The organism is Rhodoferax ferrireducens T118, from assembly GCF_000013605.1.
GTDB lineage: Bacteria > Pseudomonadota > Gammaproteobacteria > Burkholderiales > Burkholderiaceae_C > Rhodoferax > Rhodoferax ferrireducens.
In genome coordinates this window covers 2745537-2801216 of the sequence record NC_007908.1, presented here as the reverse complement: position 1 = coordinate 2801216, position 55680 = coordinate 2745537, and the positions used below count along the sequence as shown (strand labels likewise).

The following is a 55680-nucleotide window of genomic DNA, read 5'->3' as shown; positions in this document are numbered from 1 at the left end:
CTGGCCACCAACCTGTCCAACGTCAATTCGCCGGCTGATATTGAGGCCCTCGGTCACAAGGCGCTGGACGCCGCCTTTGCCGGACCTTGTTCGCTGGCCCTGACCCGGGACGGGCGTGAACTCGATTTCGCCGCGGACCTGGACCCCGCCGTGCGTGACGGCATGCGCTGTTGCGTGAAGGAGGAGGCGGTGCTGGGGCCGGGCACCGGGCGCTGGCCCGGGCTGCTGGCCTGGTACCTGCCTCTGGGCGAGCGCGGTCATGTGACCGGCGCCGCCTGCGTCCGCCCGGCTTTGGCAGCGGATGAGGCTGGCCGCGAGCACGCTCAGGCGCTGTGTGCGCTGCTGGCGCAGGCGCTGTGGCGTCTGCGTGTGACCGCATCGATGCTCGCAGCGCAAAGCGAAGCGCAACGCCAGCAGTTGCAAAGCACTTTTTTAGCCGCGATCTCGCATGATCTGCGCACACCACTGGCGGCCATCGTGGGTGCCGCGTCTTCCTTGCAAACCCAACGCGACAAACTGAGCGAGCCGGAGCAGGACCGCCTGCTCGGCAGCATTGTCAGCGAGGCGTCCTACCTGTCCACTGTGACCGAGAACACCTTGCAGCTGGTGCAGCTCACAGGCGCGGCGCAGGCGCTCAAACGGGATTGGGAATCGATGGAAGAAATCGTGGGTGCCGTGCTGGCGCGGGTGCGCCAGCGTGACTCCCAGCGCCGCATCAAGTCCAATGTGCCCGAAAACTTGCCGCTGGTGAAGGCAGACCCGGTACTGCTTGCCCAGTTGATCAGCAATTTGCTGGACAACGCGCTGCAATACAGCGACGGCGCGATTGACCTGAGCGTCAGCGTTGAGGCCCAGGAACTGCTCGTTTCTGTCAAGGATCGGGGTCCCGGCATTCCTGAAGCCGAGCAAAAAGTCATTTTCGAGGCCTATACCCGCGGCGACCAGTCGGGCCAGCGTGGTGCCGGTCTGGGCCTGGCCCTGTGCCGGGCCATCGCGCTCGCGCATGGCGGGCGTCTGACGCTGCGCCCGCGCCGGGGCGGCGGCAGCAATTTTGTGCTCGCCTTGCCGCTCGATGCCCAGCAACCTGGCCAAGAGCTGAACCAGGAGCTGCCATGACACTTCGGGTGCTGGTGGTCGAAGACGACCGCGAAATACGGGCGCTGATGCAGTCCTCTTTGTCGGTGGAGGGCTTTGAGGTACAGACCGCCGTATCGCTGAGCGAGGCCAGCGCGCTCTTGCGCCACAGTCCGCCCGATGTCATCGTGCTGGATCTGGGACTGCCCGACGGCGACGGCGTGCAACTGGTGCGCGAGGTGCGCACGCGCCATTCCTTGCCCATCGTTGTGGTGTCCGCCCGCCACCAGGAGGCGCAAAAAATCCAGTTGCTTGACGCCGGTGCCGACGATTACCTGACCAAACCGTTCAGTGTGGGCGAACTGCTGGCCCGCATTCGGGTGGCGCTGCGCCACCGCGGCACCGCGCTGGCCGCAGCGGTCACGGTGCATGAGCTGGACGATCTGCGCATTGATCTGGCGGCCCACAGCGTCCTGCGCAACGGCGAGGTGCTGCATCTCACGCCGACCGAGTTCAAGCTGCTCGCGCGCTTGGTGCGCAGTGCGGGCCGCGTGGTGACGCACCGGCAGTTGCTGCTCGATGTCTGGGGCCCCGAGTTCACGGAGCACACGCACTATTTGCGGCTCTACATGGCCCAGTTGCGGGCCAAGATCGAGCGCGACCCGGCCGAGCCGCGCCATCTGCTGACCGAGACCGGTGTCGGTTATCGCCTGGCAGCCGTTTGAGTGCACCCTTCCTTATGCGTTCCTGATGCGCCGGTAGCGATAGTGACGCCCTGTTTACAGCCAATGGATTGCAATGAGTAGAACTTCGAATCGGGAAAGCCTGGCCGCGCTCACTCTCGGCGCCATGGGGGTGGTGTACGGGGATATCGGTACCAGTCCCCTGTACACCATGAAGGAAGTCTTCAGCCCTGCCACCGGCGTGCCGCTGGACGGCGTCCACCTCATTGGCGCTGTGTCTGTCATTTTCTGGGGCCTGATGATGGTCGTCACGCTGAAATATGTGTTGCTGATCCTGCGTGCCGACAACCGCGGCGAAGGCGGCATCATGGCGCTGACCGCTCTTGCCGCCAACGCGGCCGGCAAAACGGCGCGGCGGCGCACCGTATTGCTGCTGATGGGCGTGTTTGGCGCCGCCCTGTTTTATGGCGATAGCGTGATCACCCCGGCCATCTCCGTGCTCAGCGCGGTCGAAGGTCTGGAGGTGGTGACGCCGGCCTTCAAATCCTATGTGCTGCCGATTTCAGTGACGGTGCTCATCGGCCTGTTTGCGGTCCAGCGTTTTGGCACCAGCCTCGTCGGCAAGCTGTTCGGGCCGGTCATCATGCTGTGGTTTGCCGTACTGAGCGTCACCGGTGTCGCAGAAATCATTCAGCAGCCGGCCATTCTGGCGGCGCTCAACCCCTTGAACGCCTTTGAATTTTTGCGCTCACAGGGCTGGCACATGTTTGTGGCGGTGGGCGCCATCGTGCTGGCGTTCACGGGTGTGGAGGCGCTCTACGCCGACATGGGGCACTTTGGCAAACGACCGATCCAGTTGGCCTGGCTGGGACTGGTGTTGCCGGCCCTGGCCATCAATTACATGGGGCAAGGCGCGCTGCTGATGCGTGATCCGTCGGCGCTGGCGAATCCCTTTTATCGCCTGTTCCCCCAGGCCTGGCTCATGCCGGCGGTCGTTTTGGCCACACTGGCCACCGTCATCGCGTCCCAGGCGGTGATTTCAGGGGCCTATTCCATGACCAAACAAGCGGTCCTGCTGGGGCTGCTGCCGCGCATGCAGGTGCAATACACCTCGGCCAAGGAAATCGGGCAGATTTACATGCCGGAGGTGAACTGGCTGCTGCTGATCTCGGTTTTGCTGGCCGTCGTTGGCTTTGGCAGCTCTTCCGCGCTGGCGTCGGCCTATGGCATCGCGGTGACCATGACGATGTTGATCACCACCGCGTTGACTTTTTTTGTCGTGCGCGATGGCTGGGGCTACCCCTTGCCGGTGGCGCTGGCGGCCACCGCTGTGTTTTTGGCCCTCGACACGCTGTTGGTCGTGTCCTGCTCGCTCAAGTTCTTTCAGGGTGGCTGGTTCCCGCTGGTGCTGGGCCTGGTCATTTTCACGGTCATGGCGACCTGGCGGCGCGGTCGCGAACTGTTGATTGACAACATCCGCCACGATGACCCCGAACTGCTGCCCTTCATCACGGCTTTGTCCGCCGATGTTGTGCATCGGGTCCCGCGGACCGCCGTCTACACGGTTGCCAACCCGGACACGGTGCCGCAGGCCCTTATGCACAACCTGAAACACAACCAGGTGCTGCACGAGCGTAATGTGATCCTCACAGTCGTGTTCCATGATGTGCCATGGATTGCGTTCGACGAGCGCGTTCAAGTCAAGCCGTTGGTGCCCGGTTTCTGGAAGGTACAGGTGAACTACGGCTTCAAGAACGCCCCGGATATTCCGCGGGCGCTGGAGCTCTGTCAATCCCAAGGCTTGTCCATCAACCTGTTTGAGACTTCATATTTCCTCAGTCGGGAAATTGTGGTGCCGACCAAAGGCGCCGGCATGGCCCACTGGCGTGAAGCCCTGTTTGCCATCATGTCCCGCAACGCAGGCAGTGTGGCGGACTTCTTTCGTCTGCCGAACAACTGCGTGATCGAATTGGGGACCCGGGTGCAAATTTGACGTTGCGGATCAGACGGGTCGATGGCTATCGTTGGCCGGGTTCCCCGTTGGCTCCGACTTTCGTCTGAATTTGATGTCGTCAAATTGCAGGTGATGCATGAACTCTCGCAGGATCAACAGGGTTGCAGCGAATTTCGGGTCATCCGGTATGTCCACTTGCGATGATGGCCGGCCTTCGGATCTGGCAGCAAGCTGGTCAAACAGCTTTTCAAGCTGTTCAATCGTCAGTGTGACGGCCAAATCTTCCGAACAGCCCGCCATCTTGGCTATCTCGTAAACCAGTTCATCCGTGGAATAAAGTGATGCGGGTCCGACGGTTATTTCACGGGCACGCGTCACTTCGTCCTCAACGACCATGATGGCGTTTTCGATCTCCAGCGGCGATGGCGGATTGTGTCTGAAAAAATCGTTTGACGTCCGCGTGGACCCAATCTCCAGAATCAGCACCTGGTCGGGCTCGACGCCCCTGCCTGCCGCGACGCAGGTCCGATCTTCGCCGATGTGCAGAAGCACCATCGGGGTCACTGGCGGCTCCTGCCTGCGAACAGCTGCGTAGCTCTGATGAATGGCGTCATGCATATCAAACCCCTGAAGTGATGCTCTGCAACCAGGATAAAAAGTCTGCCCGCATTTCCGCGCTGATGCCATGGTCAATTGGGTACAGACGGGTCAGGTGCGCCACGCCCAAGTCACTGAGAAGTTGGTCCGAGCGCTGTGCCCACATCACGGGCAACTTGCTATCGTACTCGCCATGTCCAATGAATGCGTGAAGGTTTTTCAACCGCGCCTTGTCGGCCATATGCGATTCGAGTTCAGGCAAGATACGCCCCGACAGGACCCCAAATCCGGCAACGAGCTCGGGCGCGCTCAGCGCAACGCTGGCACTCAAAATCCCACCTTGGCTGAATCCGGCAATCACCGTTTTCCGCGGTCCAATGCTGTAGACCGACTGCAGTTGCGCCACAAATCGGAGCAAGGTCTGGCGACTTTGCTCGGCCTCGGTCTCGACGATAAGCGGACCGGTGCTGGTGAAGTTCACCCGAAACCAGCCATACTGCCCCGCACCCAAGGTCATGGGGCCGCGCGGCATGACGACGAGCGTTTCCGAGCTGATGGTGGCGGCCAAATCGACAAGATTGGTCTCGCTGCCGCCCACGCCATGCAAGAGCACCACCAGCGCTTTGGGGTTCGCAGGCTGCGGTTGTTTCGATAAAAACGTCAAATCAAAGTGTGCACTCATCACTCAATCCCCCATGCGTAGGATTCCATTGACAAAACGCCGTTGGTGATGCCCCCTTGGAGCAGCGTCACTTCATCCGCCTCGGTGACTGCCCCCATGGCGATCAGCAGCGGAAGAAAATGCTCTTCACTTGGATGCGCCCGTTCGGCGTAGGGTGCCTCAGCACGGTAGTCAAGCAACTGTTTGACCCCTTTGGCCAGCACGGCGGTCCGCACCCAGGTGGCAAATTCCTGGGCATAGGCTTCGGGCTGCGCGCCGGATTGACGGACGTCGTACAGGTTATGGGTCATGCTGCCGGAGGCAACAATGAGTACGCCCTGCTTGCGCAGCGGTGCCAGAGCCTGGCCCAACTTCACCGCCTGCTGGGTCGTCAAGCCCAAAGGCATGGAGACCTGAAAAACCGGCACCTTGGCCTCGGGCAGCAGGTGGAGCAGTGGAACCCAGGCACCGTGATCGAGCCCGCGACGGTCGTCGCAATTTGCAGCGAAACCTGCCGCATTCAGCAGGCGGGCCGCCTCCTGGGCCAGTTCTGGCTGACCGGCAGCCCGATATTGCAGTGCATACAGGCTGGCCGGAAAACCGCCAAAGTCGTGCACCGTCTCTGGCAACGCGGTGCTCATGACCATCACGTTCTTTGTTTGCCAGTGGGGTGACACCACCAACACCGCCTTGAGTTCAGGCAGTTGCCGGCCCAGGGTTCGCAGCCGGGGGCCAAGAAGTCCAGGCTCAAGGGCAAAGGTCGGTGCCCCATGCGAGATGAAAAGAACAGGGGCTTTGGCTGCGGAGGTCATGGCGATTCCAGTGTTTTGTTTTCAGTTTGAATCAACGTTCGTTGCGCGCATCCAGGCTCCAGGCGCCTGCGCCGTTGGCCGCCAGTGCCAGCAATCCGCCAACCACGGCAATATTCTTGAAGAACAGCAATTGTGTGACAAATGCCTGGTCAGCAGGCACTGCCCAGTAGGCATGGAAGAAGAAGCTGGCCACCAGCGTGAAGCCCGCCAGGATCAGGGCCGCAAGCCGGGTCTTGAGCCCCGCCAGAAGTGCCAGGCTACCCAGAATTTCAACCGCCAGCGCCAGAACGGCACCCAGGGTGGCGAGTGGCAAGCCCACCGAAGAGATGTAGCCCACGGTGCCGGCAAAGCCGGTGAGTTTGCCAAAGCCCGCAGGCAGAAAGAACACGACAAACAACAGGCGAGAAGCCAGGGTGAGCGAGTTTTGAAAGGTCTTGGACATGGTGGTTTCCTGAAAATGAGATGTGTTGATGGATAGGGTCGCTTGATCTGCAAGCCTTAGACGCTTGCAGATCGCGGGTCTTGGATCAAGCGCGCTTGATCCAGGTCGGCGCAATCGACGTGCCCAGACCTGCGCCGTAGCCCAGGTAAATGTTGAACCCAGCCACGGGCTCCAGGTAGCGAGCGTTCTTCAGGCCACCGGCATCCACCGTGGAAAATCCCATACTCTCGGCCAGCGCCTTGGCGGTCTGCTTGGCACGCTCACTGTCACTGGCGACAAATACCGGAACAATTTGACCGTTACCAAAATCAGCGCCGTCGGAAAGCACTTGGGCGAATACGGTATTGAATGCTTTGACAACGTCAGCCTCTGGGATGGCCTTGGCGATTTCCTCCGCAGCAGAGCTGCTGTGACCGAGGGTCAATCCCATGAAATCGGCAGTCAGGGGGTTGGTGATGTCGATGACCACCTTGCCGTTCAGATTACCGACACTTTTCAACGCATTAACGGCGTCGGCATAGCCGGTCGCCAGAATGACGACATCAGCTTGAGCGGTTGCGTTGGCTGTGGCGACGGCGGTTGCGCCGATGTTGGCTGCGGCCACCGCTTGTGCTTTTTCAAAACTGCGAGCGGTCACTGTGACTTGATGGCCAGCGTGGGTGAGTTGTTTGACGAAGGCTGCACCCATATTGCCGGCGCCGATAACTGTGACTTTCATGATGGTTCCTTTGGGTTGGTTGAATTTGTCTGTTGCAGACACTGCATTGGCTGGACCGTGTGTGTTTTGCAGTGCATGGGATGGACTTTATTGGAAATGTGGGAGAAGATAAACCCCGCTGAATGTGATTAATTGTCTCGATTGGAGGAATAATGGATCGGTTTCTTGAAATGCAGACTTTCAATGCGGTGGTTGACGCTGGGAGCTTTGTCAAAGCCGCCGACGCGCTGGGCATGTCCAAGGCGGCTGTCTCGCGTTATGTGGTCGACATGGAAACCCGCCTGGGTGTGCGCTTGCTGCACCGCACGACACGGCGGCTCTCACTGACAGATGAAGGACAGATCTTTTATGTTCGCAGCAAGGAGCTGCTGGCCGAGCTGGCAGAGGCTGAGGATGAAATCACGTCCCGTAGCGATGCCGCGAGCGGGTTGCTGCGAATCAATGCGCCATTTACCTTTGGCGTTTTGCATCTGGCCCCGCTGTGGGGCGCCTTCCGAGTCCGGCACCCTAACGTCAAGCTGGACGTGACGCTGGCAGATCGCCTGGTCGATCTGGTGGAGGAGGGTTATGACGTGGCGATCCGCATCGCCAATCTGGAAAATTCAACCCTGGTCAGCAAGCGGCTGGCGACCACACGCATGGTGCTGTGTGCCTCACCGCAGTATCTCAAGCTGCACGGCACACCCAAGCACCCCGGCGAACTGGCTGACCATGCTGTGATCTCGTACAGCTACTGGTCCACCAAGGACGAATGGCCCTTCAAGGGACCCCTGGGGCCGGTCAGTGTCAAAACCAATCCCTGCATCCATACCAATAACGGGGACACCTGCCGCGCGGCGGCACTCGCCAGCCAAGGCATCATCTTGCAGCCCAGCTTCCTGGTGGGCGACGATTTGGCCTCCGGGGCATTGGTCGAGTTGATGCCCGAATTTCGTTCGCTTGAGCTTGGCATTTATGCGGTGTACCCAAGCCGCAAACATGTCTCGCCCAAGGTTCGCGCGCTCATCGATTTTTTGACAAATCATTTCTCGCAACCAGGGATGACCTGGTAGATGGACGTCTGGTTTATCCGTCCATCCATCGTCACCATGGGCTGTGCTGGGCGGTAGGCGGCTATGACCGCGGAAGTCTGTCAACCAACATCCATTTTACGGATTACCTTCATTGTTCAGGACCCTGCCCGAGAGCACATTCTGCAAAAATACCTTGCCGTTGCCCAGCTTGATAAAGTGCCGGTAAACCTCGGCGCTGAACCGGGCCGGGTCGAGCTGATAATAAGTCGTACTCATCTGATCAGCCGAGTCGAACCCCCGCCCGGGGAGTTGCTCCAGCAAACGCTCCCGCTGCCTCGGCGACATCGTCGAAACCATGGTGACGTTGGCAAGATACTCTTGCGCCAGCGTGCTCGGCTTCGGCGCAGTGAAGTTTGCAGCCGCCACAACGTGGGCGACTTCGTGCGTGAGAAAGCTCTCGCAAAGAGAACGGTTGAGCGGCAGTTCTACCCATGTCCTCATCTTCAAGCATTCTGAAATAACGAGCATATGGATGCGGTGATTGGGCTGATCGTAGCAGCCAAAACTCGACCGCGGGCAGGGCATGGGGAGCTTCGTCACCAGACGCACATCGACCGATCCTGTCGTATCAAGCCCTTGCGTTGCGAGAAATTCGAGTGCCTTGCGTGCTGCTTTGCACGCAGCATCGGCATCATCGCTGTCGGTTGAATGGACCACCACATTGGAATGAGGACATTTCCATTCATCGCCATGCACGAAGTCCGCAGCGATGAGCGCACAAATGAAAATGGCCAACCAGTGTTTCATGTCGTTGTTTTGGCACAAGTTGATGCAAGAAAGTCATTTGCAATTCGCTAAACCGCCGCACGTCTTTGTCCGCTGATGCGGCGTGGAAGAGGATGAAAGGCTCAGCTTGTTTTCAGGTTAGTCGTCTGTCCCTTCGGGGAATTGCGTTTAGTCAATAGAACATCTCGCCGGAATTCATGCCCTGATTCGACTTCCTCACTTCTACCAACGCCCGATTTGCTACTGGATCACTACTGAAGCCAAACGCGAAGAGCAGAGAGACTTTGAAGTCACGTGGGCCAGTGCAGTCGCTTGAATTCATGCTGCAGTGTCGCGAGGCGGCTGCGCCGGGCGGCGGGCGGCGCGTAGCGCAGCGCTTCCAGGCGTAAGAGCCAGTCGCCGATGCGCCGGGCCGCTGGGTGCTCGGGGCCGAGCTGCGCGCTTAGCTGCTCTGCCATGCGGCGCGGCGGGCTGTTCGGGGCCAGTTGGACGCCTGCTTTTTGCAGCCGCTTGGCTGCTTGCGCCAGCAGCCGCAGCCACGGGTCCTGGCGCAAGCGATCCCACAGGGTCCAGGCCGCGCCGCCCAGGCTGGCCAGCACCACGATGCCGATCAGCAGGTAGATCAGGTCTTCCCAGCTCGGCGACTCAAAGCCCAGGTTTTTGAGCAGGTTGAGCTGCTTGCGCTGCGTGTAGTTCAGCACCGACTGGTTCCAGCGGTTGTTGACGGCGTCCCACACGGCGCGCAGGTTCAGGGCCAGCGCCGGGTTGACGTTGCCGAGCAAGGCCTCGGTGATGACGCCACGCGGCGCCTGCAAGCGTTGCAAGCTGCCCACCCGGCCCGGCGCCACGGCCGCAGTGGGGTCCACGCGCACCCAGCCGCGCCCGTTCAGCCAGACTTCGGCCCAGGCGTGGGCGTCGCTCTGGCGCACGGTCCAGAAGCCGTCGACGGGATTTTGTTCGCCACCCTGGTAGCCGGTGACGACGCGCGCGGGCAGCTTGAGCGCGCGCAGCAGGATGACGAAGCTGGACGCGATGTGTTCGCAAAATCCCTCTTTGCGGTCAAACCAGAACTCGTCGGCGCTGTCGCGGCCGTACGCGCCGGGGTCCAGTGTGTAGACGTAGCCGCCGCTGCGCAGGCGCTCCAGCACGGCTGCGATCAGTTGCGTCCCGTCGTCCGCGGCATAACGCGGGTCGCGCCGCAGCTCGGCGGCCAGTTGCAGCGTGCGCGGGTTGAAACCAAAGGGCAATTCCAGGTAGTCCTGCAGACCCGCCACCGGGCGCAACGGGCCGTGGCTGAAGTCGGGGTAGCTGCGGGCCGTGTAGCGCAGCAGGTCGGTGATCGGGCGCTCCACCAGCCATTGCAGCTCGGGTGTCATGCGGGCCTCGAAGCCCGTCAGCAGGGGCGCGTTGGGCGTGGCGTCCAGCAGCAGCAACCAGGGGCGCTGATTGGGTTCCAGCGTCACCTGGTAGTTGATCGGTGCGCCCTGCACCTGCAGATTGGGGAGCGGCCTCATGCGGGCTGGCAGCCCTGAGCGCAGCGGCTGCCAGCTGCGCCCGTCAAAGCTGGAGAGCACCGGCCCGCGAAAATAAAGGTCCGACTGACGTGGTGGCGCGCCCTCGAAGCGGATGCGCATGGCAATGCTGTCATCGAGGGCCAGGCTGGCGATGGTGCCGACCTGCATCGTGGCCGACAAGCCGCTGCGCCCGCTCATGGCGTCGCTGGGCACACCCCACAGCGGCGCCAGACGCGGAAACAGCAAGAACAACAGCACCATGATGGGCGCGCCCAATAGGGTCATCGAGCCCGCGATGCGGGCCGCCTGCAGCAAGGGCGGCTTGCCCACCGGCATATGGGCATTGACCAGGGCGGTCAACAGGCCCAGCAGCGCGATCAGCATGGCGCCGGCGGTCAAGAGCGACTGCGAGAAGAAAAAGTTGCTCAGCATCATGAAGAAGCTCAGAAAAAACACCACGAAGGCATCACGGCGGGCGCGCAGCTCCAGCGTCTTCAAGGCCAGCAGCACCACGATCAGGGTCAGGCCGGCATCGCGTCCGAGCAGGGTCTTGTGGGTGAACAGCGTGGCGCCCACGGTCAGTACCAGCAGCAACCAGAGCCACCAGCGCGCGGGCAACGGCCGCAGCGTGACGGCGAGCCAGCCGCGCCACAGCATGACCGCGCCGCTGAGCAGACTGCACCACAAGGGCAAATGGCTCACCTGCGGCAACACCACCCAGGCGATCACCCCCAGCAGGAACAGGGTGTCGCGGCTGTCGCGCGGCAGCTGGCGCAGATGATGCAGCAGGTTCAACATGGCGGTAGCCTCAAGCTCCGCACAGCGCCAGCGCTTGCAGGCAGCGGCGTTTTTGCGCCTCACCGTGGGCCGGCTTGATGTCCAGGCCAGCTAGGCGCAAGCCGTAATCGAGCCCCTGCTGTTCGGCCTGCAGCACCCAGGCGCACAGGCGCGACAACTGCGGCTCCAGCTGGGGCAGGCCGGTCTTGTGCGGCTCCAGCCACAGTTCATGGCGCTGCACCTGCTGCGTGTCGCGGCTGACCAACTCATCGGCCTTTGCGGCCTTTTTCCAGACCACGAGTTTGAGCGGGTCGCCGCGGCGGTAGGCGCGGATGCCATCGTAGTCACCGTTAGCGGGTCCGGGCGCCGCGGCGGCGTCGCCCGCGCGGGGTTCACCCAGCGGCAAGGCTGGCGCATGGGCTTCGGGGGCCGGATACACCAGCACCTGGGCGGCGGGCCGCCAGACCGTCCAGACCCGAAAGGTGCCCAGTGGAAAGCGGGTCTCCGCCGTCAGCGCGGGCACGCGGTGCAGGCCGCGTCGCTCTGGTTTGAAAGCCACATGCACCGTGGCGTTCGCTTGCGCGGGCACATCGGTCCAGCTCCAGTGGCTTGAGCCCAGCAGCGCCAGCCCAATCCCAAATCGGGTGCTCGGGCGCCGGTTTTCAAGATTTATGCCAATAATGGCTGTAGCCCCCGTAAATACTGCGTCAGTAGCTATCAAATGCATAGTAAGTCCGCGCAAGGTCGCGTGGCACACGTGCATGGCAACCAGGCTGCAGCCCGCCAGCAAGAAGGTCAGCAGGTAGCCCAGGTTGAGCTGGTAGTTGATCGATGCCACCAGCAGCACCAGCAGCGTGACGCCCAGCATGAGGCCGGGGCGCGTCGGCAAGATGTAGACGTTGCGCTGGGTCAGGGTGACGCTGTCGGTCAGCGGCAGCCGGGCCTGCCACCAGCGCTGGAATTGCGCGCGCACATGCGCCGCCGGGTGCAGCAGCGGGTGGGGCCATGACGGTGCGGCAGGCATCGGATCAAGGCGTTCAGGGCAGCGGCACGGCATCGAGCAGGGCGCGCACCTGCTCGACCGCGCCGCGGCCCGCATCCCCCAGCGGCAGCAGGCGATGCGCCACGGTTTGCGCCAGGATGGCCTGCACGTCGTCGGGCGCCACGTAGTCGCGCCCGCTCAGCAAGGCCTGCGCTTTGGCCGCGCGCACCACGGCAATACCGGCACGCGGGCTCAGGCCCTGCAAAAACCACTTGCCTGAGCGGGTTGCCGCGATCAGGTCCTGCACATAGTCCAGCAGCGGCGCGGCCGCATGGATGGCCAGCACCTGCTGCTGCAGCATTTTCAGCTCCGTCGCATCGAGCAAGCTGGGCAACTCCTCCACCATGTCGCGCCGGTCCCGACCGGCCAGCAAGGTGCGTTCGGTGGCGCGATCCGGGTAACCCAGTGAGATGCGCATCAGGAACCGGTCCAGCTGCGACTCCGGCAGCGCGTAGGTGCCCAACTGGTCGTGTGGGTTTTGCGTGGCAATGACAAAGAACGGTGCCGGCAAGGGGCGGGTGTCGCCGTCCACGGTGACCTGCTTCTCTTCCATGGCCTCCAACAGCGCACTTTGGGTTTTGGGGCTGGCGCGGTTGATCTCGTCGGCCAGCAGCACCTGCGCAAACAACGGGCCGGGGTGGAAGATAAAGCTTTCCTTGGCCCGCTCATAAACGCTGACGCCCGTGAGGTCGCTGGGCATCAGGTCAGCGGTGAATTGCACCCTGGAGAACTGCAGACCAAAGGTTTTGGCCAGTGCCAGGGCCAACGTCGTCTTGCCCACGCCGGGCACGTCTTCAATCAGCAAGTGGCCTCCCGCCAGCAGGCAGGCGACGCAATCTTGCGTTTGCGCAGGCTTGCCGACGATCACCGTGTTAAGCTGATTCAGTATTGATTCAAGTTTTTTTTGTGCATCCATAGCACGACGTTACCAAAATAATTCGAGAGGCAGGCGCTCACCGTGACAATGACCGGCTATTACACCCATCCCGATTGCCGCAAACATGAAATGGGGCCGGGCCACCCCGAGTGCCCGGAGCGGCTTGATGCCATCGAAGACCGGCTGTTGATCACCGGCCTGGGGCTGGCGCTGGAGCGGCGCGAGGCGCCTGCGGCGTCGCTGACCGACATCGAGCTGGCGCACAGCCGCACGCATGTGGCGGCACTGCGCGGCTTGAGCGATGTGCTGAAAGAAGACATTCTGGCCGGTGGCCCGCCCTATGCCCAGGTGGACCCCGACACCTCCATCAACGTCTACACCTGGGACGCCGCCCTGCACGCGGCCGGCGCGGCCTTGGCCGCTACCGACGCGGTGATTGCGGGCGACTTTGAAAACGCGTTTTGCGCCATTCGCCCGCCCGGCCACCATGCTTGCCGCGACCAGGCCATGGGCTTCTGCTTTTTCAACAACGTGGCGCTGGCCGCCAAGTACGCGCTCGAGCGCCATGGCTTGAAGCGGGTCGCCATTGTTGATTTTGATGTGCACCACGGCAACGGCACCGAAGACATCGTGGCGGGCGACAAGCGTATTTTGATGGTGAGCTTTTACCAGTATCCGTTTTATCCGCTCGATCACGTTCACTCCAGTGCTGCCAACCTGGTCAATCTGCCGGTACCGGCCTACACCAAGGGCATGGAGATCAGGGAGCTGATCGAAAGCGCCTGGATGCCGCGGCTGGAGGCTTTCCGGCCCGAGATGATTTTCATCAGCGCCGGCTTCGACTCGCACCGGGAGGACGACATGGGCCAGTTGGGCCTGGTCGAGCAGGACTACATCTGGATCACGCATCGCATCAAAGACGTGGCGCGGCGCCACGGCAAGGGACGCATTGTGTCGTGTCTGGAAGGTGGCTATTCCTTGAGCGCGCTCGGTCGCAGTGTGGAGGGACATATTCGGGTGCTGGCCGATGTTTGATTTCCATGGCACCGATCTGGACGACTGGGTTGCGGCGCTGACCCAAACGGCCGCGCTGATCGAACTCGGCGCACTGGCCTTGTGCGGCCTTGCCGCGTGGGTGCTGGCCGTGCTGTTGCGCCGGACGCTGGGCTCGAACCTGACGAGTTCCATCATGTTTGGCCGACGCATCGTGGACGGGGTGCTGTTTCCGCTGCTGCTGCTGTGTCTGGCCTACGCGGCCAGAGCCTTGCTGCTGGGCCGGGTGCCGCTGGCCGTTTTCAAAATTGCGCTGCCGGTCCTGATTGCCCTGCTGGTCATCCGCCTGGGGGTCAAGGTGCTGCACGCCGCCTTCAGTGAGACGCCGCTGGTGCGTCTGCTGGAGCGCAGCATTTCATGGCTGGCGTGGCTGGCCATGGTGTTGTGGGTCAGTGGCCTGCTGCCGCTGCTGCTGGAACAACTCGACCAGATCACCTGGAAGATGGGGGGCGCCAGGATGTCGGTACGCACCCTGATCGAGGGGGGCTTGACCGCGGGGGCCGTGCTGATATTCACTTTGTGGATTTCCGCCGCGATTGAGACCCGTTTGCTGCGCTCGGCCACCGGTGGCGAGTTGTCGCTGCGCAAGGCGGCGAGCAACGCCACGCGGGCCTTGTTGATGTTTGTCGGCCTGTTGATGGCGCTGTCGGCGGTGGGTATTGACCTGACCGCGCTGTCGGTGCTGGGTGGTGCCATTGGCGTGGGGGTGGGTTTTGGCCTGCAAAAGCTGGCGGCCAACTATGTCAGCGGCTTTGTCATCCTGGCCGAACGCAGCATGCGGATTGGCGACAACGTCCGGGTGGATAATTTTGAGGGCATTGTGATGCAAATCAACGCCCGCTACACCGTCATTCGTTCACTCGCCGGGCGGGAGTCGATTGTTCCCAACGAGTTGCTGATCACCACCCGGGTCGAGAACCTGTCGCTGGCGGATTCACGGGTCTGGCTTCATACTGTGGTCTCGGTCGCTTATGACAGCGATGTGGACCAGGTGATGCACTTGTTGAAAGAGGCTGCCGTGAACCAGGAGCGTGTGTTGCGCGAGCCGGCGCCTTCGGTCAACCTGGCAGCGTTTGGTGCCGACGGGCTGGAGTTCAAGGTGGGGTTCTGGATCGCCGACCCCGAGAACGGCAGTGACAACTTGAAGTCCTTGATCAACCTGGCCATACTTAAGGCATTGCGTGACAACCGGATCGAGATTCCCTATCCGCAGCGGGTTGTGCACACGCGCGACGTGGCGGCGAATCCGGCTTCATAATTTTGACCAAGGAGGTTCGCATGACTTTATCTTTGGCTGTGCCCACCCCGCTGGAGTACTTTGCATCGGTGGTGCACAGCGATGCCGACTTTGCCCTGCTGGAGGCGGCTGCCTGCCTGGCGCAGGACGAATACCCTGAACTGGACGTGCAACAAGTGCTGGGTGAAGTTGATCAACTCCTGGCACGGCTCAAGCATCGCCTTGCGGCCGATGCCGGCCCCTTGCAAAAGCTGCGCGTCCTGCATCAGTTTTTTTACCGGGATTTGGGCTTTGCCGGCAACGTCAATCATTACTATGACCCGGACAACAGCTTTGTGAGTGTGATTCTGCACACCCGCCGCGGCATTCCGATCTCGCTGGCTGTGCTGTGGCTGGAGTTGGCGCAAGGCTTGGGGCTGGCAGCGCGGGGCGTCGGATTTCCGGGCCACTTCATGGTCAAGGTGAATCTGCCCGAAGGCCAGGTCGTGATGGACCCGCTGGACGGCCAGTCGCTGACCCGCGAGGCGCTGGCCGAGCGGCTGGAACCTTTCCGGCGACGCAGTGGCTTGATGGATGAGTTCGAAGTGCCGCTGGGCCTGTATTTGCAGGCTACCCCGCCGCGCGACATCATTGCCCGGATGTTGCGTAACCTGAAAGAAATCCACACCGGCCAGGAAGATTGGCTGCGCCTGATTGCGGTGCAGGATCGGCTGATTGTGCTGCTGCCGCAGGCCTGGGACGAGTACCGGGATCGCGGCCTGGCCCATGCCGAGCTGGGCCATGCGGGAAGGGCGCTGGAAGACCTGGAAACCTATCTGGGCAACGCCGAAAAGGGGCACGACATGTCCGCCATCGCCATGCGTGTGGCCGAGTTGCGGCGCGCCATCAACTGATGTTTCAGGTTGTAATGGATTTTGACTTTTGCAGCCGGCCTGGGTCAAATATGAAAGACGAAGCGCAGTTTCGGCAGAGACCGCGCCTCCTCATAACCCAAGAGAGAAATCCATGAAAAGCTTTAAACAAATCGTCTCCACTTGCCTGATCGTCTGCATCACCGCCGCGGGCTTTCCCCTCGCTGCCCAAGCCCGCATCGTGGCCACCGAAGAAATCACAGCGCCCGCGCAGGCAAGCACCAGCCGCGACACCGTGAACCGCTTTCTGGCGCGTGATGACGTGCGCCAGGCCATCTTGGGCCAGGGCGTCAGCCCGCAGGCAGCGGCTGAGCGGGTCGCGGCCATGTCGGACAGTGAAGTGGCGCAACTGGCCGGCCGCATTGAGCAGGCCCCGGCCGGCGGCGATGTGTTGGGCATTTTGTTCACCGTGTTCATCGTGTTGCTGGTGACCGACATCATGGGCCTGACCAAGGTGTTTCCGTTCACACGATCGGTTCGATGATCAAGCAACTCATTGGTCTGCGAGCCCCCGTCTTGACGGGGGTTTTTGTTTGCGCGGTGCTGCTTCTGGGTGGCTGCGCCACACCGCAGGTGGCGATGCTGGATGCACGCTGGCCAACTGAACTTCCCGCACAGGTAGAACTTGCCGATGTTCCGTTTTTTCCGCAAGAAGACTATGAATGTGGTCCTGCCGCGCTGGCGATGGTGGCCACTGCTGCGGGCGTCGATGTGACGCCGGATGCGCTTGTGGATCAGGTTTACCTGCCGGGTCGCAAAGGCTCGTTGCAGCCCGAAATGCTGGCCGCCACGCGTCGGCAGGGCTTGCTGGCTTATCCGTTGAAGCCGAGGGTGGAAGACATACTGCGCGAAGTGGCGGCAGGCCACCCGGTGCTGGTGTTCCAGAATTTGGCGTTCTCAATCTACCCGGTGTGGCACTACGCCGTGGTGATGGGCTTTGACCGCGAACGCCATGTGCTGCTGCTGCATTCCGGGCGCACGGCGCGCATGGAGATTTCAATGTTTGCCTTTGAGCGCACCTGGGCGCGCGGGCAGTACTGGGCCATGCTGGCGCTCAAGCCCGGGCAACTGCCCGCCACCGCCGAGCCCCAGGCTTACAGCGCCGCAGCGGCCACGCTGGAACGCACGGATGCACGCGGCGCGCAGCAAGCTTTTGCGGCCGCACTGCAACGCTGGCCGGACGACCGTGCGGCCTTGCTGGGCGCGGGCAACACCGCTTATGCGTTGGGCCAGCGTGACGCAGCGGCCAAGGCCTACCGCCAGGCGGTTCTCAAGCACCCCGATTTTGCCGACGGCTGGAACAATCTGGCGCAAGTGCTGCTGGAGCTCGATCGTCGCCAGGAGGCCAGTCAAGCGATCGCGCGCGCGGTGGCCTTGGGTGGTGAGCGCCTGCCAGCGTATTTGGCCTTGCAGGCAAAAATTTATAACAAATAGGGCTGTAGCCCCCGTCAATAAAGCGCTATTAACTATTATCTTTATAGTGACTTTGGATTCGACGGGGTGCCGGCTTCGCCCAGTTGGTGCCAGGCGCGGCGCAGTTGCGTGTCCGAACTGAAGCCCGCCAAAGCGGCCGCTTGCGTGACGTTGCGGCCGGACTGCAGCGCCGTCTGCGCCAGGGCCAAGCGAATGCGGCGCAGGTACTGCAGCGGCGCAATGCCGGCATGCTCCATAAACAAGCGCGTCAAGTGCCGGGGTGAGGTACAGGCCACCATCGCCATGCTGGCCAGGTGCCACTCGGCAGCGGGCTGGCTGCTGACGGCGTCCTGCACGCGGTGCAGGGCCGGGTGCAGGTGGTTGCGGTAAGCCAGAAACGGTGACAGCTCCGGGTCCTGCGGGCCGCGCCGCAGGGCTACCACCATGGCTTGCGCCACCTGCGCGGCGATGGGTTCGCCACACAGCTGGGCAATGCGGTGCAAGGTCAGGTCCACGCCGGTGGTCACGCCCGCGCTGCTGTACACCGGTGCGTCTTCCACAAAGACCCGGTTCTCCACCACCTGGCAGTCGGGCTCCACCGAGCGCAATTCAGCCAAATGGTGGTGGTGCGTGGTCACATGCCGCCCAGCCAGCAAACCCGCATGAGCCGCCAGCACCGCGCCGGCGCACACCGTCATCAGCTCCAGCCGGTGGGTTTGCAGCCGCAGGCCGCGCAGCCAGTGCAGCAGTGCTTGAGCAGCCTCGGTTTGCACGGAAATGGTGGCGCCTGGCTGGCCAACCAGCACCACCCAAGCCGGCGCTGGCAGCGTGTCAGGCAGCGCCGCAAGACCGCTGAGTTTGAGCCCCACCGAGCTGACCGTCTCGCTGCCGGGGCCGACAAAGCGCAACACAAAGCGTGGCGGCTGGCCCTGAATCTGCAACGCTTGATTGGCGATGCGCAAAGCCTCGGCCGGCCCAGCCCAATCCAGCGCCAGGCTGTCGGGCAGCAGGGCAAACAAGACCTGAATCGGCGCTGACTGCACCAAGCTCATCATGCGCGCGTGGGCTGTGCCAGCAAGGTGTCGGCGTCATAGGGACGCTCAAACCAGACCAGCGAGTCTTCGGGGTAGCTCCGGGCATCAAAACGACGGGTAAAGCGCAAGTGCGGCAAACCGATGTCGATGACCTGGTAATGGTGGGGAATCTGCGCCACTTGCAGCGTCAGTTTGACTTTGTAGGAGTGACCCGACTCCGGGTGTCCAAACAAGGTGTGGTTCATTTTTAATCCTCAAACGAGCCGTGGTAATCCATCTGCCGTGCGGTCAACTGGGCCAATTCAAGCCCGCCCAGCCGAGCCACCAGGTGCAGGCACATGTCGATGCCCGCACTGATGCCAGCCGAGGTGACGACCTGGCCGTTGTCAATCCAGCGCGGGTCGTCGCAGACGGTCAGGGCAGGGAAGCGCTGCTGCAAATCGCTGCTGTCTTCCCAGTGGGTGGTGACGCGCCCGGTGCGCACCACACCACTGGCCGCCAGCAAAAACGCGCCGGTGCACACCGATGCCGTGATCTGCGCCTGGGCCGCCGTGCGGGCGATCCACGCCAGCGTTTGCGGGCAGGCCATGGCAGCGTCCACCACGCCGCCGGGCACCAGCAGCAGATCGCAGCGCGGGTGGTCGGCAAAGCTGTGTTCGGGCAGCACACGCAGCCCGGCACGCGCCTGAATCGGCTGACCATCACGCGACACGCAGGCCACGTCAAACAGGGCCGCCGCGCCCGGGTTGCGCTTGCCATGCATCCGGCTGGCCGTGGTGAACACCTCATAAGGCCCGGCAAAGTCCAGTACCTCGACCGCATCAAACACCAGGATGCAGACCGACACAGGCGGGCGCTGACTCATGCCGCTCCTGTAGCCCGTTCCAGCGCCTGCGCGACGCTGCAAATGGTGGCAAAGCGGTCTTTCAACACGGTGGCGGTGCGCGCCTTGATGTCGACCGCACTCAGGGTGGCGCCATCAAGTTGTTGCATGTCCCAAGTCAGCGTGGCATCCAGGCAAAAATCCACCGTCCAGCCCAGATCCGAGGCATGGCGGGTGGTGGTCTCACAGCATTGCTCGGTGCGGATGCCGCTGATGATCAGCCTTTGAATACCGTTCTGCGTCAGCCACACGTCCAATCCCGTGCCCACCAGCGCGCTGTGGCGGCTCTTGTGAAAGGTGGCGGCGGCCTCAAACGGGTGCAGTTCGGCCAGCGGCTGCACAAAGCCGGATTCGAGCGCAAACGGGTTGCTGGCGGTCTTGGGGCCGTCGACGTGAAAGACACGCACGATCGGCAGGCCGCGCGCCACACAGCCGTCAATCAGCGCGTTTTGTGCGTTGAGGTAGGCGGGCAGATCGGTCGCCGTGAAGTACGGGCGCTGGCGGAACGACTCTTGCGCGTCAATCAAAATGAGACATGTTTTCATGGATTCATATGTGAGTTGAAAAGCTCTATGGTGCACGTTTTATGCGCGTAAGGCCAGTTTATGAAGGACAAGTATCAATCAAATCAAGACATTATGTCGAGACCAAGGCCGCTGACTGATGATGCGCTCAGGCCGCCATGCCACTCCGCAAATCCAGCGGGCTGGCCAGACCACCCGCTGCGACCTTCGGTACATGCGTGGAAATCATGGTGGTGCTTGCGTCGCTGTGGCCCAGCAACTCCTGCACCGTAGCCCTGGCGCGCTCGGTGCACGAACAGACGGGACTGCTGCTCGATGCGCTCTTGACGGACACAAAGCGCATGTTGGGCCGGGTGACAGCTTCGCAGATGGCGGCCGCATCGGCTGCATCGTTCTTGCCACGTTTGCCTGAAAGACGGTACGGTGTGACAAACTTGGGTGCCATCAGGCGCACGGTGTGACCGTAGGTCGCAAACAGTCTTGCCCAGTGGTGGGCACCCGAGCAAGCTTCCATTCCGATCAGACAGGGCGGCAGAGACACCATCAGCTTGGCGAGTCGGGTGCGCGCCAAACTGGGTCGTATCAGCACAGGTTTGCCTGTAGCATCGACACCATGCACGGCAAAGACGTTCTTTGCCAGATCGATTCCAACCGTTACGATAGTCATGAACTTCCCCTTCGCGAATGAGTTGATGAGTAATTGCACTTCCCATCTTGGCACTTTGTTGCCGGTCGCCGCAAATGCGCGGCTAGCTCGGGACGGGAAAGCCCCATTCATTCGTTAGGCCCTGACCGAATCCATTTACACCCGTAAGGAAGTTTTCCACCATGGACATCCCACGAATATTCAACATTACTGAAAGTGCTCACCGCATCCACGACCCGATCACGCCCGAAAAGCTCGCCACGCTCGGCACGGCGCTGCGTCTGGAATCGGGGGCCCGAGTGCTCGACCTCGGCAGTGGTTCAGGGGAGATGCTGTGCACCTGGGCACGCGATCACGGCGTTATCGGCACCGGCATCGACATGAGCCAGTTGTTCACAGAGCAAGCGAAACTCCGTGCTGAAGAACTCGGCGTCGCCGATCAAGTCAAGTTCATCCATGGCGATGCTGCGGGCTACGTCTCTGACGAGAAGGTCGATGTTGCAGCCTGTGTCGGTGCCACCTGGATCGCCGGGGGAGTCGCCGGCACTATCGCGCTTCTGGCGCGGAGCCTGCGCACCGGGGGGATCATCGTCGTCGGCGAGCCCTACTGGCGGCAGTTACCGCCGACGGAAGATGTTGCCAAGGGGTGTCTTGCCAACTCGATCTCCGACTTTCTCATGCTTCCAAAACTTCTCGCATCTTTCGGCCAGCTTGGCTACGACGTCGTTGAAATGGTCCTGGCTGACCAGGACGGATGGGACAGATACGAGGCGGCCAAGTGGCTCACCATGCGCCGATGGCTTGAAGCCAATCCCGACGACGAGTTGGCGAAAGATGTTCGAGCCAAACTGACCTCGGAACCCGAGCGTTACGCCGCTTACACGCGTGAATACCTGGGCTGGGGTGTGTTCGCGCTGATGCCGCGGTGAAGCGCGATGACGAGTGGCTTGTGCACTGCATTTTCGCCTTGGCCTAACATGGCGGTCAACCGGACCTGCGCGAAAAGCCGCGCAGGCCGGTTACCTCTACGTTGGGCCTGAGCAGAGAGAATGTCTCGCCTCCCCCAGTACCGGAATGAGCTTACTTCCGCGCAAGTTGCGGAGGGGATGAATCGCGCACTTCGGAACGCTGCGCGGTTGGCAGAGGACGCCGATGTCTTGTATCAGCAAGGTCGAATTCCGTCGGCCGTCGCGCTCTCCATTCTGAGTATTGAGGAGTCCGGCAAGGTCTCGCTGCTCCGTCAGATGGCCCTGGCAACGGACCTGAAGGAACTACAGACGATCTGGAAGGCCTATCGCAGCCACAAAAAAAAGAATGTGCTTTGGATTTTCGGAGAGATGGTGCGGAACGGTGCCAGAAACCTGGACCAGCTCAAACCCTTGGTTGATCCAACTTCAGACCACCCGGACGTCCTAGACCAAATGAAGCAGCTCTGCATCTACACTGACTGCTTCAACAACGCGAAATGGTCATCGCCTGATGAAGTAGACGTAGCGGGGCTTGCTCCCTATTTGCTCAAGATAGCCCAAATCTTGGGCAGAGGCAAGACTGTCACAGACGAAGAGGTGCAGTTATGGCGGAAGTACCTACTTCCGGTGAAAGACGCACCGACGGAAGCCCAAAAGCAGGCAGTAGCTGCTTGGTTTCATGAAATGAACTTGCGAGGCCTGTCCGATGCAACTGCCGAGAGTGTTGAAGACTTCCTTGGACCCTACGCGGCGCCAACACAGGCCTAACAGGTCCGTCAACGCGGACGCCCAAGAGCGTCCGCGCCTGCGGCGCTCCAATCCATTGGACGCCGGTTACGTCCGACGTTAGGCTTAAGAATAAATCTCAAAGGACGCTATGAAATATCCAGGAAAGCCAGAGACATCACCCGGTTGGTATAGGGATCGAGGGCAGTCATTTATTGAAGAACAATTCAGCAATGCTCTTGACAACATGGCCGGGCTAATCGAAAAGGAACATTGGTTTGGAGACCCTGAAAAACACAGTCGTTACCGTGTCGATTTCATCTTGAAAGACGCTCACTTAATTATTGAGTTGGATGGGCATGAGTACCATTCAACCAAAGAGCAGCTTGAAAAGGACGCGGTGAGGCAGAGGTACCTAACAAGGGCTGGCTACACAGTGATCAGATTCAGAGGCAGGGAGATAAATAATAGCCCTGCGGATTGTGTCGCAGAAGTACGACAAATCTACAAAGAACGCATGCAACGGGCACCTTCAAAGTATCGTGTCATGTATATCGATTACCAATTTCTGGTCCGTCAGATGTCAAAAGCACTCAGCTTCTACAGAGAACTGCATCCGAACAAATCGTTGGAATTCCCGTCCCTGGAAGCATTTATCCCCCACGCCGTTGAGTGGCTCCAGGAAAAATCCTTCATTACGGCATTTGTGTTCCTCCCTCCAGAGGAGCAAGAGGAGGTTGGTCCCTTGGAGGGAACGATAAAAGAATACGAGAAGGGTGAAGTCAGAATTAATATCGTTCCGGATGAGTGGTACACGATAGAGCTTGGGGAACACATGGTGAGTTTTTCTCACTTGTTTGATGACTTCTACCTAGTTGCTGATGACCCTGTATATGTCGATCCATTACGGTCCGTTTTGCCCGAAGATTTTAGTGAAGAGCAGTTGGGCGAACATGCCTTCAAGTACCTTTCTGGTGGCAAACTTCTCAGAAAAGGCAATGATGAGACCGCATTTGTAGGGACTGATTTGGCCCACGTTCGCTGGCAGGATGTTTGGTACCCAATTGGCGCATCAATGGGACTTAAGACTTATGAGTTATGAGGTCAACTGCTACAACGGTATTTGCGTCGACCGCCTAACACCGCGCTCAACAGGGACAGCCCAAAAGCTACGCTTTTGTTCTGCCCGTTAGCTCTACGTTATGCGGGGGAATAAATGAACGAATTAACGAGTCGCATGACAGGACCCGGAAACCCGCCAGCTGATTCTGCAGTTGCCGACTGGGTTGGCAAGGATGCTTACAAATACTGGAAATTAATCACGCAGTCGATAGAGCAGAGCTACCCGAGCGTTTTTACGCCCGAGTGGCTCTATGGCGGGAAGAAACACGGCTGGTCCCTGAGATACAAGAAGAATAAGTCATTCTGTACGTTGATCCCGGAGAAGAATCGCTTTGCGCTACTAATAGTTTTTGGAACAGAAGAGCGGGCAAAAGTTGAAGCAATTAAGAATGGCCTGGCAAAGAAGACCCAAAAGGAATACGACCAAGCCACAACCTATCATGATGGAAAATGGCTGCTGCTCGTAATTGACACCGACAGAGTAGTAAAGGATGTCATGCTGCTACTGACGGTGAAACGGCGGCCAATAAATGCAAAGCACGCATAACCATCCAATCCACCGGACGGCATACAGCCGCCGGTGATCGAAACGTTATGCCACATGAAGAAGATGCGCCTATTCGCCATTGGATTGCTCGCTCTAGCTTCTGCAGCTGCAGCTGCGGCCGCGCCGCCAACGCCGAGCCATTGCGTCGCGGATGAAGAAGTTCTCTTCACGTGCCGTATTGGCGACAAAGTGCTCTCGTTCTGCGCTCCGAAGACAAATGACGACCGTCTTGCACCGGCATGGATACAGTATCGCTTCGGAAGAATTGGGGCGACAGAACTCGTTTTCCCGCCGGCAAAGACATCCCCCGTCCGGCACTTCCGGTATACGACCGACAAAGGCGGCCGGTGGGTAGTTGCTCTCGTGCAGTTCTCAATTGATGACTTTTCCTACGTACTGAGCGCCTATGGCAACAGCAACATTCCTGAATCAGAAGCATCGTTGTTGGTCGTTCGACCCGACGGGACACGGAGGGTGTTGCAGTGTGCCGATCCGGGTTTGTACGCGGCTGCTGGATTGTGGAGGTTTGAGCAGCTTCATCTGCCGGCAGTGCAAAAGGAATTCACTAGGTAGCAGCAATGCGACACAACATTTCGGCCCACACGGACATCCGACATCAGGTTGGCGCTTTGCGGCGCGTGTTGCGTTCCGGTGGCCTTCGACGTTAACGCGCCAAGCCGCGCGGCTGCAGCACCAGCAGCAGCAACGCCAGCGCCGCAAAGCCGATGCCGGCCACAAAGGTGAACGACGCGCCCCAGCCCTGCCACAACCAGCCCGCCAGCCCACTGGCGATCAACATCGCCACGCCGCTGAGCAGGTTGAAAAATCCGTAGCCGGTGCCGCGTAAATCCGTCGGTGCAGTGTCTGCCACCATCGCCGCCAGCAGGCCTTGCGTCATGGCCATGTGCAAGCCCCACAACGCCACGCCAGCCCAGAACACCACGCCGCTGTTGCTGTAAGCCAGTAGAGAGTCAGCGCCTATCAACAGCAGCAGCCCCCAGCCTAACAAGGAAGTGTGGCGCACTTTGTCGGCCAGCTTGCCAAACGGGTAGGCGCAAGACGCGTAGACGAAGTTCATGCCGATTAGCACCAGCGGCGTCCAGGCCAGCGCCAGGCCGCCTTGCTGCGCGCGCAGCACCAGAAAAGCCTCGCTGAACCGCGCCAGCGTGAATATTGCGCCCACGCCCACCACCCACCAGTAAGCAGGGCTCAGGCGGGCCAGGTTGGCGCGGCTGATCGGGTTGCTGCGCTTGGTCGTGATGGGTTGATCAGGCTCCTTGACGCCCCACACCAGCAGCGCCACACACATGAAGGCGGGCACGGTCGCCACCCAGAACACGGCGCGAAAGTTGTCGTTCCACAGCAGCATGAAGGCGACTGCCAATGTGGGGCCCAAAAATGCCCCCACGGTGTCAAGCGACTGGCGCAAGCCAAAGGCGGCGCCGCGCAACTCGGGTGGCGCAATATCGGCCACCAGAGCGTCACGCGGCGCACCGCGAATGCCTTTGCCGACGCGGTCAGCCAATCGGGCGGTGATGATCCAGCCACCGGACGTGGCCAGGGCAAACAGCGGCTTGGAAAAAGCCCCCAGGCCGTAGCCCAGCACCGCCAGCGGCTTGCGCTTGCCCCAGTAATCGCTCAAAGCGCCGGAAAACACCTTGATGATCAGCGCCGTCGCCTCGGCAGCGCCTTCAATCAGCCCGACCACAAACATGCTGATGCCCAGCGTGGTCACCATAAAGACCGGCAGCAGGCTGTGGATCAGCTCACTGGAAACATCCATCAGCAGGCTGACAAAGCCCAGCGCCCAGATGCTGGCGGGAATTTTGCGCAGCGAGGCGGTCATCCAGCGCTCGGGTCAGACTAACGTTAGCGCACCAGTACCGCCGCATCGTCGCCACGCGCGGCAATCACACCAATGACATACACGGCTTCACCTGCAGCGCGCAGTGTGGCCGCACAGGCGGCGGCTTGTGACGCGTCAATCACCACCACCATGCCAATGCCGTTATTGAACGTGCGATTCATCTCAAAGTCGTCAATGCCAGCCGTTTTTTGCAGCCAGGCAAACAGCTCGGTTTGCGGCCAGCTGCCCTTCGTCAAGTGCGCGGCAGTGCCCTCGGGCAGCACGCGGGGGATGTTTTCCAGCAAGCCGCCCCCGGTGATGTGAGCCAGTGCCTTGATGGGGTGGGCAGCCAGCGCGGCCAGCACGTTTTTGACATACAGGCGGGTGGGTTCCATCAGCGCTTGTTTGAACGGTTTGCCATCCAGCGTGGCCGGGGCATTGGCACCCGCGCGCTCGATGCACTTGCGCACCAGGCTGAAGCCATTGGAATGCACGCCGCTGCTGGCCAGGCCCATGACCACATCGCCGGGCTTGATAGCTACGCCGGTCAGGATTTTTGACTTTTCGACTGCGCCGACACAGAAACCGGCCAAGTCGTATTCACCCGGCGGGTACATGCCGGGCATTTCAGCGGTTTCGCCGCCAATCAGCGCACAGCCAGACAGCTCGCAGCCCTTGGCAACGCCGCCCACCACGGCGGCGGCGGTGTCCACATCAAGCTTGCCGCAGGCAAAGTAGTCCAGGAAAAACAAGGGCTCGGCCCCTTGCACCAGCACGTCGTTGACGCTCATGGCGACCAGATCGATGCCGACCGTATCGTGCATATTCCATTCAAACGCCAGCTTGAGCTTGGTGCCGACACCGTCGGTGCCGCTCACCAGCACCGGCTCTTTGTAGCGTTTGGGCACTTCAAACAGCGCGCCAAAGCCGCCAATACCCGCCAGCACGCCTTCGCGCATGGTCTTTTTGGCCAGGGGTTTGATGCGCTCAATCAGGGCGTCGCCTGCGTCAATGTCAACGCCGGCGTCTTTGTAGGAAAGAGGGGAAGCAGAGGAAGCGTTTTTTTGGGTCATGAAAAATGCCATGAAAAATGCGCTGGCAGGGCGCGTGCAAGCAGGTCGTGGGTTGGAAAAAAGCGCGAGCCTGGAGCCCGATAGAATTTGACCAGATTTTAAGGGTATGTATTCAGTCCGCCAGATGCAATTTACTTCCACTCCAAAAAGGGCCGTCTGCGCACACTTATGAAACAAATTGCCCTGGATATTGGCTTGGCGACCGGCCCCACGTTGAGCAGCTTTTTTGCTGGCCCGAATGAGGCGGCTCTGCGCCATCTGCAAATCTGGGTTGCAGGCGGTGCCAATGCAGCGGCGCGTTCACCCGTGCCGACTTACTTCTTTGGCAGTGCTGGCAGCGGCAAAACGCATTTGCTCAAGGCGGTACAGGAGGCTTTTCGCGAGCAGGGCGCCAGTGTGGGCTGGCTCGACGCCAGCGTGCAGCAGCCGCCGGAATTCGATGAGCGTTGGGCGGCGGTGCTGATGGACGACGTGCATTTTTACAACGTGGTGCAGCAGCAGGCGGCGTTTAACTGGTTCATCAATGCCCAAACGTGGCAGCGCGGCGTGCTGGCGGCCGGTGAGTTGCCGCCGGCTGACCTGAAATTGCGTGACGACCTGCGCACCCGGCTCGGTTGGGGCCATGTGTTTCAGCTGCAACTGCTCAGTGAGCCAGAGCGGCGCGCCGTTTTACGCCAGGCGGCCGATGCGCGCGGGCTGTTTTTGAGTGACGAAGTGATGGACTTCATGTTGACACGCTTCAGCCGTGACTTGGGCAATCTGATGGAGTTGCTGAACCTGATTGACGGCTACGCCCTGCAGACCAAACGGGCGATTACCATTCCCCTGATCAAATCCATGATGGACAACACGTAATTGACAATCGACCCATGAAATTGACCCTTTTTGACCTTGACCACACCTTGTTGCCGATTGATTCTGATTACGCATGGGGCGTTTTTACCAGCACCATCGGCTGGACCGACCCGCTGGAGTTCAACCAGCGCAACGATGAATTTTTCGCCCATTACCAGGCTGGCACGCTTGACATCCATGAGTACGTGCGCTTTGCCACCGCGGCGCTGCGTCAGCAGGGGCCGATTCATGCACAAGCGGCGCATGTTCAGTTCATGAAGACTGTGGTGGACCCCGTCATCAAGGAGCAGGCAGTGGCACTGGTGCGCCAACACCAGCAGGCGGGCGATGAGGTGCTGATCGTCACTGCCACCAATGATTTTGTGACACGCCCGATTGCGCAGGCCTTCGGCGTCGATCAATTGATTGCGGTTGAACTGGAGCGCGACACGGCGCCTGGGGGTAGCGGCTGGATCACGGGCGAAATAGTCGGCGTGCCCTCGTTCCGGGAAGGAAAAATCACGCGTGTGACGCAGTGGCTGGCCAGCCGCCAGCTGGATTGGGCCGATGTGGAGACTACTTTTTACAGTGACTCCATGAACGATCTGAGCCTGCTGGAGCGCGTTACGCACCCTGTGGCCACCAACCCGGAGGCGCCTTTGCGGGCCCTGGCCAGCGAGCGTGGATGGCGCATACTTGATTTGTTTTGAAGAGATGCCAACAAAATGTTGAGGACAGAGCTGGCGGACATCTGATGATTAGTTGAGGACAGAGCTTGTTCCCTGCGTGTAACTGCGGTCTTTCCCGCAAAATGATCGATTTGTAGCTGCGGTCTGTCCCACAAAATATTAAAAATATGATTAAAAAATTTATTGACCGGTTATTAGGCAAAACGTCAACCAAAAGCAAAAAACCTCAATTTGGCAAGCGCGAAGAGGTGGGGGCGGCGGTGCACGGTATCGATCCGAAACTGGTCGATGAGCGCGCGCTCAACGTGGTGCGCACCCTTAAAAATGCAGGGTTCGAGGCCTATGTCGTTGGTGGCGCCGTGCGCGACCTGATGGTCGGCCTGGCACCTAAAGACTTTGATGTGGCGACCAATGCCACCCCGGAGCAGGTCAAGGGTCTGTTTCGGCGTGCTTTCATCATTGGGCGGCGCTTTCGTATCGTGCACGTGGTGTATGGACGTGGCCGCGAACATGAGGTGATTGAGGTTTCCACTTTCCGCGCCTACATGGACAATGCGGCCGCCGAACAGGTGGCGGGTAACGAGAAAACCAGCAAAAGCGAGTTGGCCGGGATGAAACACGCGGTCGACTCCAGCGGCCGTGTGCTGCGCGACAACGTCTGGGGCCCGCAGGAGGAAGACGCGGTGCGGCGCGACTTCACCATCAACGCCATGTACTACGACCCCGAAACGCAAATTGTGGTTGATTACCACCATGGCATCAAAGATTCGAAAGACCGGGTGATCCGCATGATTGGCGACCCGGCGACGCGCTACCGCGAAGACCCGGTGCGCATCATCCGTGCCGTGCGTTTTGCCGCCAAACTCAGCGGCTTGGGCTTCAAGCTCGAAGCCAAAACGGCGGCACCGCTGATCAAGTCGCAAGAGCTGCTGGCCGAGGTGCCGCAGAGCCGTTTGTTTGACGAGATGCTCAAGTTGCTGCAAACCGGCCATGCATTGGCCTCGATCGAGCAGCTCAAAGCACTCGGTATGGCGCGCGGCATTTATCCGTTGCTTGATGTGGTGGTGCAGCGCGCTGAGCAAGCCTTCGTCAAGGCCGCCTTGCGAGACACCGACCGCCGCGTGAGCGAAGGCAAGCCGGTGGTGGCCAGTTTCCTGCTGGCCTGCGTCCTGTGGGCCGATGTGCGCGACGGCTGGGCCAAACGCATCAATGAACGCCAGCATGCCCATCCGGCGCTGCAGGATGCGATCGAAGACGTGTTCAATTCCCATATTGGCGATGTGTCGGGCCGCGGCAAGCTTGGCGGTGACATGCGTGAAATCTGGATGATGCAGCCCCGTTTTGAGAAGCGCGTGGGCAGTGCGCCCTTCGGTCTGGTCGAGCAGGCGCGCTTTCGCGCTGCTTTTGACTTCATGCGGCTGCGTGCTGAAACCGGCGAGATCGACGAGGTACTGGCCGACTGGTGGCAGGAGTTCAGCCTGGCCGATGACAACCTGCGCCAGGACATGGTGGATCAGGTGCGTGAAGAACAGCAGCAACAGCAGCGCCAGCGGGCGCCGCGCGTGCACAAGGCACCTGCGACACGCGATGCGGGGTCGGTGGTACGCGAGGCCACCCCCGCAGCCGATGCGGATCACACGCGACCGGATTCATTGCCCGCTTTTGCGCCAGGCGAGCCGGCCACTGGAGTGGATGCACCCAAAAAAAGGCGCCGGCGCCGGCGCAGCAATGGCCCCAGGGAGGGTGGCGAACCGACGTCGGACGCCGGCGTTTGAGCGGTTTGGTGCGCGACCCGATCACCGCTTACATAGCGCTCGGCGCCAATCTGGGTGACGCCCGTGCTGCGGTGCTGCGGGCCATGCGCGTCATCGCTGCGTTGCCAGCGACGACGCTGGTGCGGCGTTCTTCGCTGTACCGCACGGCACCCGTAGAGGCCATGGGGCCGGATTACATCAATGCCGTCGTTGAAGTGGCCACCGGCTTGCACCCGCTGGAGCTGCTGCTTGAATTGCAGCAACTGGAACAGGCTGCCGGCCGCGAGCGCCCATACCGGAATGCCTCGCGCACCCTGGACCTGGACATCCTGCTGTATGGGGAGGCCAGCATGGACAGTCCCACCCTCGTTATTCCCCATCCCCGGATGATGGCGCGCGCGTTCGTGCTGGTGCCACTGGCCGAGATCGCGCCATTGAGGGTGAGCTCAGATCAGTTGCGGGCCGTCTCAGATCAAGCCGTCAAGCTTGTGACGGACTGCTGAACAAGGGATTTCCCTAGCTATAAGGGCTCTCAGGCAGTCCGGTTTCGTTGTGTACCCTGAATACAATGAAAAAACCATCTTCCGAGAAAAATCATGAGCTTTAACAATCTGCGAGTTGCCACCAAACTGTGGCTCGGTGTGGGTGTCATCATTGCTGCCTTGGCCATGCTGATTGGCTTCTCCGCTTTCAAGCTGGCCAGCCTTCAGGCGGATTCGGATGCCAAGCAGAGCCAGCTCAACACGCGAGTCAAGTCCGTCACCGCCTGGGCGGGCCTGACAGAGACCAATTCAATACGCACGATGGCGCTGATCACCGCTTATGACCCCGGTGTTGAAGCGGCGCTTGCGACGGCAATTGCTGCAACTTCGGCGAAGATTTCTGTGGTTCAGAAAAGCCTCGAAGCGATGCCGCTGGGCAAGGACGAACTGGCCCAGATGCAAAAAATTTCCGGCGCTCGCAAGCTCATGAGTGATGCCCGGGGCAAGGCCTTGAAGCTCAAAACAGATGGCAACAGTGAAGAGGCACTCGCGACAGTAAAAGAGCAGTACACCCCTGTTGTGACGGCCTACCTGGCGACACTGCGTGAGCTAGTGGATATGGAAGAAAAGGCAATGGCCACCTTTCTGGAAGAAGCTTCACAGTCCCGTGCCTCAATTGCGCGGATTTTGGCCGCGTTTTTTGTGTTGCTTTTTGTTGGTATTTTGATTGGCGCGGGCAGGCTGATCCGCTCGATCCGTCAGCCGCTGGTTCAGGCCAATGAGCTGGCGTCCAGCATCGCGAAAGGCGATCTCAGCATGCAGATTGACACCTCGCGCGGTGACGAGTTTGGCGAACTTTTGAAGTCGTTGGCCGCCATGAATGAGTCGCTCGGACGCATGGTGCACCAGGTGCGCCAAAGCACCGATAGCATTGCGACGGCCAGTACCGAGATTGCCACCGGCAACAATGATTTGGCTCAGCGTACCGAGCAAACGTCAAGCAACCTGCAATCTACCGCTTCCAGCATGGACCAGTTGACCACGAACGTGCAGCAAAGTGCCGACAACGCACGCCAGGCCAGCGTGCTGGCCGCCAATGCGTCCTCGGTGGCCGAGAAGGGCGGCGCGGTGGTCCAGCAAGTGGTCTCCACAATGGAAGAGATCAATGTCAGCAGCAAGAAGATCGCCGACATCATTGGTGTCATCGACGGCATTGCGTTTCAGACCAATATTCTGGCGCTCAATGCGGCGGTGGAAGCGGCGCGGGCCGGTGAACAGGGGCGCGGCTTTGCCGTGGTTGCGAGCGAAGTGCGCAGCCTGGCGCAGCGTAGCGCCGAGGCCGCCAAAGAAATCAAGACCTTGATTGGCACCTCAGTCGATAAGGTGGCCTCGGGTACCAAGCTGGTGTCGGACGCGGGCACGACCATGAGCGACATTGTGCAGTCGGTGCGCAAGGTGGCCGATGTCATTGGCGAGATCACGGCCGCCTCCAGCGAACAAAGCACGGGCATTGCCCATGTTAATCAGGCCATTGGCAACCTGGACCAGATGACGCAGCAAAATGCCGCCTTGGTCGAAGAGAGTGCCGCTGCCGCCGAGAGCCTGCGCGAGCAAGCCAGCCAATTGGCACAAGCGGTGTCGGTGTTCAAGATCAGCGGCTCCGTGGTGACCGTGCAGTCGCGCCCGACCCGGGACATTACGCCGCGTGCCGAGTCGCTCCCCTACAAACGGCCGCAGCCGCCGGCCAAACCCCAGCCTGCCAGCGCCGCTCTGGGCCGTACCCGTGCCGCTGTGCCAGCCCGAAAATCACTTGCCTTGTCAGCAGGCAAAAAACCGGCCCAAGCGCCTACCCAACCCGCCGATGCAGATTGGGAGACCTTCTGAGATATTGCGGGACAGACCGTAGCTACACAAAGTGAGCAAGCTCTGTCCTCAACATTTTAGAATTTGCGGGACAGACCGTAGTTACACGGAGTGAGCAAGCTCTGTCCTCAACTGATCATCGGATGTCCGCAAGCTCTGTCTCCAACCCTTCAAGACTTCTTTTAGATCACTCCACTTCAGCAATCAGTTCAATTTCCACGCAAGCACCCAGCGGGATTTGGGCCACGCCAAAAGCGCTGCGGGCGTGCGCACCTTTGTCGCCAAAGATCTCGCCAAATAGTTCACTGGCGCCATTGGTCACCAGATGCTGCTCGGTAAAGTCACCGGTGGAGTTGACCAGCGACATGAGCTTGACAATGCGCTTGATGCGGTTCAGGTCACCGACCGCCGCATGCAAGGTGCCTATCAGATCAATGGCGATGGCGCGGGCGGCGGCTTTGCCGTCTTCGGTGCTGATGTTTTTGCCGAATTGGCCGACCCACACTTTGCCGTCTTTCTTGGCAAGGTGACCGCTCAAGAAAACCAGCTTGCCAGTTTTCACAAACGGCACATAAGCCGCGGCGGGTGCGGCGACGGGCGGCAGGGTGATGCTGAGTTGGGTGAGTTTGGCGTAAATGCTCATAGCGCTTCCTTTGTGAGTTTATGAATGAAATTGGCCTCTAGCCCCTTACACGCCTGTATAAGAAGCTATCGAATTTATAGTATTTCAAGGACATTTTTTAAATGTGCCCTTGGCATTGTGACTGACGCTGGCCTTGCGACTGACCCCGAATCTGGCAATTCGGCTATTGCAGGTCAGGCAAAGAGAGGGCGTCTGCACAGTTCAGAACAGCGTTGAGAAATATCAAGCAGCAGCCGGGGCAGAAGCCTAAAGTTGTTTCACGCGGTTAACTCGCGTAATGATTGGAGAGTTTCCATGTTTGAACTTGAATCCAGCGAGGTATCGCAAGAGACGGCAGGTAGTGCTTGGCTACCGACCGCAAGCCGGCGGACATTTCTCAAAGGCGTGGCTGGCGCAGGTGCGGCCGTGTCGTTCATGAGCAAGAGCGCCTGGGCCAATGGCGAAATCGGCTTTTGGGCGAAGGATCTGCCCGCCGACAAGTTGACCGAAATGTTCAACACCATTGTCCGCATCCGATGGCATGAGCGAACCATGGTCGACAAGATGATTACCGACCCCAAATACCGGGGCTACAACCACTTCTATGCCGGCCAGGAGGCGGTCGCCACCGGCGTCTGCGCGGCGCTGAACAACAAGGGCCCGTTCGACCAGCTCGACCTCGTGTACAGCACCCATCGTCCGACCGGCCATGCCATTGCCAAAGGCGTGGACATGAAGAAGATGGCCGCCGAAAACGACTTCCGTGCCACCGGCCTCAACGGGGGTTACGGCGGTGAGATGCATCTCTCGGACAAGTCCTGCGGCTTCATCGGCGCCGACGGCATGATCGGCCCCGGCCATGTGATCGCGACCGGTTCCGCCTTCGCCTTCCGCGCACGCGACAGCAAGCAGGTGGCGGTGGTTTTCGGCGGCGACGGCACTTACGCGACGCCGCACTTCCACAGCGCCTTGAACAATGCCGCCCTCTTGAAGCTGCCGTTCATCTACGTGCTGGAGAACAACCTGTACCACCAGTACGCGCACTACTCGTACTCCTGCCCGATGAAGGACATCGCCGATGCCGCCCGGACCTACCGCATACCCGGTGTGGTCGTGGATGGGCAGGACGTGTTCCAGGTCTACAACGTCATGAAAACCGCGGTGGATCGCGCCCGTGCCGGCGATGGGCCGACCCTGATCGAGGCCAAGACCTACCGCTACTACAACCACTGGGGTGCCCCCGGCGCGGAGGCCGGTCAGCTCGGTGCGTTTGGTTACGACCCGCTGGCGATCTCCTCGTTCCGTCCGGAACGCGAGGTGCGCGCCTGGATGCAGCGCGATCCGGTTGACATCTGCCGCAACATCCTCGTCAACTGGGGCGTGCTGACGCGCGCCCGGGCAGATGAGATCGAAGCCGCCGCGAAGAAGGAGGCGATTGATGCCTTCGCTTGGGCGGACAAGCAGCCGTTCTGCAAGCCTGAGGATGGTCTTAAAAACGTATTTGTCGAGGGTGTCGTACCCGCTCGGCAGTTTGGCTAAGGAGAAGACCATGGCACGCAAGAGTTGGATGTATGCAGTCCTTGAGGCGGTGCAGTATGAAATGCGCCAGGACAAGAACATGATCTGGATTTACGAGTTGACGCCGCCGGTGGCCTCCACGCCCGGCATGCCGGTGATCAATCTCGAGAAGGAGTTCGGGCGCAAACGCGTGGTGAACACCGGGATCGACGAGAACTGGATGGCCTCATGCGTCTTGGGCGCGGGTCTCGCCGGTTCCAAGGCGGTGACCTATATTCCCTACCAGGGAAACTGCATGTGCTTCCAGGTCATTCAGAACCACGCCGGCAAGCTGCGTTCCATGACCGGGGGGATGGCGTCAATGCCTATCGTGTTTCTCCTGGAGATGACAGGACAGACGCCGGGTTTCGCAGGCCAGCATTCGGACTACGAGATCGACACCTATTACGCGCACATCCCCGGCGTCAAGACCGTCGTTCCGTCCACGCCTACCGATGCGAAAGGCATGATGGCCTCGGCGATCCGCGATCCCAATCCGGTCTGCTACCTGTATCCGGCCGGGCTGCGCGAATTGATGGAAGAGGTGCCCAATGAGCAGTACACGACGCCGCTCGACAAGGCCGCCGTTCGCACGATCGGAAGCGACATCTCGATCGTCGGTTCCGGCGGCGGCATGCCCGAAGTACTCAAGGCAGCCGACTTGCTGCAGAAGCAGGGTATGAAGGTCGAGACGATCGACCTGCGCTGCCTCAAGCCGATGGATACCGAGACACTGGTGAAGTCGGTGCAGAAAACCAAACGGTTGCTGACGGTCGATCAGTCGTATTACACGCTCTGCCCGGGCGCCGAAGTGATTGCTCGTTGTGCTGAAAATGTGGATGGCGCGCGCTTCAAGCGCATTGCGTTCCCCGACGCCCCGCCGCCGGCTGCGCCAGAGATGTTTTTGTGGATGCGGCCCAACGCAGACCACATCATCGCCGCAGCGAAAAAGTTGGTCGGTTGATGGATTCGCTTCAACAGAAGCCGTCCCTCACCTGCGCGAACTGCGGCAGCGTCAACGTGAGCATCAGTCACGTGCGCTCCGCGTTCTGGCAGGACGACCGGCTGGTGGTCGTGGAGGATATTCCCGCGCTCGTCTGCGGGGCATGCGCCGAGCAGTTCTATGACGATACAACGGTCGTCGGCCTTGACTTGCTCCGCGGCGAAGGTTTTCCGGCGGAAAAGGCGCGAACGGCGTTGAACGTGCCTGTTTTCTCGTTCGGCGACCGGGCCGCGGCCAAGAGCGGGCCATGAGCACAGTGGCAAACGGGGGGCGGCTGTTCCTGGTCGTTCTCGCCATGGCCGTGTCCGCATTCGTGCAGGCAGCGGGGGAAGACAATGCTTTCATGCCCAAAGGCGGCAGGGCACTGTTGCTTGATCTACTTGGCGCTCCTCCCGACCAGGTCGAGCTGCGCGCGATTGCGCAGGCACGCCGCACTGAGCCGCAATGGCTCGATTTCGTCGCTGCGCGCAAGAAGGCGTTGACCGAGCGCGAGCTCGCGACGCTGGCCGCCTATCTCGCCGTCAACATGCCGCTGTCCGATGACGCTTTGAAGCGCGACAACTTGGCCTCCGCGCTGCCGCCGGATGGACGTGACCTCGCGTGGAACGGGTGCCAATCCTGCCACTCGCTGTTCGCGAGCCACTTGACGCAGAAACGCAATGCCCAAGGTTGGCGCAACATGTTCCTGTCGCCTTTCCATCGCGAGTTGAATATGAACCCGCAGGAGCGTGAGGAGTTCGCACGCTACTCGGCTCTCAACATGCCGATGAAGATCGAGGACGTGCCGCAGGATTTGCGGTTTTGATCGGAGTCCTAGACATGTCAGAGACTGCCATGAAAATTCTTCGTCTATTTGCGCGCGCTGTCCTGCCTTGGCTCACCGTGCTGCTTCTCGCACCCCTGCAGGCCCAGGCAGCCGATGTGTTCGACTTCATTCCCTTGGGTGGCAGGACACTTCTGGCCAAGGTCTTTGCGAGCCGCCCGCCGGCCGGTGAAGTGAAGGCACTGCTGAGCGCAAAACACACGCGCGAAGAGTGGCGAAGCTACTTGCAGGACCATAGCAAGGCGATCACAGGACTGCAAGGCCTGAACGAGAAGGAGTTGCTCACGCTTGCCGACTACCTGTCGTTCAACATGCCGTTGCCTACGGCCAAGATTCCTGCGAATCCCGCTCAGGCGAATTGGGAGAAGCTGCTGCCGCTGGACGGGCGCGACTTCACGCTTGAGTATTGCCAGAGCTGCCATATCGTCACGGTCGTGATCACGCAAAAGCGCAGCAAGGATGCCTGGCTGGGTTCGATGAACAAGCCAAGCCACATCCAGATCAAGTTGACACGCGAGCAGCGCGAAGCGCTCGCAAGCTACCTGATTCTGAACGCCGCGATTCCGATCGATGAGGTGCCAGAGGAGTTGCGCGCTGGCGGCGCGACTTACTAGCTGTGCGACGGTGGACGCCGCAGGTGTGACACATGCTGTTCACCTCGCTCGAATTCTTCGTCTTCCTCCCGCTTGCGCTGATGCTGTTCGCGCTGCTGCCCCCGGGCAAGCGCTGGATTTGGCTGTTGCTCGCAAGTTACGGCTTCTACGGGGCCTTGCAACCGTTCAACCTCGTTTACCTGGGCGCACTCACGCTCTTGGTCTGGGGCTGCGGCGTGGGGCTGGCGCACACGACGGGCGAACGTTTGCGGCGCCTGCTTCTGGGCGCAGGCCTTGTCGTGGTCGTTGGCTCGCTCGTTGCCTTCAAGTTCTACGACTTCGCCGCTGGCGAGTTGGAACGGCTTGCCGGCCAGTCTTTTGGCGGCGACTCCGCCATCTCGCTGCCGCGGCTCGCCATCACGACGCCGGTCGGCTATTCGTTCTATGCCTTTTCGGCGGTCAGCTACCTTGTTGACACGTATGCCCGGCGCCTTCCCGGGCAGCACAGCGCCGGCCATGTCGCGCTGTACCTCGCGTGGTTCCCCAAAATTCTTGCCGGCCCCATTGAACGCGCCACGACCTTTCTGCCGCAGTTGTCGGCCGGCCTGCGCGCCGATCCCGAACGGCTGGTGCTCGGCTTGCAGTTGATTGGCTGGGGCCTTATCAAGAAGGTCGTGATCGCCGACAACCTCGCGCCTATGGTTGACAAGAGCTTCGGCATCGCGGCCTTCGCCTCGCCAATCGACCTATTGATCAGCGTCTATTTTTTTGCCTTCCAGATCTACTGCGACTTCTCGGGCTACACCGACATCGCGATCGGCGTCTCGCTGCTGTTCGGGCTGCAGCTGATGGAGAATTTTCGCCGGCCCTATCTGGCCAAAAGCACGGCCGAGTTCTGGGGCGAACGCTGGCACATTTCGCTCGGCCGGTGGTTCCGTGACTACCTGTACATCCCGCTCGGCGGCAGCCGAACCGGCCCGGTGCGCCAGTACCTGAACCTGATGCTGGTGTTTATCGCCAGCGGCCTGTGGCACGCGGGACTCGGTTACGGCGTCGGCTGGACCTTCCTCGTGTGGGGCGCGCTCAACGGCAGCTACCAATGGGCCGGCCTGGCCACACGCCCATTCTGGCGCCGCGTCGGTGCATGGCTGCCGCGCATCAGCCAAAGCGTGCCGCTGCTCGCGCTGCGCGTGCTGCTGACCTTCCACCTGATCGCGATCACCTGGGTGTTCTTCCGTGCCCGAACGCTTGGCGATGCGTGGCTGATCCTCAAGAAAATCGGCCTGAACCTCACCAATATCCCGTCTTTGCTGCCGAGATTTCCCTTCACTGCGGATCATTACACGGCCTTCGCGTTGATCGCGTTCCTGATCAGCGTCGAGATCGTTGACGAGCGCCGGTCGATTTTTCAGAGGCTGGCTGCGGCGCCGGTGGTGGTGCGCTGGGGCCTCTGGTATCTCGCCATCTTTGTCCTGCTGATCCTCGGCCGGTGGCAGGCGCGCGAGTTCATCTACATGCAGTTCTGACACATGAAACGCCTGGGAAGATCCGCACTCATCTTCATCGCGATCGGCCTCGCGCTCTACGCCGGCGTTTATTACGCCGCCGAGCAGCTCATGCTTCGCACCGGACGCAGCAACCCATTCTTCAAGATTGCGACCACGCAGGACAGCACGGTTGACTGGGTGATACTCGGCGCCTCGCACGCCATGCCGCTCGATTTCGCCGACTTCAATGCGCAGATGGAGCGCGAGACGCAGCTCAGGATACTGAACCTGGCCGCGCCCGGCGCCGGGCCGCTCTACAACCGCTTTGTGTTCGAGCATTTCCTGCGTTCGCATCGCGCGCGCCATCTGCTCTATGTCGTCGATTCATTCGCGTTCTACTCGCGCACATGGAACGAGGACCGCTTCGGCGACGCCAAGCTCCTGCGGCGCACGCCATTCGAACCGGCCATCGCCCGGCGCCTCTGGGATTACGCCCGCCATGAAGGGGTGGATGCGCGTGCCGTGCTTGACTACGTCAGCGGCTTCTCGAAGATCAACAATCGGGAGCGCTTCCAGCGCGATGTCTGGGAAGGTGAAGCCCAGTTCGAGCGCGCCTATCGGCCCTCATCCTCGGCTGTGAAAAAGCGCATCGACTACCTGTACCCAGACAAGGTCTCGTCCGCAGCCCTGTCCCGATATTTCGAGGAATTCTCAGCGCTCATTGCCTTGGCCCGCAAGGAGGGTGTCACTGTGGTCGTCATCAAGATGCCGGTGCCGCCCCAGTTTTACCGCCAGCTTCCCGAGGAGGCGGGCTTCGATGATGCGCTCTCGCGTTTACTTGCTGCGCGTGACGTGCTTTTTTACGACTTCTCGGCGAAGACGAGCGAGCCGAGCCTCTATTTCGATACCGATCACCTCAGCCGCGCGGGTCTGACGGAATTCTTCATCCGTGATCTCAAACCGGTGCTCGTCTCCGGCCGCGGCTGAATCGGTGGCGCCGCTGAATGGGGGTCGGGACTACCCAGGCTTGGTGACTAAATAGACCTTTAGCCCCCAAATATAAAGCGCGTTATGCTATCTAATTTGTAGCATCATGGCTTGGTGATTGCTGCTGGCCCTGCAATTGAGTTTGTTCCTGTTTTTGGGTCTGGCCAGTTGCCTGGTTAGCCTGATCGTCGCTGGCGACAGATTCCACGGTGACACCGACAGACAGCGTATGGTTGGCACCGCCGTGGATGACGCCGCGAATCGGCGACACGTCCGAGAAATCGCGTCCCAGGGCCAGCGTGACATAGTCTGCGCCGGGGGAGTGCCAACCACTGCGGTTGTTGGTGGGGTCCAGATCGAACCAGCGCGCACCCTCGGGCAGATCCGGCACATACACCGACACCCAGGCGTGGGATGCGTCACTGCCTTTGAGTTTGACCGTGCCCGGCGCAGGCTGGGTCAGCAAATAGCCGCTGACATAACGTGCAGCGAGCCCCATGGCCCGCAGGCAGGCAATCATGATGTGGGCAAAATCCTGGCATACCCCTTTGCGCTGCGCCAGCGCCTCTATCGCCGGGGTGTTGACCTGGGTGCTCTGGCTCTCGTAGGCAAAGTCGCTGTGAATGCGCTGCATCAAGTCCCGCGCTGCGGTCAATACGCAGCTACCGGTGGCGAAACTGGGCCGCGCGTAGGCAGCAAATTCGCTGTGTCGGGGCACAAAGGGTGAAGCAAATACAAATTCTGTCGCGGCGTCAAAGCGCCCTCCCGAGCGATACCGAAACAGTTCCCGGGTTTGCTCCCAACTGATGCTGCTTGCAGGTGGCGAAGAATCGATCGTCTCGACCACGCTGTGTGCCACCACCGTGAGGGTCGTGTGCGGTGTCTGCAGTGAGAAATAACAACGGGTGTTGCCAAATACGTCTTGTGTCCGGCTGATTTTGGCCGGTATCGGGTCGATCTGCAGCGTGTGTTCCAGAAGCCGCTGCGAACGCGTATTCAGGGGTTGCAGGTAGGCCATGTGCTGCGCGGTTCCTACCGCAGGCGCGTAGTCATAGCGGGTTTCGTGGGTGACGCTCAGTTTCATGGGCCCACGCTCCCGTTGATTTCTCCCGAATGCGTGAAATAGCTGCTGTTGATGGCATTCGATACATCAACGGCCGCCCCCGAGCACTGCAGCAGCAAATCGTTCAGCGCAAAAAAGTACCCGTTTGAACCCGATGGCCGGGTTTCGCACAGGTGCGCCAGGTCCCACGTCCGCGGGTCGGGCACGCGCAATAACAAGGCGCCGAGTTGACCGGGCGCGCCGTCGGCCAGCTGGGACAGACACCCGCGCAACGCGCGTGCCACCTGAGCCAAGGAACGCGGGTTGTCGGGGTCAAGCACCAGCAAGTCAAGCAGGGCGGCAATGTCACGGCTTTGCGGGTACCGGGCATGAAAGGTGGTGGTGCAGTCAAGCAGCGCCATCATGGCTTCAAAGCCCGCTTGGGTATGGACACTGCCGGTTTCAAAGCCGCGCGCCAGGGTACCCGCCAAAAACCCCAGACGCTCAATATCCCGACCCATGCTCAGCAAGCGCCAGCCGTCGTCGCGCGTCATGCGATCCGTCTGGGCGCCGGTGATGGCGGCCATGTGGTCACTGGTTTTTTTCAGCAGTTGCAGGGCCGCCTGCGACGAATAGTCGCCGCTGCTGGTGTGCTCAGCGCAGCCTGCAAACAGCTCTTCTTCGGCCCGGACAATGACGCGCCAATGCGCTGGCGACAACTGTTCGCGCACGCTGGAGGCGGCCATTTTCAGGGCCCGCAGGTAATAACCAACACTGGTCGCGCCGTCGTTGCTGCCCAGACTGGCGATCAGCGAACGCTCAAAGTCGCGGCGCGCCTGGGCCGGCGACGGCACACCCGGCAGCACCAGCGTGTTGGCCAGCGCCATGCTGCCAAGCCACGCCAGCAAGGCCGGCGGCGACTGCGCCTCGCCGTTGAGGCATTCCAGCGTCAGGCGGGCCAGACGCAGCGCGTTTTCAGTGCGCTCGGTGTAGCGGCCCAGCCAATAAAGATTTTCTGCTGCGCGGCTGGTGACCAGTCGTTTGGGCTGCGCCACCGAAGCCGCTGTCATGTCCGGCTGCAACAGCGTCGTCTGGTCAACTTCGCCGCAGGTCAGTGCCCAGACGTCGGCGCTGCGGCCGACGCGCTGCATGGTGGCAAGCTCTGCCGTGCTACCTGCCACGCGCGCCAGTCCGCCCGGCACTACGCGCCAGGAGTGCAAGCCGCTTGAGACCATAAATACCCGCAGCATGGCCGAGCGTGGCAGCAACTGACCCGCAGACCCACCGCCCGTGCCCGCTGCGCTCGCGCTGGTGGCTGGCGCTGCTGGCTGCCAGGTGGGCATCTGTGATAAGGGCAGGTAAGCCTGGATGGTGTGCTCCTCACTTTGACGCGCGATACGCCCGGCCCATTCGTCGAGTTCGCGCGCTGACAGGCAGCGGCCCAGCACGGCATCAAAACTGTTGTGGACGGGCGAGCCGGGGTAGGTGGCTTTGATGACGCTGTTACGCAACCGGGGCAGGGCATCTTCCAGGGCCGAGCGTTCACCGCACCACCAGCTCGGCAGAGCGGCCAATTGCAGCTCTTCGCCCAGCAAATGGCGTGACAAGGCGGGCAAAAAGCCGAGCAGGGCGGGCGACTCCAGAAAAGCCGAGCCTGGCGCATTGGCCACCAGCACATGGCCTGCGCGGATGGCCTGCAACAAGCCCGGCACACCCAGGGCGGAGTCAGCGCGCAGCTCCAGCGGATCCAGGTACTCGTCGTCAAGCCGTGTCAACAGGCCATGCACCGGCACCAGGCCTTGGAGGGTCTTGAGGTAGAGCCGCTCGTCGCGCACGACCAAGTCGCTGCCTTCCACCAGGCTCAAGCCCAGGTAACGCGCCAGGCAGGCTTGTTCAAAATAGGTTTCGTTGTAAGGGCCGGGGGTGAGCAACGCGAGGTGCGCGTCCGCCCCGGTCGGGCACCTCGTTTTCAGGTTGTCCATCAGGGCGCGGTAAGTGCCGGCCAGACCTTGCACGTGCAGGGCCTGAAAGGCCTCGGGAAATTGGCTTGCAACCGCCAGCCGGTTTTCCAGCAGATTGCCCAAACCCGATGGCGCCTGACAATGCTGGCCCACCAGCCACCAGTTGCCATCCGGACCGCGCCCCAGGTCGAAGGCCGCAACGTGCAAATGCATGCCGCCGACCGGCTTGACGCCATGCATGGCACGCAGGTAGCCAGGGTGCCCTTGCACCAGCGCGGGTGGCAACCAGCCCTTCATCAGCAACTGCTGCGGCCCGTAGATGTCGGCCATGATCCGCTCCAGCAGCCGCACGCGTTGCAGTACGCCAGACTCAATCTGCTGCCAGCTGGCGGGCTCAATGATCAGCGGAAACAAGTCCAGCGAACAGGGGCGCTGCAGTCCGTCTTCGTCGGCATAGACGTTGCAGGTGACGCCGTTGTCGCGGACCTGGCGCGCCAGACTGGCGGCGCGCTGGTTCAGGTCAAGCGCGGTCTTGTCGGCCAAATGCTCAAAGAACCGAGTCCACGCCGGCGCCAGCGGGCCTCCATCAGCGTTTGAATCCGCCGCCTCGGCGTTGGCTGGGCCAGCACGGGAGGCAGTGGCGCCGCGCAGTTCGTCGAAATGGCCAGCCGCCGCCACTGACGCCAGCGCCATGGCCTGGGCGTCGGGCCTGTCGGGCGCCGGGGCTGCAAGTGGGGAGGGAGTTGCGTCTGTCACGGGTTTAGAGTATGCCAGCGCAGCGTTTTAGGCATTGCAAATTTTCAAAAAAGTGGAGTAACCTGCTTGCCGTGAGGACACGCACTATGACAAAGACTTTTTCGATGATTCGGGAGTTTCATCTGGCCGATTGGTTTACGCTAGGCAATGCCATATGTGGCACGGGCGCCCTATTTTCCATGATGACCTACCTGCAAACGAGTGATGTCATCCATATCTACTTTGCCTGTGGGCTGGTGTTGGCCGCTATGGTATTTGACGTGATGGATGGACGGATTGCGCGGTGGCGACAGAAAACGTCGCCTATGGGGCGTGAGCTTGATTCACTCGCTGACATCATCTCTTTTGGCGTAGCCCCGGCCCTGATTGCGTATGGTTGCGGCATGCAGGGTTTGTACGACCGCATTGTTCTGACCTATTTTGTTGCGTGTGGCGTATCGCGCCTGGCGCGCTACAACGTGACGGCCGAAGCGCTTTCACAAGGACAAGACAAAGTGAAATACTTCGAGGGAACGCCCATCCCAACGTCACTGATACTGGTGCTGTTGATGTTTGTTGCGGCCATGCAAGGTGCTCTGGGCAAGTCACTTTGGTTGGGACAGGTCGCAATGGCTGGTTTCATATTGCACCCAATGGTCTTGTTGTTTGCGCTCTCTGGCTCATTGATGATCAGTCGCATACGCTTCCCCAAAATCTGAGGATGGTTAAAAGCCAGTTGGAGGCGTCACCTACAAATTCTCTGGATCGAGAATGGGCTCGGTGCTGGCTTAAAGCAGCGTGACGGTATTGCTGATGGCGTTTGTAACGTTCGGCTGGGTCAGTCCTGGCAAAGATGGAACCACGCGGTTGCGGCCCTGGTGCTTGGCGTCATACAGAGCCACATCGGCTTCGTTCAGCATGCGCGCACGGTCACCGGCCGGGCCGGGGGTGCCTGCTGCCACGCCCAGGCTGATCGTCACCACGCTGGCGACCGGTGAACTGGCATGGGGCATCTGCTCGGCACGAATGGCGGCCAGGATCGACTCAGCGGTTTCTTGCGCCTGCGCCAACGAAGCACCTGGCATGACCACCACAAATTCTTCACCGCCATAACGTGCCGCCAGTTCACCTGCGCGTCTGACCGTGGCCCGCAGCACCTCGCCCACGCGCCGCAGGCACTCGTCTCCCTGCTGGTGCCCGTAGTGGTCGTTATAGGTCTTGAAGTGGTCCACATCCATCATGATCACCGCCAGCGGCGTCGCCTGGCGCAGTGCGCGCTGCCATTCCTCGGCCCAATACTTGTCAAAACGGCGGCGGTTGGCCAGGCCGGTCAGCCCATCGGTGGTGCTCAGGGTTTCCAACTGGCTGTTGGCGGCCTGTAACTCGGCGGTACGCAGCCGGACCTTCTCTTCCAACGCCTCATTGGCCGCAGTGACCTCCCCACGCAAGCGCACCTGCTCGGCCAATTCGGCCTGTAGACGGCGGGAATAGCGCCACCCCGTCCACAGCAGCAGCGCTGCCGCCGCCAGGCGCAGCATCAGCGTTGCCTGGCGCAGCAGGTCTTGTCGCCGGGCGGTATTGGACAGCTCAATGGTCAGGGCGCCGACGGCCGATTCACTGTTGATTTCATAAATCTTCAGCGCCATGACGTAATCCCCGCCCAACAGGACCTTGTAGGCGGCGTCCCATTGCTCGTCCCGTATGTGCACAAAAACCTGACTCTCCTGTGCACGCAAGGCACGCTGCTCGTCACGCAGTGCCAGGATTTCACCCGCCAGTGTCATGTGCTGTGTCAGCGCCTGGACCTCCTGCATGGTGGCCTCCAGCTTCGTGTGCAGCGAGTTGTAGCTGGCCGCACGCAGGCTGTTCTTCTCGATCACAGCCGTGGCCATCACACTGGTTAGCGACTGGTTCAGTCGGACCATACGCTCCAGTCCGGTCTGTATCCGCAGGCTTTGCCCGTGCATCTGCTCGCTCTTGAGATCAGCGTACAGCCCGACCCCGATGGAGAGTAACAAGATGGCCACCGCAATGTGGAGGCTGCCGAGAAAACGCATGCTTGTCTCCGGGGGGTCAGTTGAGGACTTTGTCAGCCCTGGCTATTAACTCGGGCGGTATCGTGACACCCTGGGCCCTGGCCGCGCGGGTGTTGATGACCAGGCTGAATATTTCCACCGGACCCCATGGCACGTCGCCGGGCCTGATGCCTTTGAGGACCAGAGCCGCCTTTCTTCCGGCCGAGTAGCCGACCAGAAAATAGTCGGGGCCATAGGCCATGACGGCGCCGCGCGCCACGCTGTCGATGTCGCCTGCAAAAAGGGCAATCTTGTGCTGATCGCACACACGGGCAATGGCTTCCAGGTTGGCCATCGTGGTGTTGTCCGAGGTGACCGTGATGGCCTGAACCTTGCCAGCCAGCCAGGCCGCCGCCGACCCGACTTCCTCGCTGCTGTCCACGGTCGCTTCCACCAGGGTGAGACCCAGATTTTGGGCGGTCTCTCTCATGACCTGGATGTGAGACAGCGAATTGTTTTCTTTGGGGTTGTAGATGGTGCCCCAGGTTTTTGCCCGCGGAACAGCCCGCGCATAGGTCTCGAACTGCAGCCGCACCGGCCACAGGTCACTCACGCCAGTGACGTGTGTACCGGTTTTTTGGCCCGCTGCACTGTTGCTGGGCACGATGTCTGCCAGCACCGGGTCCGTCACAGACGAAAAGACCACCGGAATGCGGGTGCCAGTGCGCATCACCGCCTGGGCCGTGGGTGTGGCAATGGCGTGGATCAGGTCCACTCTCTCGGACGCAAATTCGCGGGCAATGGTGTCGGCGGCGGCCAGATCGCCCTGGGCGTTGCGGCGGAGGTACATCACGTTCACCCCTTCCTTGAAACCGGCACTGGCCAGGCCCACTTCGAAGCCTTTTTCGTCGGCATCCAGCGCGGCATGCGACACGATTTGGGTTACGCCAACGCGAAAAACTTTTTGTCCCTGCGCCATGGAGGCGGCCGGAAGCAGTGCAACGGCAGCCATCAGCCCAAGAAACAGTCGGCGTGGCGTTCCGGAGCGGCCATGGCTTGGCAGATTTTTGAAGGGGGTCATGGCAGCATCCTCACAGGCACAGAGACAGTCAACGTGCCCCTATCATTGCACAGTGGCGCCGCAGCCAGCCGCGCTATCGCCCGAGCGACAGCATTCATGGGGCAACCGGGTAAATTCCTGCAAAATGGCTTTTTAGCGTGCGTCGGCCAAGCGCGATGCGACTCAATGACAATAAACAGGAGACCCACATGACCCGTACCATCCATCAACTTTTCGACATCAAAGGCAAGACCGCCCTGGTCACTGGCGGCTCCCGCGGTTTGGGGCTGCAAATGGCGCATGCGCTGGGCGAGGCCGGTGCGCGCATCATGCTCAGCGCGCGCAAGGCCGATGAGCTGGAGCAGGCCACCGCCGAGTTGCAGGCTGCGGGCATTGACGCCCGCTGGATCGCGGCCGATTGCGCCAAAGAGGCCGATATTCACCGTTTGGCGGACGAGACGCTGCAGCGCATGGGCGATGTGGACATTTTGGTCAACAACGCGGGCGCGGCGTGGGGCGCACCTGCCGAAGATCATCCGATTGAGGCCTGGGACAAGGTGATGAACCTCAACGTACGCGGTTACTTTATCTTGAGCCAGGTGATCGCCAAAAAGAGCATGATTGCGCGCCGCTCGGGACGCATCATCAACGTGGCCTCGATCGCCGGGCTGGGCGGCAATCCGCCCGAGATGACCACCATTGCCTACAACACCTCCAAGGGGGCCGTGATCAACTTCACCCGCGCGCTGGCGGCCGAATGGGGCAAATACAACATCAACGTCAACGCCATCTGCCCTGGGTTTTTCCCGAGCAAGATGACCGCCGGTACGCTGGCTGCCCTGGGTGAGGAAAAACTGGCGGCCGGTGCGCCTTTGAGACGCCTGGGCGACGATGAAGACCTGAAAGGCTTGTGTGTGCTGTTTGCCAGCGATGCGGGCAAGCACATCACCGGCCAGTGGCTGGCGGTGGACGGCGGCGTCAGCGTGCTCATCGGCGGCTAGACATGAACTTCGGCGTTGCCATTCCCTTTGTCGAGCTGCTGGGTTTTGAGCTGCGGCTGTATGAGGGCGGCTTGTCCGAGCTGCGCTACACGCCGCGTCCGGAGCATCTGAATTCGTTCAACGTCACCCACGGCGGCGCCTTGATGACCTTGCTGGATGTGACCATGGCGGTGGCGGCGCGCAGCGTGCAGCAGGACATGGGCGCCGTCACCATCGAGATGAAAACCAGCTTCATGCAACCGGCGGTTGGGGCGCTCACTGCCAAAGGCCACTTGATGCACCGCACCGCCACCATGGCCTTCACCGAAGGCACGGTGTTTGACGAACAGGGCCGGGCGTGCGCTCATGCCACTGGCACGTTCAAATTTGTGCGCCGCCTGCCCACCGGGCCGAAGAGCGCGCATGGCTTGAACGCGCCGGCCGGCGTCATTGCCACCGATTGATATCTCGTTTCAAATTTATAACAGATTGGGCTCCAGCCCCCCGTCGATACTGCGTAAGCAGCTACATAATTAATAGTAATTTCAGTAGGAGAAGCGTATGCCAACGAACCAGCAAATCCATCTCGTCAGCCGCCCCAGCGGCGAGGCGCTTGCCAGCAACTTCAAGCTGATCGTCAGTGAGACCCCCGCGCTGCAGGACGGCCAGGTGCTGGTGAGGCATCACTTCCTGAGTCTGGACCCCTACATGCGAGGCCGCATGAACGATGCGAAAAGCTACACCGCGCCGCAAGCCTTGAATGAAGTGATGGGCGGCGGCACGGTGGGCGAGGTGGTGGAATCCAGAAACCCGAAATTTGCCGTTGGCGACAAGGTGGTGGGCATGGGCGGCTGGCAGCAGTACAGCGTGGTCGACGCCAACCAGTTGGGCGCGCTGCGCAAGGTCGATACCACCCTCATTCCGCTGAGCGCCTACCTTGGCGCGGTCGGCATGCCGGGCGTCACGGCCTGGTATGGCCTGGTCAAAATTATCGAGCCGAAAGCGGGCGAAACCATGGTGGTGAGCGCCGCCACGGGCGCCGTGGGCAGTGCGTTTGCGGCCTTGAGCAAAGCGCGTGGCTGCCGCACCGTCGGTATTGCCGGCGGCCCCGAAAAATGCAGGTACGCCGTGGATGAACTGGGCTTTGACGTTTGCATCGATTACAAACTGCACCACGATGCGGCCTCGCTGTCCAAAGCCCTCAAGGACGCCTGCCCGGATGGTGTGGATGGCTATTTCGAAAACGTCGGCGGCATGGTGCTCGACGCCGTGCTGCTGTGCATGAACGCCTTTGGCCGTATCGCGGTCTGCGGCATGATTGCCGGCTACGACGGCGCGCCACTGCCTTTGAGCCATCCGGCACTGATTCTGACCAACCGGCTCAAGGTGCAAGGCTTCATCGTCAGCGAACACATGGAGGTGTGGCCCGAGGCGCTCAAAGAGCTGGGCACGCTGGTGGCCACCGGCAAGCTCAAACCCAGAGAGTCGATTGCGCAAGGCCTGGAAGCGGCTCCCGAGGCGTTTTTGGGCTTGCTCAAAGGCAAAAATTTTGGCAAGCAACTGGTCAAATTAGCCTGAAACCTTGCCGGACAGACCGTAGCCACCCGCAGCGGGCAAGCTCTGTCCCCGACTGAACAACCGGAGGTTCCACCATGACAGACATCATTCTTCACCACTATCCCACCTCGCCGTTTTCAGAAAAAATCCGGCTCGTGCTGGGCTACAAACAACTGGCCTGGAAGTCGGTCGTCATCCCGTCCATCATGCCCAAACCGGACGTGCTGGCGCTCACCGGCGGTTACCGCAAGACGCCGTTTTTGCAGATCGGCTCGGACGTCTACTGCGACAGCGCGCTGATCTGTGACGTGCTCGAACACCTGCAAGCCGAGCCAAGCCTGTACCCGGCGCAGCACAAGGGGCTGGCGCGCGTGCTGGCGCAATGGGCCGACAGCACCCTGTTCTGGGCGGCGATGGCTTACAACCTGCAACCCAAAGGGGCGGCGGCTCTGTTTGAGGGCGTGCCGCCCGAGGCGGCCAAGGCCTTTGGCGCGGACCGGGCTGCGATGAGCGCGGGCATGACCCGCCTGCGCCCGGGTGACGCCAGCGCCGCCTACAAGTCCTACTTGCGGCGCATCGCGAACATGCTCCATGGCCAGGATTTTTTGCTCGGCGACGCGCCTTGCGTGGCCGACTTTGCCGCCTACCATCCCTTGTGGTTCACGCGCCAGGTGGTGCCGGTGATGGCGGGCATTCTGGACGCCACCCCCTTTGTTCTGGCCTGGATGGACCGAATGGCAGCGCTTGGACACGGCCGCATGGAAAAGTATTCTGCTGCAGAATCAATAGCGTTATGTTCAGCATCGACGGGGGCTACAGCAATAAAAGACTCCACATTTGAGGATGAACACGGCATTCCTCTGGGCAGCCGTGTCACGGTGGCGGCGGAAAGCTTTGGCACCGATGTCACCGAGGGCGAGCTGATTGCCGCCACCCGCACCCACTACAGCCTGCGCCGGGTTGATGCACGCGCGGGCACGGTGCAGGTGCACTTTCCACGCATCGGCTACGTGCTCAAGGCGGTGTTGCCCACATGAGCCAGCAGGTCGCGCTGCACTGGCAATGGTCGACCTTTGCCAACCTGAGCGTCACCGAGTTGTATGCGCTGCTGCGCTTGCGCAGCGCGGTGTTCGTGGTGGAACAAAATTGTGTCTTTCAGGACCTGGACGGGGCTGACGCCCAAGCCATGCACTTGCTCGGCTTTGCGGCCCAGTCCAGCGCCGGGTCCGTTGCCCAGCCGCAGCAGGCGCTGCTGGCCTATGCGCGCTGCTTTCCCCCGGGTGTCAAGTTTGCCGAGGCCAGCATTGGCCGGGTGCTGACGGCACCGGGCGTTCGCGGGCTCGGGCTTGGGCACGCGCTGATGGACCGGGCTGTCACGGCGGTCTGCACGCAGTGGGGCGCGCAGCCGATCCGCATTGGCGCCCAGGCGCAGCTGGCCGGTTTTTACGCTGGCCATGGTTTTGTCGACCAGGGCCGGCCTTATATCGAAGACGGCATTGCGCATCTGGAAATGCTGCGAACGCCTTGATGTTGCCTTGACCCCGATCAACCCAATCCTTATTTTTTTTGAGATGCTTTGTGATCACTGATTTCAAAAACAAGACCGCCGTTCTCACCGGCGCGGGTTCCGGCTTTGGTCTGGAATGCGCCCGCATTGGCGCCCGGCTGGGCATGAACCTGGTGCTGGCCGATGTGCAGCAAGACGCCCTTGACCGAGCCAGCGCCGAGATGCAGGCACTGGGCGCGCCGGTGCTGGCATTTCAGCTTGACGTTGCCCAAGCAGCCCAAGTCGAAGCCTTGGGCCGGGCGGTGCAAGCGCGTTTTGGCGCGCCGCATCTGGTCTTTAACAACGCCGGCGTCGGCGCCGGTGGGCTGATCTGGGAGAACAGCGCGGCCGACTGGGAATGGGTGCTGGGCGTCAACCTGATGGGCGTCGCCCACGGCTTGCGCGTGTTCACGCCGTTGATGCTGGACGCCGCCAAAAAAGACCCGGCCTACCGCGGCCATATCGTCAACACCGCCAGCATGGCCGGTTTGCTCAATGCACCCAATATGGGCATCTACAACGCCAGCAAGCACGCGGTGGTGAGCATGAGCGAGACGCTGTACCAGGACCTGGCCTTGGTCACGGATCAGATCAGCGCCTCGGTGTTGTGCCCGTTTTTTGTGCCGACCGGCATCAGCCAGAGCCATCGCAACCGCCCGGTGGACGCAGCCACCGTCAAACCGACGCGCAGCCAGCTGATCGGGCAGGCCATGAGCGACAAGGCGGTGGGCTCGGGCAAGGTCAGTGCTGCCGATGTGGCGCAAAAAGTGTTCGACGCCGTGGCCACCCGGCAGTTCTACATCTACAGCCACCCCAAAGCGCTGGCCTCGGTGCAGACCCGGCTGGAAGACATCATGCTGGGGCGCAACCCCACCGATCCCTTTGCGCTCAAGCCGGAACTGGGGCTGGAATTGAAGCAAGCCTTGCGGGCGTAGTGCACACGGCTCGATTCATTGATCTGGTGTTTGGCAGCGTTTTTGTTTTTTGAACGTTGTATTTCCCCCCCCTCTCCCCCAACCCCTCTCCACCCCCGCCGGGGCGGAAAGGGGAGCTAACAGCCACATTGGGCCAACTCTTTTAAGGCAGGAAGTACACGGGCCGATTGGCGTTGAGACAGCAATTTGCTTTGAGCGCCTCGTTGCCGTGTTGCCGCTACTTTGAGGCCAGCGCGCAGTCGAGCGCTTATTTCCCACCTTAATAGACGCGGCCAAATGAGGCGCCCCTCTTTCGCCCGGCGGGGCGGGAGAGGGGCGGGGGAGTGAGTGGGGGAAAAAGAACGTTTAAAAAATTCCAACCCGGTAAAACCCAAGTCCAATGAGTTTCGTCACCAAGATTGCGGGAGACGTTGCTGGCCCCTGGCGTCGTCAACCCGGAGCAGTCAGGCCACGCGCAGCAATGCAAGCATTTTCTTCTGCGACAAGGGCTTGTGATACAGGTAGCCCTGCATCGTGTTACAGCCGGAACGCTCCAGATAGCGTTCCTGAACCTGGGTCTCAACACCCTCCGCGACCAGGTTCAGACTCAAGCCTTTCGCGATCGAGATGATGGCGAGCACCACCGGACATTGCGAATTGTCGTTCTGAATTTTCATCACAAACGAACGATCGATCTTGATGGTATGAATCGGGAATCGATGTAAATAGGATAAGGAGGAATAGCCGGTTCCGAAGTCGTCGATGGCCACGCTGACCCCGAGTTGACAGAGCTTGTTGAGTTGTTCAATGGCCGTCTGCGGATTGTGGATACAAATGTTTTCGGTCACTTCGACCTCAATCTGGGACGCGTTGATATGGTGCAGGGTCAGCGCATTCTTGAGCTTGTCAAAGAAGTCTCCGCGATCAAGGTATTGGGGAGAAAGATTGAGTGACAGCCGCACCGGCTCGCCGCCGGCCGCATTCCAGTCCAGCAGGTCGAGGCAGATGGCCTCCAGCATCCAGTCGGTGATGGGAATAATCAAACCATTTTCCTCGGCAAACGGCAAGAAATCGCCGGCACCCAGGAATCCGCGTTCAGGATGGTTCCAGCGCATCAGCGCCTCGGCCCCCACAATTTTTTGTGTCCTGACATCCACTTGGGGCTGGTAGTACATCTCCAGCTCGCCCCGTTCCAGTGCCAGTCGCAGACTGTGTTCTAGCTCAATCTTCTGGCAGGACGCATCCAGCATTGAACGGTCGAAAAACGAGTGGCCGTTCTTGCCCTCGGCCTTCATGTGGTACATCGCGATATCGGAGTTTCTGATCAGTTCATCGGTCGATTCACCGTCGCCAGGATAAATGGCGATACCGATGCTGGCGGAGATGTGGACCGACTGTCCGGCGAGCTGGAACGGCTGGCGCAGACATTCCAGAAACTTTTCTGCGATCAGCACAGCGTCTTGTCGATCACTCAACTCTGGCAAGACCGCCGTAAACTCATCCCCCCCCAGCCGCGCCAGTGTGTCGCCACTGCGCAGGCAGGCTTTGAGGCGAATGGCCGCTTGTTGCAGCAACTTGTCGCCTATGACGTGACCCAGTGTGTCGTTAACCAGCTTGAAGCGATCAAGATCGATAAACATCAGGGCCAGACTGGCGTCATTTCGCTTGGCCTGCAGCACCGCCAGGCCCAAGCGGTCTTTGAACAGCACCCGGTTGGGCAGATCCGTCAGGATGTCGTGGTAGGCCTGATAGGTAATCAGTTCGTCAGCCCGCTTGCGATCGGTAATGTCACGGGCTACGCCGTAGGTGCCAAACAGTTCTTGCTGGGTCGAATCAGGTTCTTGTGACGTGTCGCTGGCGTTGAACGAAATCGTCATCAATTCATGGGTGAAGGTGCGCACTTCACCTTTGGCATGGCGGGACTTGAGCCGCAGCTCGACGTTGCGAGACAGGCGATAGTCGCCTCGTCCCTCGTTGAAAACATAATTTGCGCGCAGTACATCGTCTTCTTGAATGAGCACAGAATAGTGCTCGCCAATCAGCTCCTCGCGGCTGAAACCCAACAACTGCTGCACCCGGTCGTTGACAAAGGTAAAGCGGCCTTCATGATCAAGCGTGTAGATGATGTCGGGCGAACTGTCGACCAGATAACGGTATTTTCTTTCGGAGCTTTCAAGTTGCCAGGCGATATGCCGATTTTCGGCCTGCAAGCGGCGTTGCTTCAAGGCGTTGTCCACCGTCTTGCGCAGTTCTTCCGGGCTGTAGGGCTTGCGCAGGTAATCGTAGGCGCCTCGTTTGAGCGCACCAATTGCTGCGTCAATTCCGCGGTCGCCGCTGGTCACAATGATGTTGGCATCGGCTTGCTGGGAGTTCATGAAATCCATGATGTCGTGGCCGCTGATATCGGGCAGGCGCAGGTCCAGAATCACCAAGTCAAAGGGTTGTTGGCCGAGATACCGGATCGCTTCACCGCCGTTGGCTGCGCTGGTCAGGACAAAGCCCCGATCCTTGAGCAGTTCGCCCAGGCTGCTGAGCATTCTCGGTTCGTCGTCAACCAGCAGCACCTGCGCAGGCAATTGTGCAGGGGCGGGTGCTGACCATCCGTGGCTTGCGAAACTGACCGCTGATGGCGTCCATTCGCCACCCGCGATGACATCGACTTCAGCCCTCATGCCAACGCCTTGATGGACAACGCAGCAGCGCCCTGAGCCGCGGCATTGCGGGCTGGCAGGAGAATTTCAAAAGCCGTACCCGCCCCGGTGCTTTGGCAACTGATCAGGCCGTCGAGCTTTTTGACCAGGCTGTGAACAATACTCAAACCGATGCCACGGTTCTGGCCCACCTTGGAACTGCGAACCGGGGAAAACAGCTTGGCCAGTACCTCGGCTGGAATGCCGGGTCCATCGTCCTTGATGCACAACTCGAAAAATGCGCGTCCGTCGCGTTGGACGCAGCCCTTGTTGTCGATCTCGATATGGCCGCCCCTGGGCAGCGCCTCAACGGCATTCTTGAGCAAGTTCACCAGAATCTGCTTGAGAATGTCAGCCGAGCCATTGATCTCGGCGATTTGCTCCGGCATCCGAGCCACGATCTGCACCGAAGGTGGCAGGAATCTGCTTTCACGAAACAGGCGCACCAGATCGTTGACGACTCGGTTGATTTCAGTTGCGCCGGCCTGAGTTTTCGGAGCGACCCCGGCAAATTCGTTGATGATGTTGCCAACCCGGTCAATCTCTTCATTGAGAATCAGCAACTCGTCCGCCACCGGTTCCTGGCGCGTCAATTTGTCGTCCAGTACGCCAAGGTAGTTCTTGATGATCGACAGCGGGTTGTTGACCTCATGCACCACTCTGCGGGAGCTTTCGCGATAATCTTCCTTCAAACTGGCGATACGCTGATCGATTTCACCTCGGTCCCGGGTCGCCGCCTCGAGCGCTGTGGCCGCCTGGGCGCCAAAGGACTGCAAAAACTTCTCGCGGTACTTCAATTCGGCGATTCGCCATGCGGGAACGCCGCCCACCATCATTCCCAGGCAGCGTGAGGCGCTTGCAATAGGCACACAAACCAGACAGTCGGCATCAAAAATACGCATTAACTGCTCTTCTGCAAGGCCTTGCCGAGTGCCGTCGCGTTCAAGAAAAACCAGGCGCCTCTGAAGCGCAGACCCGGCTATGCCGCCACCGCCGGACATCGCGATGGAGAATTCGGCCAGTCGTTGTTGCTGCTCTGCGAACGACACGCCCACCAGGGCCTGACCGCTTCCGTTCATCAGGAAGATGATCGTATTTTCGAGATTGAAGAGAATGCGCGCGTTTTGCCGAACAACGTCGAGCAATTGAGTGTCACCCTTTTGGCGCGCAAACGATTGCCCGAGCTCGGCACTCAGCGCCATGTTGCGCACCTCCTCGGTCAGGCGTTGCTGTGCCGGATCGGCCACCGGCGCGGCGAGCGCGCGGGCTGGCGGCGCCACCAGGTCATCTACGCCCGACAGGTCAATGCCCAGGTATTCGGCTGCCTTTTTCACCTGGGCTGCTGCTCCATCGCAAATGAGCGACAGGTCGTCCAGGTTGATCTTGCAAAGCGAGCCCGCATTGGCTGAAAGGGGCAGCGCAGGGTCATGGTTGCTCAGCAGTTGCGCAAGATGGATGATGCGAATCAGGGGATGCGCTGCCTCAAGGCGCATCGTGGACTCGTGGTGGTAGAGGATGCTGTCGGCCATGAACGAGTCCAGGTTCCAGCGTTC

Annotated in this window: 55 protein-coding genes and 1 pseudogene (2 of these 56 running past the window's edge); 33 read left to right on the top strand and 23 right to left on the bottom strand. The window is 60.7% G+C overall.

All coding sequences use genetic code 11. The annotated features are described in order from the left end of the window. The 3 genes from RFER_RS12840 to RFER_RS12830 all read left to right on the top strand — a co-directional run. Positions 1–1116: the 3' portion of a sensor histidine kinase gene (locus tag RFER_RS12840; protein WP_244095722.1), read on the top strand. It extends 336 nt beyond the left edge of the window; 1116 of the gene's 1452 nt are visible here — the last part of the coding sequence; the start codon falls outside the window, past its left edge; its stop codon occupies positions 1114–1116. Beyond that, positions 1113–1799, top strand: a complete 687-nt coding sequence (locus RFER_RS12835; RefSeq protein ID WP_011464825.1) for a response regulator — start codon at positions 1113–1115, stop codon at positions 1797–1799. The genes RFER_RS12840 and RFER_RS12835 overlap by 4 nt, the downstream gene beginning before the upstream one ends. A 73-nt stretch (positions 1800–1872) precedes the next feature. Then, positions 1873–3750, top strand: a complete 1878-nt coding sequence (locus tag RFER_RS12830) for a potassium transporter Kup (RefSeq protein WP_011464824.1) — start codon at positions 1873–1875, stop codon at positions 3748–3750. Between the two features lie 9 nt (positions 3751–3759). Here RFER_RS12830 and RFER_RS12825 read toward each other — a convergent pair whose 3' ends face one another. From RFER_RS12825 to RFER_RS12805, 5 genes are all read right to left on the bottom strand, one after another. Then, entirely contained in the window at positions 3760–4329 is a 570-nt protein-coding gene (locus RFER_RS12825; RefSeq protein ID WP_011464823.1) for a hypothetical protein, read from the bottom strand. Between the two features lies 1 nt (position 4330). Further along, entirely contained in the window at positions 4331–4990 is a 660-nt protein-coding gene (locus RFER_RS12820) for an alpha/beta hydrolase (protein WP_011464822.1), read from the bottom strand. After that, positions 4990–5781 carry a DODA-type extradiol aromatic ring-opening family dioxygenase gene (locus tag RFER_RS12815; RefSeq protein WP_011464821.1) on the bottom strand — a complete coding sequence of 264 codons (792 nt, stop codon included), beginning with the start codon at positions 5779–5781 and terminating at the stop codon, positions 4990–4992. Before RFER_RS12815 ends, RFER_RS12820 begins: the two co-directional genes overlap by 1 nt. A gap of 31 nt (positions 5782–5812) precedes the next feature. Further along, the gene (locus tag RFER_RS12810; protein WP_011464820.1) at positions 5813–6223 is read right to left on the bottom strand and encodes a DoxX family protein; all 411 of its coding nucleotides are present in this window, start codon (positions 6221–6223) and stop codon (positions 5813–5815) included. An 85-nt stretch (positions 6224–6308) separates the two neighbouring features. After that, positions 6309–6941 carry an NADPH-dependent F420 reductase gene (locus tag RFER_RS12805; protein ID WP_011464819.1) on the bottom strand — a complete coding sequence of 211 codons (633 nt, stop codon included), beginning with the start codon at positions 6939–6941 and terminating at the stop codon, positions 6309–6311. Between the two features lie 152 nt (positions 6942–7093). Here RFER_RS12805 and RFER_RS12800 point away from each other — a divergent pair, with 152 nt between their 5' ends. After that, a complete protein-coding gene (locus tag RFER_RS12800) occupies positions 7094–7993 on the top strand; it encodes a LysR family transcriptional regulator (RefSeq protein ID WP_011464818.1) in 900 nt (299 codons plus the stop codon). A 96-nt stretch (positions 7994–8089) separates the two neighbouring features. Here RFER_RS12800 and RFER_RS12795 read toward each other — a convergent pair whose 3' ends face one another. From RFER_RS12795 to RFER_RS12780, 4 genes are all read right to left on the bottom strand, one after another. Further along, entirely contained in the window at positions 8090–8761 is a 672-nt protein-coding gene (locus RFER_RS12795; protein WP_011464817.1) for a DUF6639 family protein, read from the bottom strand. A gap of 269 nt (positions 8762–9030) precedes the next feature. After that, positions 9031–11052 (bottom strand): transglutaminaseTgpA domain-containing protein, encoded by a 2022-nt coding sequence (locus RFER_RS12790; RefSeq protein WP_011464816.1) that lies wholly within the window; start codon positions 11050–11052, stop codon positions 9031–9033. A 10-nt stretch (positions 11053–11062) separates the two neighbouring features. Then, positions 11063–12055: a DUF58 domain-containing protein gene (locus RFER_RS12785; RefSeq protein ID WP_041790691.1), complete on the bottom strand. Its 993-nt coding sequence runs from the start codon at positions 12053–12055 to the stop codon at positions 11063–11065. 13 nt (positions 12056–12068) lie between these two features. After that, entirely contained in the window at positions 12069–12989 is a 921-nt protein-coding gene (locus tag RFER_RS12780; protein WP_011464814.1) for an AAA family ATPase, read from the bottom strand. A gap of 42 nt (positions 12990–13031) precedes the next feature. Here RFER_RS12780 and RFER_RS12775 point away from each other — a divergent pair, with 42 nt between their 5' ends. The 5 genes from RFER_RS12775 (at position 13032) to RFER_RS12755 (ending at position 17585) form a co-directional block, all read left to right on the top strand. Further along, positions 13032–13985 (top strand): histone deacetylase family protein, encoded by a 954-nt coding sequence (locus RFER_RS12775; protein WP_085998763.1) that lies wholly within the window; start codon positions 13032–13034, stop codon positions 13983–13985. Continuing rightward, positions 13978–15261: a mechanosensitive ion channel family protein gene (locus RFER_RS12770; protein ID WP_011464812.1), complete on the top strand. Its 1284-nt coding sequence runs from the start codon at positions 13978–13980 to the stop codon at positions 15259–15261. The genes RFER_RS12775 and RFER_RS12770 overlap by 8 nt, the downstream gene beginning before the upstream one ends. 20 nt (positions 15262–15281) lie before the next feature. After that, positions 15282–16133 (top strand): SirB1 family protein, encoded by an 852-nt coding sequence (locus RFER_RS12765; RefSeq protein WP_011464811.1) that lies wholly within the window; start codon positions 15282–15284, stop codon positions 16131–16133. A gap of 112 nt (positions 16134–16245) precedes the next feature. Further along, positions 16246–16635, top strand: a complete 390-nt coding sequence (locus tag RFER_RS12760) for a PA2779 family protein (RefSeq protein ID WP_011464810.1) — start codon at positions 16246–16248, stop codon at positions 16633–16635. Beyond that, entirely contained in the window at positions 16632–17585 is a 954-nt protein-coding gene (locus RFER_RS12755) for a PA2778 family cysteine peptidase (RefSeq protein WP_011464809.1), read from the top strand. Before RFER_RS12760 ends, RFER_RS12755 begins: the two co-directional genes overlap by 4 nt. A 41-nt stretch (positions 17586–17626) precedes the next feature. Here the strand turns inward: RFER_RS12755 and RFER_RS12750 are convergent, their stop codons facing one another. From RFER_RS12750 to RFER_RS12725, 5 genes and pseudogenes are all read right to left on the bottom strand, one after another. Further along, a complete protein-coding gene (locus tag RFER_RS12750) occupies positions 17627–18616 on the bottom strand; it encodes a GlxA family transcriptional regulator (RefSeq protein ID WP_011464808.1) in 990 nt (329 codons plus the stop codon). Further along, the gene (locus tag RFER_RS12745) at positions 18616–18843 is read right to left on the bottom strand and encodes a hypothetical protein (RefSeq protein ID WP_011464807.1); all 228 of its coding nucleotides are present in this window, start codon (positions 18841–18843) and stop codon (positions 18616–18618) included. Before RFER_RS12745 ends, RFER_RS12750 begins: the two co-directional genes overlap by 1 nt. A gap of 2 nt (positions 18844–18845) precedes the next feature. Next, the gene (locus tag RFER_RS12740) at positions 18846–19463 is read right to left on the bottom strand and encodes a DJ-1/PfpI family protein (RefSeq protein WP_011464806.1); all 618 of its coding nucleotides are present in this window, start codon (positions 19461–19463) and stop codon (positions 18846–18848) included. Further along, positions 19460–20026, bottom strand: coding sequence for a cysteine hydrolase family protein (locus RFER_RS12735; RefSeq protein WP_011464805.1), 567 nt, complete (start codon positions 20024–20026; stop codon positions 19460–19462). Before RFER_RS12735 ends, RFER_RS12740 begins: the two co-directional genes overlap by 4 nt. 248 nt (positions 20027–20274) lie before the next feature. Then, positions 20275–20672, bottom strand: a pseudogene (locus tag RFER_RS12725) (IS110 family transposase); the annotation flags it as partial. 161 nt (positions 20673–20833) lie between these two features. Between RFER_RS12725 and RFER_RS12720 the strand changes: the two are divergent. The 5 genes from RFER_RS12720 (at position 20834) to RFER_RS23015 (ending at position 24587) form a co-directional block, all read left to right on the top strand. After that, the gene (locus RFER_RS12720; RefSeq protein ID WP_011464803.1) at positions 20834–21580 is read left to right on the top strand and encodes an SAM-dependent methyltransferase; all 747 of its coding nucleotides are present in this window, start codon (positions 20834–20836) and stop codon (positions 21578–21580) included. Between the two features lie 120 nt (positions 21581–21700). Continuing rightward, positions 21701–22387 carry an AbiV family abortive infection protein gene (locus RFER_RS12715; protein ID WP_011464802.1) on the top strand — a complete coding sequence of 229 codons (687 nt, stop codon included), beginning with the start codon at positions 21701–21703 and terminating at the stop codon, positions 22385–22387. Positions 22388–22496: 109 nt separating this feature from the next. After that, entirely contained in the window at positions 22497–23447 is a 951-nt protein-coding gene (locus RFER_RS12710) for an endonuclease domain-containing protein (protein WP_011464801.1), read from the top strand. Positions 23448–23561: 114 nt separating this feature from the next. Next, positions 23562–24014 carry a DUF3788 domain-containing protein gene (locus RFER_RS12705; protein ID WP_011464800.1) on the top strand — a complete coding sequence of 151 codons (453 nt, stop codon included), beginning with the start codon at positions 23562–23564 and terminating at the stop codon, positions 24012–24014. Between the two features lie 54 nt (positions 24015–24068). Next, the gene (locus RFER_RS23015) at positions 24069–24587 is read left to right on the top strand and encodes a hypothetical protein (RefSeq protein WP_011464799.1); all 519 of its coding nucleotides are present in this window, start codon (positions 24069–24071) and stop codon (positions 24585–24587) included. A gap of 91 nt (positions 24588–24678) precedes the next feature. Here the strand turns inward: RFER_RS23015 and RFER_RS12695 are convergent, their stop codons facing one another. Next, a complete protein-coding gene (locus tag RFER_RS12695; RefSeq protein ID WP_011464798.1) occupies positions 24679–25860 on the bottom strand; it encodes an MFS transporter in 1182 nt (393 codons plus the stop codon). Positions 25861–25883: 23 nt separating this feature from the next. After that, positions 25884–26933 (bottom strand): phosphoribosylformylglycinamidine cyclo-ligase, encoded by a 1050-nt coding sequence (gene purM, locus RFER_RS12690; protein WP_011464797.1) that lies wholly within the window; start codon positions 26931–26933, stop codon positions 25884–25886. A gap of 168 nt (positions 26934–27101) precedes the next feature. On the opposite strand from purM, the gene hda reads away from it, so the two are divergent. The 5 genes from hda (at position 27102) to RFER_RS12665 (ending at position 32576) form a co-directional block, all read left to right on the top strand. Then, entirely contained in the window at positions 27102–27788 is a 687-nt protein-coding gene (gene hda, locus RFER_RS12685) for a DnaA regulatory inactivator Hda (protein ID WP_011464796.1), read from the top strand. A gap of 14 nt (positions 27789–27802) precedes the next feature. After that, complete coding sequence (locus RFER_RS12680) at positions 27803–28477, top strand: HAD family hydrolase (RefSeq protein WP_011464795.1); 675 nt, start codon at positions 27803–27805, stop codon at positions 28475–28477. A gap of 146 nt (positions 28478–28623) precedes the next feature. Beyond that, positions 28624–30231 (top strand): polynucleotide adenylyltransferase PcnB, encoded by a 1608-nt coding sequence (pcnB, locus tag RFER_RS12675; RefSeq protein ID WP_011464794.1) that lies wholly within the window; start codon positions 28624–28626, stop codon positions 30229–30231. Positions 30232–30239: 8 nt separating this feature from the next. Beyond that, entirely contained in the window at positions 30240–30713 is a 474-nt protein-coding gene (gene folK, locus RFER_RS12670; RefSeq protein WP_244095721.1) for a 2-amino-4-hydroxy-6-hydroxymethyldihydropteridine diphosphokinase, read from the top strand. A gap of 93 nt (positions 30714–30806) precedes the next feature. Continuing rightward, positions 30807–32576 carry a methyl-accepting chemotaxis protein gene (locus tag RFER_RS12665; protein WP_011464792.1) on the top strand — a complete coding sequence of 590 codons (1770 nt, stop codon included), beginning with the start codon at positions 30807–30809 and terminating at the stop codon, positions 32574–32576. Between the two features lie 166 nt (positions 32577–32742). Here RFER_RS12665 and RFER_RS12660 read toward each other — a convergent pair whose 3' ends face one another. Next, on the bottom strand, positions 32743–33198 hold the full coding sequence (locus RFER_RS12660; RefSeq protein WP_011464791.1) for a RidA family protein: 456 nt from the start codon (positions 33196–33198) through the stop codon (positions 32743–32745). A 294-nt stretch (positions 33199–33492) separates the two neighbouring features. Here RFER_RS12660 and RFER_RS12655 point away from each other — a divergent pair, with 294 nt between their 5' ends. From RFER_RS12655 to RFER_RS12625, 7 genes are read left to right on the top strand one after another with little or no spacing between them, the layout of a single operon-like run. After that, positions 33493–34716, top strand: a complete 1224-nt coding sequence (locus tag RFER_RS12655; RefSeq protein WP_011464790.1) for a thiamine pyrophosphate-dependent dehydrogenase E1 component subunit alpha — start codon at positions 33493–33495, stop codon at positions 34714–34716. A gap of 10 nt (positions 34717–34726) precedes the next feature. Beyond that, positions 34727–35698, top strand: a complete 972-nt coding sequence (locus RFER_RS12650; protein WP_041792196.1) for an alpha-ketoacid dehydrogenase subunit beta — start codon at positions 34727–34729, stop codon at positions 35696–35698. Further along, the gene (locus tag RFER_RS12645; RefSeq protein ID WP_011464788.1) at positions 35698–35988 is read left to right on the top strand and encodes a YgiT-type zinc finger protein; all 291 of its coding nucleotides are present in this window, start codon (positions 35698–35700) and stop codon (positions 35986–35988) included. Before RFER_RS12650 ends, RFER_RS12645 begins: the two co-directional genes overlap by 1 nt. Further along, complete coding sequence (locus RFER_RS12640; RefSeq protein ID WP_011464787.1) at positions 35985–36542, top strand: hypothetical protein; 558 nt, start codon at positions 35985–35987, stop codon at positions 36540–36542. Before RFER_RS12645 ends, RFER_RS12640 begins: the two co-directional genes overlap by 4 nt. A 29-nt stretch (positions 36543–36571) precedes the next feature. Then, positions 36572–37174 carry a hypothetical protein gene (locus RFER_RS12635; RefSeq protein WP_041790685.1) on the top strand — a complete coding sequence of 201 codons (603 nt, stop codon included), beginning with the start codon at positions 36572–36574 and terminating at the stop codon, positions 37172–37174. A 32-nt stretch (positions 37175–37206) separates the two neighbouring features. Further along, entirely contained in the window at positions 37207–38679 is a 1473-nt protein-coding gene (locus RFER_RS12630) for an MBOAT family O-acyltransferase (RefSeq protein WP_011464785.1), read from the top strand. 3 nt (positions 38680–38682) lie between these two features. Beyond that, positions 38683–39627, top strand: coding sequence for a hypothetical protein (locus RFER_RS12625; protein WP_011464784.1), 945 nt, complete (start codon positions 38683–38685; stop codon positions 39625–39627). A gap of 91 nt (positions 39628–39718) precedes the next feature. On the opposite strand, the gene RFER_RS12620 is transcribed toward RFER_RS12625, so the two are convergent. Both RFER_RS12620 and RFER_RS12615 read right to left on the bottom strand, forming a co-directional pair. Next, positions 39719–40711 (bottom strand): transglutaminase family protein, encoded by a 993-nt coding sequence (locus RFER_RS12620; RefSeq protein WP_011464783.1) that lies wholly within the window; start codon positions 40709–40711, stop codon positions 39719–39721. After that, positions 40708–43323: a circularly permuted type 2 ATP-grasp protein gene (locus RFER_RS12615; RefSeq protein WP_011464782.1), complete on the bottom strand. Its 2616-nt coding sequence runs from the start codon at positions 43321–43323 to the stop codon at positions 40708–40710. Before RFER_RS12615 ends, RFER_RS12620 begins: the two co-directional genes overlap by 4 nt. Positions 43324–43472: 149 nt before the next feature. Between RFER_RS12615 and pssA the strand changes: the two genes are divergently transcribed. Further along, positions 43473–44084, top strand: a complete 612-nt coding sequence (gene pssA, locus RFER_RS12610; protein WP_166485718.1) for a CDP-diacylglycerol--serine O-phosphatidyltransferase — start codon at positions 43473–43475, stop codon at positions 44082–44084. Positions 44085–44153: 69 nt separating this feature from the next. Here pssA and RFER_RS23010 read toward each other — a convergent pair whose 3' ends face one another. After that, a complete protein-coding gene (locus RFER_RS23010) occupies positions 44154–45422 on the bottom strand; it encodes a GGDEF domain-containing protein (protein ID WP_011464780.1) in 1269 nt (422 codons plus the stop codon). A gap of 16 nt (positions 45423–45438) precedes the next feature. Next, positions 45439–46461 (bottom strand): ABC transporter substrate-binding protein, encoded by a 1023-nt coding sequence (locus tag RFER_RS12600; protein ID WP_011464779.1) that lies wholly within the window; start codon positions 46459–46461, stop codon positions 45439–45441. A 188-nt stretch (positions 46462–46649) separates the two neighbouring features. Here RFER_RS12600 and RFER_RS12595 point away from each other — a divergent pair, with 188 nt between their 5' ends. From RFER_RS12595 to RFER_RS12570, 6 genes are all read left to right on the top strand, one after another. Continuing rightward, on the top strand, positions 46650–47441 hold the full coding sequence (locus RFER_RS12595) for an SDR family oxidoreductase (RefSeq protein WP_041792188.1): 792 nt from the start codon (positions 46650–46652) through the stop codon (positions 47439–47441). A gap of 2 nt (positions 47442–47443) precedes the next feature. Next, positions 47444–47884, top strand: coding sequence for a PaaI family thioesterase (locus tag RFER_RS12590; RefSeq protein WP_011464777.1), 441 nt, complete (start codon positions 47444–47446; stop codon positions 47882–47884). A 97-nt stretch (positions 47885–47981) separates the two neighbouring features. Further along, complete coding sequence (locus tag RFER_RS12585) at positions 47982–48998, top strand: NADP-dependent oxidoreductase (RefSeq protein WP_011464776.1); 1017 nt, start codon at positions 47982–47984, stop codon at positions 48996–48998. 74 nt (positions 48999–49072) lie between these two features. Then, complete coding sequence (locus RFER_RS12580; protein WP_011464775.1) at positions 49073–50014, top strand: glutathione S-transferase family protein; 942 nt, start codon at positions 49073–49075, stop codon at positions 50012–50014. Continuing rightward, positions 50011–50505: a GNAT family N-acetyltransferase gene (locus RFER_RS12575; RefSeq protein WP_011464774.1), complete on the top strand. Its 495-nt coding sequence runs from the start codon at positions 50011–50013 to the stop codon at positions 50503–50505. Before RFER_RS12580 ends, RFER_RS12575 begins: the two co-directional genes overlap by 4 nt. A 50-nt stretch (positions 50506–50555) precedes the next feature. Further along, the gene (locus RFER_RS12570) at positions 50556–51458 is read left to right on the top strand and encodes an SDR family oxidoreductase (protein ID WP_041790676.1); all 903 of its coding nucleotides are present in this window, start codon (positions 50556–50558) and stop codon (positions 51456–51458) included. Positions 51459–51901: 443 nt separating this feature from the next. On the opposite strand, the gene RFER_RS12565 is transcribed toward RFER_RS12570, so the two are convergent. Further along, positions 51902–54109, bottom strand: coding sequence for an EAL domain-containing response regulator (locus RFER_RS12565; RefSeq protein ID WP_011464772.1), 2208 nt, complete (start codon positions 54107–54109; stop codon positions 51902–51904). Then, on the bottom strand, positions 54106–55680 hold the 3' portion of the coding sequence (locus RFER_RS12560) for an HDOD domain-containing protein (RefSeq protein ID WP_011464771.1). Its footprint extends 576 nt past the window's final position; 1575 of the gene's 2151 nt are visible here — the last part of the coding sequence; its start codon lies off the right edge, out of view — the gene reads right to left on this strand; its stop codon occupies positions 54106–54108. The genes RFER_RS12565 and RFER_RS12560 overlap by 4 nt, the downstream gene beginning before the upstream one ends.

What these genes read in the sequence shown, in the direction of transcription:
- RFER_RS12740 (WP_011464806.1), bottom strand. Translation starts at nt 19,463, where the DNA reads ATGAGTCAGCGCCCGCCTGTGTCGGTCTGCATCCTGGTGTTTGATGCG.
- RFER_RS12745 (WP_011464807.1), bottom strand. Translation starts at nt 18,843, where the DNA reads ATGAACCACACCTTGTTTGGACACCCGGAGTCGGGTCACTCCTACAAA.
- RFER_RS12680 (WP_011464795.1), top strand. Translation starts at nt 27,803, where the DNA reads ATGAAATTGACCCTTTTTGACCTTGACCACACCTTGTTGCCGATTGAT.
- pssA (WP_166485718.1), top strand. Translation starts at nt 43,473, where the DNA reads ATGACAAAGACTTTTTCGATGATTCGGGAGTTTCATCTGGCCGATTGG.
- RFER_RS12710 (WP_011464801.1), top strand. Translation starts at nt 22,497, where the DNA reads ATGAAATATCCAGGAAAGCCAGAGACATCACCCGGTTGGTATAGGGAT.
- RFER_RS12830 (WP_011464824.1), top strand. Translation starts at nt 1,873, where the DNA reads ATGAGTAGAACTTCGAATCGGGAAAGCCTGGCCGCGCTCACTCTCGGC.
- RFER_RS12815 (WP_011464821.1), bottom strand. Translation starts at nt 5,781, where the DNA reads ATGACCTCCGCAGCCAAAGCCCCTGTTCTTTTCATCTCGCATGGGGCA.
- RFER_RS12820 (WP_011464822.1), bottom strand. Translation starts at nt 4,990, where the DNA reads ATGAGTGCACACTTTGATTTGACGTTTTTATCGAAACAACCGCAGCCT.
- RFER_RS12695 (WP_011464798.1), bottom strand. Translation starts at nt 25,860, where the DNA reads ATGACCGCCTCGCTGCGCAAAATTCCCGCCAGCATCTGGGCGCTGGGC.
- RFER_RS12715 (WP_011464802.1), top strand. Translation starts at nt 21,701, where the DNA reads ATGTCTCGCCTCCCCCAGTACCGGAATGAGCTTACTTCCGCGCAAGTT.
- RFER_RS12650 (WP_041792196.1), top strand. Translation starts at nt 34,727, where the DNA reads ATGGCACGCAAGAGTTGGATGTATGCAGTCCTTGAGGCGGTGCAGTAT.
- RFER_RS12585 (WP_011464776.1), top strand. Translation starts at nt 47,982, where the DNA reads ATGCCAACGAACCAGCAAATCCATCTCGTCAGCCGCCCCAGCGGCGAG.
- purM (WP_011464797.1), bottom strand. Translation starts at nt 26,933, where the DNA reads ATGACCCAAAAAAACGCTTCCTCTGCTTCCCCTCTTTCCTACAAAGAC.
- RFER_RS12720 (WP_011464803.1), top strand. Translation starts at nt 20,834, where the DNA reads ATGGACATCCCACGAATATTCAACATTACTGAAAGTGCTCACCGCATC.
- RFER_RS12790 (WP_011464816.1), bottom strand. Translation starts at nt 11,052, where the DNA reads ATGTTGAACCTGCTGCATCATCTGCGCCAGCTGCCGCGCGACAGCCGC.
- RFER_RS12805 (WP_011464819.1), bottom strand. Translation starts at nt 6,941, where the DNA reads ATGAAAGTCACAGTTATCGGCGCCGGCAATATGGGTGCAGCCTTCGTC.
- RFER_RS12590 (WP_011464777.1), top strand. Translation starts at nt 47,444, where the DNA reads ATGAACTTCGGCGTTGCCATTCCCTTTGTCGAGCTGCTGGGTTTTGAG.
- RFER_RS23015 (WP_011464799.1), top strand. Translation starts at nt 24,069, where the DNA reads ATGAAGAAGATGCGCCTATTCGCCATTGGATTGCTCGCTCTAGCTTCT.
- RFER_RS12580 (WP_011464775.1), top strand. Translation starts at nt 49,073, where the DNA reads ATGACAGACATCATTCTTCACCACTATCCCACCTCGCCGTTTTCAGAA.
- RFER_RS12735 (WP_011464805.1), bottom strand. Translation starts at nt 20,026, where the DNA reads ATGAAAACATGTCTCATTTTGATTGACGCGCAAGAGTCGTTCCGCCAG.
- RFER_RS12760 (WP_011464810.1), top strand. Translation starts at nt 16,246, where the DNA reads ATGAAAAGCTTTAAACAAATCGTCTCCACTTGCCTGATCGTCTGCATC.
- RFER_RS12635 (WP_041790685.1), top strand. Translation starts at nt 36,572, where the DNA reads ATGAAAATTCTTCGTCTATTTGCGCGCGCTGTCCTGCCTTGGCTCACC.
- pcnB (WP_011464794.1), top strand. Translation starts at nt 28,624, where the DNA reads ATGATTAAAAAATTTATTGACCGGTTATTAGGCAAAACGTCAACCAAA.
- RFER_RS12825 (WP_011464823.1), bottom strand. Translation starts at nt 4,329, where the DNA reads ATGCATGACGCCATTCATCAGAGCTACGCAGCTGTTCGCAGGCAGGAG.
- RFER_RS12785 (WP_041790691.1), bottom strand. Translation starts at nt 12,055, where the DNA reads ATGCCTGCCGCACCGTCATGGCCCCACCCGCTGCTGCACCCGGCGGCG.
- RFER_RS12620 (WP_011464783.1), bottom strand. Translation starts at nt 40,711, where the DNA reads ATGAAACTGAGCGTCACCCACGAAACCCGCTATGACTACGCGCCTGCG.
- RFER_RS12750 (WP_011464808.1), bottom strand. Translation starts at nt 18,616, where the DNA reads ATGAGCTTGGTGCAGTCAGCGCCGATTCAGGTCTTGTTTGCCCTGCTG.
- RFER_RS12655 (WP_011464790.1), top strand. Translation starts at nt 33,493, where the DNA reads ATGTTTGAACTTGAATCCAGCGAGGTATCGCAAGAGACGGCAGGTAGT.
- RFER_RS12665 (WP_011464792.1), top strand. Translation starts at nt 30,807, where the DNA reads ATGAGCTTTAACAATCTGCGAGTTGCCACCAAACTGTGGCTCGGTGTG.
- RFER_RS12770 (WP_011464812.1), top strand. Translation starts at nt 13,978, where the DNA reads ATGTTTGATTTCCATGGCACCGATCTGGACGACTGGGTTGCGGCGCTG.
- RFER_RS12640 (WP_011464787.1), top strand. Translation starts at nt 35,985, where the DNA reads ATGAGCACAGTGGCAAACGGGGGGCGGCTGTTCCTGGTCGTTCTCGCC.
- RFER_RS12765 (WP_011464811.1), top strand. Translation starts at nt 15,282, where the DNA reads ATGACTTTATCTTTGGCTGTGCCCACCCCGCTGGAGTACTTTGCATCG.
- RFER_RS12630 (WP_011464785.1), top strand. Translation starts at nt 37,207, where the DNA reads ATGCTGTTCACCTCGCTCGAATTCTTCGTCTTCCTCCCGCTTGCGCTG.
- RFER_RS12645 (WP_011464788.1), top strand. Translation starts at nt 35,698, where the DNA reads ATGGATTCGCTTCAACAGAAGCCGTCCCTCACCTGCGCGAACTGCGGC.
- RFER_RS23010 (WP_011464780.1), bottom strand. Translation starts at nt 45,422, where the DNA reads ATGCGTTTTCTCGGCAGCCTCCACATTGCGGTGGCCATCTTGTTACTC.
- RFER_RS12800 (WP_011464818.1), top strand. Translation starts at nt 7,094, where the DNA reads ATGGATCGGTTTCTTGAAATGCAGACTTTCAATGCGGTGGTTGACGCT.
- RFER_RS12780 (WP_011464814.1), bottom strand. Translation starts at nt 12,989, where the DNA reads ATGGATGCACAAAAAAAACTTGAATCAATACTGAATCAGCTTAACACG.
- RFER_RS12575 (WP_011464774.1), top strand. Translation starts at nt 50,011, where the DNA reads ATGAGCCAGCAGGTCGCGCTGCACTGGCAATGGTCGACCTTTGCCAAC.
- RFER_RS12705 (WP_011464800.1), top strand. Translation starts at nt 23,562, where the DNA reads ATGAACGAATTAACGAGTCGCATGACAGGACCCGGAAACCCGCCAGCT.
- RFER_RS12795 (WP_011464817.1), bottom strand. Translation starts at nt 8,761, where the DNA reads ATGAAACACTGGTTGGCCATTTTCATTTGTGCGCTCATCGCTGCGGAC.
- RFER_RS12660 (WP_011464791.1), bottom strand. Translation starts at nt 33,198, where the DNA reads ATGAGCATTTACGCCAAACTCACCCAACTCAGCATCACCCTGCCGCCC.
- RFER_RS12600 (WP_011464779.1), bottom strand. Translation starts at nt 46,461, where the DNA reads ATGACCCCCTTCAAAAATCTGCCAAGCCATGGCCGCTCCGGAACGCCA.
- RFER_RS12755 (WP_011464809.1), top strand. Translation starts at nt 16,632, where the DNA reads ATGATCAAGCAACTCATTGGTCTGCGAGCCCCCGTCTTGACGGGGGTT.
- RFER_RS12595 (WP_041792188.1), top strand. Translation starts at nt 46,650, where the DNA reads ATGACCCGTACCATCCATCAACTTTTCGACATCAAAGGCAAGACCGCC.
- RFER_RS12835 (WP_011464825.1), top strand. Translation starts at nt 1,113, where the DNA reads ATGACACTTCGGGTGCTGGTGGTCGAAGACGACCGCGAAATACGGGCG.
- hda (WP_011464796.1), top strand. Translation starts at nt 27,102, where the DNA reads ATGAAACAAATTGCCCTGGATATTGGCTTGGCGACCGGCCCCACGTTG.
- RFER_RS12565 (WP_011464772.1), bottom strand. Translation starts at nt 54,109, where the DNA reads ATGAGGGCTGAAGTCGATGTCATCGCGGGTGGCGAATGGACGCCATCA.
- RFER_RS12615 (WP_011464782.1), bottom strand. Translation starts at nt 43,323, where the DNA reads ATGGCGCTGGCGTCAGTGGCGGCGGCTGGCCATTTCGACGAACTGCGC.
- RFER_RS12625 (WP_011464784.1), top strand. Translation starts at nt 38,683, where the DNA reads ATGAAACGCCTGGGAAGATCCGCACTCATCTTCATCGCGATCGGCCTC.
- RFER_RS12810 (WP_011464820.1), bottom strand. Translation starts at nt 6,223, where the DNA reads ATGTCCAAGACCTTTCAAAACTCGCTCACCCTGGCTTCTCGCCTGTTG.